Origin of the sequence: Paenibacillus alginolyticus DSM 5050 = NBRC 15375 (genome assembly GCF_000422905.1) — a bacterium.
GTDB lineage: Bacteria > Bacillota > Bacilli > Paenibacillales > NBRC-103111 > Paenibacillus_E > Paenibacillus_E alginolyticus.
In genome coordinates, this window is sequence record NZ_AUGY01000064.1 from 1 (window position 1) to 48,756 (window position 48,756).

General features: G+C 45.1%; 42 protein-coding genes and 1 pseudogene. 17 read left to right on the forward strand and 26 right to left on the reverse strand.

What is annotated here, in order from left to right:
* Window positions 1–216 precede the first annotated feature (216 nt).
* From G519_RS44525 to G519_RS0125235, 3 genes are all read right to left on the reverse strand, one after another.
* Window positions 217–828, reverse strand: a complete 612-nt coding sequence (locus G519_RS44525; protein ID WP_051253674.1) for a DUF975 family protein — start codon at window positions 826–828, stop codon at window positions 217–219.
* A 242-nt stretch (window positions 829–1,070) separates the two neighbouring features.
* Entirely contained in the window at window positions 1,071–2,645 is a 1,575-nt protein-coding gene (locus tag G519_RS0125225) for a phytoene desaturase family protein (protein WP_029197051.1), read from the reverse strand.
* Between the two features lie 389 nt (window positions 2,646–3,034).
* On the reverse strand, window positions 3,035–3,808 hold the full coding sequence (locus G519_RS0125235) for a phytanoyl-CoA dioxygenase family protein (protein ID WP_029197052.1): 774 nt from the start codon (window positions 3,806–3,808) through the stop codon (window positions 3,035–3,037).
* A gap of 140 nt (window positions 3,809–3,948) precedes the next feature.
* Here G519_RS0125235 and G519_RS0125240 point away from each other — a divergent pair, with 140 nt between their 5' ends.
* The 3 genes and pseudogenes from G519_RS0125240 (at window position 3,949) to G519_RS44530 (ending at window position 7,417) form a co-directional block, all read left to right on the forward strand.
* Window positions 3,949–4,818, forward strand: a complete 870-nt coding sequence (locus tag G519_RS0125240; protein ID WP_029197053.1) for an AraC family transcriptional regulator — start codon at window positions 3,949–3,951, stop codon at window positions 4,816–4,818.
* A 124-nt stretch (window positions 4,819–4,942) separates the two neighbouring features.
* Complete coding sequence (locus tag G519_RS0125245; RefSeq protein ID WP_029197054.1) at window positions 4,943–5,824, forward strand: glycosyltransferase family 2 protein; 882 nt, start codon at window positions 4,943–4,945, stop codon at window positions 5,822–5,824.
* Window positions 5,825–6,036: 212 nt separating this feature from the next.
* Window positions 6,037–7,417 (forward strand): annotated as a pseudogene (locus tag G519_RS44530) (NCS1 family nucleobase:cation symporter-1).
* Window positions 7,418–7,481: 64 nt separating this feature from the next.
* Here the strand turns inward: G519_RS44530 and G519_RS0125255 are convergent.
* Window positions 7,482–8,306 carry a phytanoyl-CoA dioxygenase family protein gene (locus G519_RS0125255; protein WP_029197055.1) on the reverse strand — a complete coding sequence of 275 codons (825 nt, stop codon included), beginning with the start codon at window positions 8,304–8,306 and terminating at the stop codon, window positions 7,482–7,484.
* A gap of 198 nt (window positions 8,307–8,504) precedes the next feature.
* Here G519_RS0125255 and G519_RS0125260 point away from each other — a divergent pair, with 198 nt between their 5' ends.
* The 4 genes from G519_RS0125260 to G519_RS0125275 all read left to right on the forward strand — a co-directional run bounded on the left by G519_RS0125260 (window position 8,505) and on the right by G519_RS0125275 (window position 12,726).
* Entirely contained in the window at window positions 8,505–9,338 is an 834-nt protein-coding gene (locus G519_RS0125260; protein ID WP_029197056.1) for a helix-turn-helix domain-containing protein, read from the forward strand.
* 572 nt (window positions 9,339–9,910) lie between these two features.
* Window positions 9,911–10,939, forward strand: a complete 1,029-nt coding sequence (locus G519_RS0125265) for a GntR family transcriptional regulator (protein WP_029197057.1) — start codon at window positions 9,911–9,913, stop codon at window positions 10,937–10,939.
* A 9-nt stretch (window positions 10,940–10,948) separates the two neighbouring features.
* On the forward strand, window positions 10,949–12,427 hold the full coding sequence (locus G519_RS0125270; protein WP_029197058.1) for an alpha-N-arabinofuranosidase: 1,479 nt from the start codon (window positions 10,949–10,951) through the stop codon (window positions 12,425–12,427).
* Window positions 12,428–12,441: 14 nt separating this feature from the next.
* Window positions 12,442–12,726, forward strand: a complete 285-nt coding sequence (locus G519_RS0125275; protein ID WP_051253675.1) for a hypothetical protein — start codon at window positions 12,442–12,444, stop codon at window positions 12,724–12,726.
* 65 nt (window positions 12,727–12,791) lie between these two features.
* Here G519_RS0125275 and G519_RS0125280 read toward each other — a convergent pair whose 3' ends face one another.
* Window positions 12,792–13,628 carry a phytanoyl-CoA dioxygenase family protein gene (locus G519_RS0125280; protein WP_029197060.1) on the reverse strand — a complete coding sequence of 279 codons (837 nt, stop codon included), beginning with the start codon at window positions 13,626–13,628 and terminating at the stop codon, window positions 12,792–12,794.
* Between the two features lie 174 nt (window positions 13,629–13,802).
* Here G519_RS0125280 and G519_RS0125285 point away from each other — a divergent pair, with 174 nt between their 5' ends.
* Window positions 13,803–14,672: a helix-turn-helix domain-containing protein gene (locus G519_RS0125285; protein ID WP_029197061.1), complete on the forward strand. Its 870-nt coding sequence runs from the start codon at window positions 13,803–13,805 to the stop codon at window positions 14,670–14,672.
* Between the two features lie 76 nt (window positions 14,673–14,748).
* On the opposite strand, the gene G519_RS0125290 is transcribed toward G519_RS0125285, so the two are convergent.
* Window positions 14,749–15,831, reverse strand: a complete 1,083-nt coding sequence (locus tag G519_RS0125290; RefSeq protein WP_029197062.1) for a Gfo/Idh/MocA family protein — start codon at window positions 15,829–15,831, stop codon at window positions 14,749–14,751.
* Window positions 15,832–16,019: 188 nt separating this feature from the next.
* Here G519_RS0125290 and G519_RS49270 point away from each other — a divergent pair, with 188 nt between their 5' ends.
* Both G519_RS49270 and G519_RS48490 read left to right on the forward strand, forming a co-directional pair.
* Complete coding sequence (locus G519_RS49270) at window positions 16,020–16,463, forward strand: MerR family transcriptional regulator (RefSeq protein ID WP_051253676.1); 444 nt, start codon at window positions 16,020–16,022, stop codon at window positions 16,461–16,463.
* Window positions 16,464–16,497: 34 nt separating this feature from the next.
* Window positions 16,498–17,109 (forward strand): class I SAM-dependent methyltransferase, encoded by a 612-nt coding sequence (locus G519_RS48490; RefSeq protein ID WP_327195623.1) that lies wholly within the window; start codon window positions 16,498–16,500, stop codon window positions 17,107–17,109.
* 34 nt (window positions 17,110–17,143) lie between these two features.
* Here G519_RS48490 and G519_RS0125300 read toward each other — a convergent pair whose 3' ends face one another.
* The 3 genes from G519_RS0125300 to G519_RS0125310 all read right to left on the reverse strand — a co-directional run bounded on the left by G519_RS0125300 (window position 17,144) and on the right by G519_RS0125310 (window position 21,451).
* Window positions 17,144–17,860 carry a response regulator transcription factor gene (locus tag G519_RS0125300; protein ID WP_029197063.1) on the reverse strand — a complete coding sequence of 239 codons (717 nt, stop codon included), beginning with the start codon at window positions 17,858–17,860 and terminating at the stop codon, window positions 17,144–17,146.
* A gap of 96 nt (window positions 17,861–17,956) precedes the next feature.
* The gene (gene pnpS / locus G519_RS0125305; protein ID WP_029197064.1) at window positions 17,957–19,753 is read right to left on the reverse strand and encodes a two-component system histidine kinase PnpS; all 1,797 of its coding nucleotides are present in this window, start codon (window positions 19,751–19,753) and stop codon (window positions 17,957–17,959) included.
* Window positions 19,754–19,900: 147 nt separating this feature from the next.
* Window positions 19,901–21,451, reverse strand: a complete 1,551-nt coding sequence (locus G519_RS0125310; protein WP_029197065.1) for a fumarate hydratase — start codon at window positions 21,449–21,451, stop codon at window positions 19,901–19,903.
* 116 nt (window positions 21,452–21,567) lie between these two features.
* Here G519_RS0125310 and G519_RS44540 point away from each other — a divergent pair, with 116 nt between their 5' ends.
* Both G519_RS44540 and yfbR read left to right on the forward strand, forming a co-directional pair.
* On the forward strand, window positions 21,568–22,704 hold the full coding sequence (locus tag G519_RS44540) for a polysaccharide deacetylase family protein (RefSeq protein ID WP_051253678.1): 1,137 nt from the start codon (window positions 21,568–21,570) through the stop codon (window positions 22,702–22,704).
* Window positions 22,705–22,750: 46 nt separating this feature from the next.
* Window positions 22,751–23,332: a 5'-deoxynucleotidase gene (gene yfbR / locus G519_RS0125320; RefSeq protein WP_029197066.1), complete on the forward strand. Its 582-nt coding sequence runs from the start codon at window positions 22,751–22,753 to the stop codon at window positions 23,330–23,332.
* A gap of 97 nt (window positions 23,333–23,429) precedes the next feature.
* Here yfbR and G519_RS0125325 read toward each other — a convergent pair whose 3' ends face one another.
* The 6 genes from G519_RS0125325 to citZ form a co-directional block, all read right to left on the reverse strand.
* Entirely contained in the window at window positions 23,430–23,864 is a 435-nt protein-coding gene (locus tag G519_RS0125325; protein ID WP_029197067.1) for a hypothetical protein, read from the reverse strand.
* A gap of 223 nt (window positions 23,865–24,087) precedes the next feature.
* On the reverse strand, window positions 24,088–25,662 hold the full coding sequence (locus G519_RS0125330) for a DNA-binding protein (RefSeq protein WP_051253679.1): 1,575 nt from the start codon (window positions 25,660–25,662) through the stop codon (window positions 24,088–24,090).
* A 255-nt stretch (window positions 25,663–25,917) separates the two neighbouring features.
* The gene (locus tag G519_RS44545) at window positions 25,918–26,412 is read right to left on the reverse strand and encodes a DUF421 domain-containing protein (protein WP_051253680.1); all 495 of its coding nucleotides are present in this window, start codon (window positions 26,410–26,412) and stop codon (window positions 25,918–25,920) included.
* A 415-nt stretch (window positions 26,413–26,827) separates the two neighbouring features.
* Entirely contained in the window at window positions 26,828–27,769 is a 942-nt protein-coding gene (mdh, locus tag G519_RS0125340; RefSeq protein WP_029197069.1) for a malate dehydrogenase, read from the reverse strand.
* Window positions 27,770–27,820: 51 nt separating this feature from the next.
* On the reverse strand, window positions 27,821–29,119 hold the full coding sequence (gene icd / locus G519_RS0125345; protein ID WP_029197070.1) for an NADP-dependent isocitrate dehydrogenase: 1,299 nt from the start codon (window positions 29,117–29,119) through the stop codon (window positions 27,821–27,823).
* Between the two features lie 344 nt (window positions 29,120–29,463).
* Window positions 29,464–30,576 (reverse strand): citrate synthase, encoded by a 1,113-nt coding sequence (gene citZ / locus G519_RS0125350; protein WP_029197071.1) that lies wholly within the window; start codon window positions 30,574–30,576, stop codon window positions 29,464–29,466.
* Between the two features lie 300 nt (window positions 30,577–30,876).
* On the opposite strand from citZ, the gene G519_RS0125355 reads away from it, so the two are divergent.
* A complete protein-coding gene (locus G519_RS0125355) occupies window positions 30,877–32,412 on the forward strand; it encodes a Ppx/GppA phosphatase family protein (protein WP_029197072.1) in 1,536 nt (511 codons plus the stop codon).
* Here the strand turns inward: G519_RS0125355 and G519_RS0125360 are convergent.
* Complete coding sequence (locus tag G519_RS0125360; RefSeq protein ID WP_051253681.1) at window positions 32,378–34,510, reverse strand: RNA degradosome polyphosphate kinase; 2,133 nt, start codon at window positions 34,508–34,510, stop codon at window positions 32,378–32,380. The two genes, G519_RS0125355 and G519_RS0125360, sit on opposite strands and share 35 nt — an antisense overlap.
* A 193-nt stretch (window positions 34,511–34,703) precedes the next feature.
* Between G519_RS0125360 and ytvI the strand changes: the two genes are divergently transcribed.
* Window positions 34,704–35,840: a sporulation integral membrane protein YtvI gene (ytvI, locus tag G519_RS0125365; protein WP_029197074.1), complete on the forward strand. Its 1,137-nt coding sequence runs from the start codon at window positions 34,704–34,706 to the stop codon at window positions 35,838–35,840.
* A gap of 24 nt (window positions 35,841–35,864) precedes the next feature.
* On the opposite strand, the gene G519_RS0125370 is transcribed toward ytvI, so the two are convergent.
* The 8 genes from G519_RS0125370 to G519_RS0125405 all read right to left on the reverse strand — a co-directional run bounded on the left by G519_RS0125370 (window position 35,865) and on the right by G519_RS0125405 (window position 45,112).
* A complete protein-coding gene (locus G519_RS0125370; RefSeq protein WP_029197075.1) occupies window positions 35,865–36,260 on the reverse strand; it encodes an FxsA family protein in 396 nt (131 codons plus the stop codon).
* Window positions 36,261–36,273: 13 nt separating this feature from the next.
* A complete protein-coding gene (locus G519_RS0125375; protein ID WP_029197076.1) occupies window positions 36,274–36,738 on the reverse strand; it encodes an acyl-CoA thioesterase in 465 nt (154 codons plus the stop codon).
* Window positions 36,739–36,901: 163 nt separating this feature from the next.
* Window positions 36,902–38,656, reverse strand: a complete 1,755-nt coding sequence (gene pyk, locus G519_RS0125380; protein WP_029197077.1) for a pyruvate kinase — start codon at window positions 38,654–38,656, stop codon at window positions 36,902–36,904.
* Entirely contained in the window at window positions 38,649–39,623 is a 975-nt protein-coding gene (locus G519_RS0125385) for an acetyl-CoA carboxylase carboxyltransferase subunit alpha (protein ID WP_029197078.1), read from the reverse strand. The genes pyk and G519_RS0125385 overlap by 8 nt, the downstream gene beginning before the upstream one ends.
* Window positions 39,613–40,479: an acetyl-CoA carboxylase, carboxyltransferase subunit beta gene (accD, locus tag G519_RS0125390; RefSeq protein WP_029197079.1), complete on the reverse strand. Its 867-nt coding sequence runs from the start codon at window positions 40,477–40,479 to the stop codon at window positions 39,613–39,615. The genes G519_RS0125385 and accD overlap by 11 nt, the downstream gene beginning before the upstream one ends.
* 67 nt (window positions 40,480–40,546) lie before the next feature.
* Complete coding sequence (locus G519_RS0125395) at window positions 40,547–40,735, reverse strand: hypothetical protein (RefSeq protein WP_029197080.1); 189 nt, start codon at window positions 40,733–40,735, stop codon at window positions 40,547–40,549.
* Between the two features lie 175 nt (window positions 40,736–40,910).
* Entirely contained in the window at window positions 40,911–41,411 is a 501-nt protein-coding gene (locus G519_RS0125400) for a phosphatidylglycerophosphatase A family protein (protein ID WP_029197081.1), read from the reverse strand.
* 71 nt (window positions 41,412–41,482) lie between these two features.
* Entirely contained in the window at window positions 41,483–45,112 is a 3,630-nt protein-coding gene (locus G519_RS0125405) for a DNA polymerase III subunit alpha (protein ID WP_029197082.1), read from the reverse strand.
* A gap of 124 nt (window positions 45,113–45,236) precedes the next feature.
* Between G519_RS0125405 and G519_RS0125410 the strand changes: the two genes are divergently transcribed.
* From G519_RS0125410 to G519_RS0125420, 3 genes are all read left to right on the forward strand, one after another.
* On the forward strand, window positions 45,237–45,569 hold the full coding sequence (locus G519_RS0125410) for a YtrH family sporulation protein (protein WP_029197083.1): 333 nt from the start codon (window positions 45,237–45,239) through the stop codon (window positions 45,567–45,569).
* Entirely contained in the window at window positions 45,566–46,057 is a 492-nt protein-coding gene (locus G519_RS0125415; protein WP_029197084.1) for a hypothetical protein, read from the forward strand. The genes G519_RS0125410 and G519_RS0125415 overlap by 4 nt, the downstream gene beginning before the upstream one ends.
* Window positions 46,058–46,151: 94 nt before the next feature.
* Window positions 46,152–46,445, forward strand: a complete 294-nt coding sequence (locus G519_RS0125420; RefSeq protein WP_029197085.1) for a YtpI family protein — start codon at window positions 46,152–46,154, stop codon at window positions 46,443–46,445.
* Here the strand turns inward: G519_RS0125420 and G519_RS0125425 are convergent.
* Window positions 46,442–47,770 (reverse strand): DRTGG domain-containing protein, encoded by a 1,329-nt coding sequence (locus G519_RS0125425; protein WP_029197086.1) that lies wholly within the window; start codon window positions 47,768–47,770, stop codon window positions 46,442–46,444. The genes G519_RS0125420 and G519_RS0125425 overlap by 4 nt on opposite strands.
* Window positions 47,771–47,949: 179 nt before the next feature.
* Complete coding sequence (locus G519_RS0125430) at window positions 47,950–48,228, reverse strand: hypothetical protein (RefSeq protein ID WP_029197087.1); 279 nt, start codon at window positions 48,226–48,228, stop codon at window positions 47,950–47,952.
* Between the last annotated feature and the right edge of the window lie 528 nt (window positions 48,229–48,756).

The following is a 48,756-nucleotide window of genomic DNA, read 5'->3' on the forward strand; positions in this document are numbered from 1 at the left end:
ATTAAATTATATAGTTCTATATATGGACTTAACGTCATGGATCGCTGTTGTTGAATCAACACACTCACCTACTCCAGATTAATACCCTAATCATACCGAAAAAAAGGTACAGCATCCTCAATTTTTTTGAGTGGCTATACCCCTTTGATGTAGTTAAGGAACTTTTTCAGTGGCCTCGATTCATCGACAGGCTCTTTTTACTATTTCCCTCACAAACTAAACATAAGTCAAATTCAACTCTGCGCTGCTGCTTAACCCATCATGCAACGCCTGCATGCGAAGGACCAAGTAAAGCTCCGCTTTGGTTGAGTTATAGTAAGGCAATACGAATAAAACACCTATTCCCAGTGCTATAGTTCCTAGAATAAACCATCCGATAAAAGAAAGATCCAATACAAACATCTTCCACTTATGCCCGCGTGTCATTTGATTACTTAGATCAACAGCTCTCTTCATCCCAATCCCAGGATTATCCGCCAAAATATAAGGCGTCATGCTGTACGCGTACGATTTCACGATGCCTGGAATAATGAGCAGCAAAAACCATAAAAAATTAAGCAAGCCGCTCCAAAACATACCTTTAACAATTGCTAAGTAGTTGCCTTTCGTAAACGAGTAAACGAGGTAATTCATGTTTACATCTTCTGTAGCAGCCTGTTTAAAATATTGCTGTACGCTCACTTCAAGCGGAGCCACAACGAAGATATTAAAAGCTATCGCCACTAGTCCAATTAGGACTGCGAAGAAGGCAATGATAAGGATAATAGCGAGACCCGCTCCGTCGGAGACGTCACCCATTCCGCCGCCGCTAAACCCAGGAAGACTCATTGATGTGCCTCCACCCGAATTAACTGAGCAGCTTTATACCCCTCCACTAACTACAGCTAATACCAAACTGACAAGAAAAGCTTTCCAATACGATGTCCGTAGCACGTTTTTTGCTCTGTTTTTTAACTCCCTGCGAGTCCAATACAAGTTATTCCCCCCTATACTTACTATATTTACCACCACCTATCGTACCTCAGAAATCAGAAAAGCGGAATACCTCCAGGACACTCCGCCATTCCTCTTTATTTCAATAGCTTTTGGGCGACTATATAACCCGAGCCTCCATTGATCCCGTGCCCTGGCCAAGTTGCCGCCCCCAACATATATACGTTTGGAATTTCTGTTTGATGACTCGGCTGACCCGGTAGGGGACGAAACAGGTAACTTTGCGCCAAATCATGTGCCCCGCCATACGGATCACCTGGACCGGAATTAGGATTAAATCTGGCAATCGTATCAGGCGTGACAACGGCATGGCCAATAATGGCACTTGGAATATTAGGGATATGCTTGCCTACAATCGAAAGTACTCGCTCAGTGAAACGCTCTGTTAGCTCCGGTGTCCAACTGCCATCCCCGACATCGATAAGTCCAGAGGCATCGCCGCGAGGACGACAAGGTACCTCTAGCACCTGAATACGCATGATAGCCTTTCCTTCAGGCGCACGGGACGGATCCAGATTCGTAGAACAATCCACAGTGAAAGTCGGCTTGGCTGGAAGCAAATCCGCCATTCCTTGTGCAATAGCCTGTGTGAATCCATCGAGCCCATCTGTTAAATGCGGCTGGCCGACCTTGTCAAAGCGATTATCTGGCCATTGCGGCGGCTCACTCAGAGCGAGATGGATCTGTACACAGCCCCTGCCATAACGGAACCGCTTTGCTTGTTCGAGCAGCGGTCGACTAATCTCAGCATCAGCCAAGAGTGAGAGATACAGTCGATCTGGACTTGTTGACGCTACGACTGCCTGCTTAGCCCGGTACTCCTCTCCTTTCGAAGTCCGCACACCAACGGCACGTCCGTTTTTCACTTCTATTCGCACCGCTTCTTGCTCCGTAAGGATGATCTCGCCTTGGTCCTGAATAAGCCGGGCAAGTGCTTGGGCAAGCTTTTCGCTTCCACCTTCCGGAATTGGCATTCCCCCTCCCATCAATGCCATGGCTGTGAGAGGTACCCAAATCCCGCTGCCAACTTCATCAGGCGTACGCCCAAGATGAGAAACCCACGGCGCCAACATCGCTCGGAGTACAGGTGATTGAAAGGAACTTACGGTATTACGAGCGGTCGAGAAGATGGATGCCGCAAATTCAGAGTATCCTTTACTTCCCTTATTATGTAAAAGCCTCTCGATGATAGCTGAGGCTTTGGAGCGCGATAGATCCAAATTAAATAAAGCAAAAACATCCGCTGCATAAGGATTGAATGCCTCGAACATGGCCGATAAGGCAGCTCCATCGCCAGGAGCAAGTCGTTCGGATTCTGCAAATAACGCCTCGAATGATCGTGAGAATACAGCCGTTTGCCCGTCCTCCATGGAGACCCCAGTTGGCAGGTCCGTGTTTAAGTAGCGTAACCCGCGAGCCTCTAGAGCTTCGCCAAGATCGGCATAGGCCGGGCCTGTCAATAGAAGAGGATGTGCCGCTGCATAAACATCATGCTTGAACCCCGGTAAAGTAAGCTCCTCCGTACGCAGGAAACCGCCTGGACGATCATTTTTCTCCAGAACGAGTACGCTCCTCCTAGCTCGTGTTAAATAAGCAGCGGTAATTAGAGCATTGTGGCCACTCCCAATTAGGATGACATCGAACGTTTTCAACTCCCATTCCCTCCTCACAATTACTTCCATCATAGATAATACTAACCTAATGACTGTAAAAGGTTTGCCTCTTCTTGTCGACAGTTCCAATCCTATTTATATTCGTCATTTTAATAGGTTATAATAGATTTATCTTAAAATAAGAGGGTCTGATATGACGGAATCACAACGTATCAACTGCATGAAATGCCAACATTTCTACATTACATGGGATGCCAATTTTCCTAGAGGCTGCAAAGCATACGGCTTCAAAACACAGACAATGCCCAGTCTTAGTGTACTTTCATCTTCTGGTAAGCCCTGTATGAATTTTGAACCGAAAGCAGATTCCCAACAGAAGAAATGAGAAAAAAAAGAGGCCACCCTAAGGCGCCTCCTACTTCCTTGTACTAGATAATTTTATAATCAGGTTTTACCTTCGTGAAATTCGGATTCTTCCCGCTAACCATAAGACCCATTCCCCAGTCAAAATGCGTATTTTCAGTCGGAAAATCACTGGCGTCGCGGTATTGGAACAACACATTCCTTCTTGTTCTAGAGCTCTTATTCGACTCTGATCCGTGAATGGTCAAGTAATTGAAGAACAGAACATCACCCGCTTCAGCCACGCAAGGTGTCCCTTCTTTAATCGGATATTCCTTATGATTCAAATAATACGAGCCAACATGCGGCAAGGAGCCGGTGCGATGCGAGCCTGGAATGACACGCAGGCAGCCGTTCTCCTCATCGGCATGATCTAGATGCACACTTGCAGCTAGCATGGTGTGCTTTTCGTGCGGAAAATAAGGATAATCTTGATGCATCGGGAAAGCTGCGCCATTCTCTGGCGGTTTAACGAGCATTTTGGAATGATGCAGCTGCACGTTTGGTCCAATAATTTGGGTCAACACAGCAGCCATATTCGGATGAATCACAGCGCGCATAAAAGCGGCATCGTGATAATGCACATCATGAAAGCCTTTTAAGACAAGCTTTTTCAGCTCCTCTGGCGGAAGAAAGTCGCCTTGCCATTGTGAATTATAATCATTCTTTGATTGTGCAGCACGGCTGATGATCCCCTCTACCCCTTGTCTCATTTCTTCAACTTCCTGTTGATTGAAAACTCCCTTAACGAGTAAATACCCATTTTCTTTATAAAAATCTACATCTTTTTGTTCGATCACAGGCCATTCCTCCATTTATCTGGTTGATATTTATTCGTTTTCTTATTTATAATTATAGGAAAATGAATGGCATTCTGTCTTTTTCTCCAAAGGACACCTTTTTGCAGAATAAGGACATTTTGATATAAAGGACGTAGCCTATGTATCTATGTAAAGAAACCGATTCAATGCTTAATGAAGTCCTGAACGTCATTCATGGACCCGCCGCTTGCTTCAAAATTCAATATTGGGGAGTCAACCCTTGCCTATTTGATAATCAACCCCATAAGCATTCTTTCTTTGAGGTTTGTTATATCATGGATGGAGAAGGTGAGTATACGGAAAAAGATGTTGTCTATCCACTCAAGGCAGGTACACACTTTTGTTCGAGACCGGGGATTAATCATCAAATTCGAACGAAAGAAGGCTTATTTATTGTTTATGTCGCATTCGAATTAGATGAAGCACAAAGCGATGATACTATGCGTGAAGCCTTCAGCGATCTAGCTGAGCATGCCGAGGTTTGCATCCATGAAGCAGATCATCACCCAACTGCCCACTTGTGGAAGTCACTCTTGATTCAAGAAGGGAAGGGAAGCTTGCCGCCAGCTGCGATTCCCTCGCTTGCCTACGCACTGCTAGTTTCCTTTCTGACTCTATTCGGAAAAGACATGACTAAACCTTACTTTCACCGTAAAAATACCCATATTCTGCTGCAGCGCGCCAAGCTTTATATCCGCGACAATTTATCGCAGCCGCTTCATCTTGGGCATGTCGCTGGCTATCTCAACGTCTCAAAACGTCATCTATCACGCTTGTTCTCAGAGGGCATTCACGAGACTTTTACCGACTTTATTCGAAGTGAACGCATACGTCAAGCGGCTCACCTGCTACTGACAAGCGAGCTTTCCATTAAAGAAATTGCCGAAGTGACAGGCTTTTCTTCTGTCCATTATTTTTCACGTACTTTTATGGAAGAGAAGAATCTGCCACCAGGCAAGTTCCGACAGCAGGAGAAGAATCTTTTGTAAGCATTTTTAATCGTGCTAGGTAGCCAAACGTGCATTTCTTTAGTCTGATATGACAGTTATACGTATCGATTTATAACTCTCTCACATAAAATAAATAGACTGATAACAAGTGGGAGGTGTTACTATGGCTAGAGTAACTGTACTAATGCCTGTTTATAACGTGTCATTATATATCGATGAATCTATTTCTAGTATATTGCAGCAAACTTTCCAGGATTTCGAATTTCTTATTATTGATGATGGTTCAACGGATGGGACTTTAGAAAAAATTCAAAAGTACCATGATAGCAGAATTAAGTTAATCGTTCATTCTACTAACATGGGATTGGTAGAATCTTTGAATCAGGGTATTTCCTTATCCACGGGAGATTATATTGCACGAATGGATGGCGATGATGTTAGTCTGCCGCGTAGATTAGAGCGTCAAGTAGCTTTCATGGACTTAAATCAACATATTGGAGTTTGTGGTGGGCAAGCCCAGTTCATGGGGAAGAATCAAATAACAAGGGCGCCACTAAGTCATGAGGAAATCAGATGTTTTCAACTTTTTCACTGTACTTTTGCGCATCCTAGCGTTATCTTTCGAAAGTCTATAATTGATACCTACGGAGTAAGGTATTTCCCTTACAAACACGCGGAGGATTATGATATTTGGAATCGTCTTGCGGATTTTACTCAGCTCACTAATTTACCCGAAGTATTAATAATTCTCAGACAGCATAGCAACCAAGTATCTGTAGCCTCGAAGTGGGTTCAAGATCGTAACGCCGATGCCATTAGAATGTATCAACTGCATCAACTTGATTTATATCCAACGGAGGAAGAGTACCGGTTACATTTAGATTTCTCTGACTTTAAGATTCGCGTTCATGATTTCGTTCATTATTCAAATTGCCTTGCATGGGCGCATAAAATATTAGAAGCAAATTATAAAAAACAAAAATATGATCACGAAACATTAAATCGGGTCCTATCTCAATTCTTTAGTTTATCTGAAGTGAATTAATAAATTAAAACCACCCCTCTTTGGGGTGGTTTTAATTTATTTGGCACCCGTTGTATATCGATCCCCATACATTCCCCTACTGGGCTCGAAAAAACATAAATAAAATGCTGAATGTATTTAGAACCACAAAATATAATCTACTAATGGACTGGGTTCCCCATCCGGCCGTAACCTTCCAAAAAGCATTTACAATTTTATTAGGAGGAATCTTTATGCAACTGCAGGTTGAAGAGAATGGCATCGTAACACTGACTCCGGAAGGTGAGGAGCTCATTAAAGACAGCCCCATGTATAACGAAGGGTTGCGTCCAACGAGAAAAAATGAACATAACTGGACAGCTTACAACTTTGCCAGCTTGTGGATCGGCATGTGCATTTGTCTTCCGTCTTACGCGCTTGCTGCCGGGTTAATTTCGCTTGGGATGAATTGGTGGCAAGCGGTTGGAACGATTGTTTTGGGCAATCTGATTGTACTCATCCCCATTTTATTAAATGCTCATGCCGGAACAAAGTATGGTATTCCATATCCGGTCTATGCTCGTCTCTGGTTCGGCTCAAGAGGCGCGCATATTCCATCGATGGCTCGAGGCATTATTGGCGCAGGCTGGTTCGGTATTAACTGTTGGTTCGCCGCCGGAGCGCTTGATACCCTTCTAGTCGCCATGAGCGGCTGGGGAAATATAGCCGGACACCTTGGAATTTCCTTTGCAATCATGTGGACCTTGAATGTCTGGATTGCTTACAGAGGACCTGATGCTATTCGCCGGATGGAATTCTGGGCGGCTCCCACTTTAATTGTGATGAGTCTTGCGTTATTGGTATGGGCTTTAACTTCTGCAGGGGGTTGGGGTCCGATGCTATCCGCTCCTTCTAAATTGACCTCCACAGGAGAATTCATGAAAGTCTTCTTCCCATCCTTAACAGGAGCGATTGCTTTTTGGGCAACTTTGGCACTGAACATTCCTGATTTCTGTCGTTATTCCAAAAGCCAAAAAGCGCAAATTATCGGTCAATCTACCTCGATGCCTGCAACAATGGGCCTGTTCTCCTTCATCGGCGTCGCCGTTGCTTCTGCCACAGTCGTTATTTTTGGCGAAGCCATCTGGGATCCCGCTGCTATATTAGCTAAATTTTCACCCTTTGTCATCTTCCTTGGAACCTTAGGGATTATTTTAGCTACAGTCACAACAAACGTAGCGGCAAATGTCATTGCACCTTGGGAACTATATTTTCATCTGGCTTGGAACATACGGCGCATTATTAGGTCCCATAGATGGAATTGCGATTGCAGATTACTGGTTCGTTCGTAAGAGCAGAATCCATTTATCGGAGCTCTATCAACTTGACGGAAGATATTCCTACCGCGGTGGCTTTAATCAAAAAGCAATTTATGCTCTCTTAATTGGTATTATCATCCCATTAGTATGTAAATACATAACCCCATTAACTTTCGTCTGGGACGGGGCATGGATTTTCGGATTAATCCTCTCCATGTTCTTTTATACATGGTTTATGAACAACGATGGATCTTTGGTTTCCCATACGGAATATAAATCCGTCACTAAACATATTGGCCAAAAAACCTCTGTGTGACGAGATGCTGAAGAGGCTGTCCCTTAGGTCGCTGTGGACCTTTAGGGACAGCCTCGATTTGCCCTTATTTAGAGTGACCCTTCGGCTTTTTGCCGCTCCATCTTTCGTCTACTTTCTCATTGGCGGATTGGTATCTCGCGTCTACACTGATCCGATACTGGTTCGTCGTATTCTCGAGCGAACAGTGCATTAAATACATACCAAAAATGATAACATCTCCTGCATGAAATTCCGTTGTCGCCCACTGGCCGCCAAATTTCTCCGTAATGACCAGCGGATCATCGGTATAGTGCCCAATACCGTCCCTATCCGAATCCTTTGTGCCGTAAGAACGTTTCAATTCTTCGAAACGGTGTGAACCGAGACAAATGGCCAAACCACCCATTTCATACGAAACGTCTCCCAGTGGAGACCATACGGTGTAGACGTTTTGCGTTCCTCTACCCATATAGACAATGTCATAGTGAGCCCCTGTGAAATCCCCTTTACCGACCGCACGAAGCCATTTGTAATGATACGTTAACGACTGTTCGCCAAGGAGTTCATCAAAAAAGCGCATGATATGATCTCCATTTAAAACATTAAGCAGAGCGGGCAGATCCTCATTTGTCCCCCCCATGAAAATGCTTTTGCTGCCGTCGGCCATGACGCCCTCTTCCAACAGCGTGTCCCGATCCAACTTGCCCATTCGGTCCATTTTTTCCAAAATACTTGTTCGGGCATTGAGCACCTTATCTCGATCATGGAATCCGCGGATCAACAAATACCCATCTTCCTCCATACGTTCGCGAAGTGCCCACACATCGTGCAAAATATCATTCGAACTTCTGAGCTCCGTTAAGTGCTGACCTTCCATCTCCAATTCGCGACTGCCTACCTTCACCATCATTTGCACATACACTCCTCTGCTTATTCAAGATCAAGTCATTTCGTTTGTGGCTTATGTATTAAGTGTAGGGGAAATCGACGAATTCATCCATGGATAGCTGTATTTAATTCATGTATAATTGTACAAATAATGAGTTAAATTTGAGTATAAACAACTAATCTAATGTATTATAGAACGAAGTTGGGGTGGTGGAAAACGATGTCCTACATGAATATCCCGTATGGATTAGAGGAGAAGGATGTTCCCCTTTGCAAATTTATTTCCATTTGGGAAGTGCAGGCAGACGACGCTTATCAAATTAGTAAAAAGGAGGGATTCGACACCCCCGGCCTGTTTATCACCTATGAAGGAAAAGGAACCCTTTCTCAATTAAATGACACCTATGAACTACACGCAGGCACATTTTTTTTCGTTCAGGAGGGAATTCCGTCTACGTATAGATGTCAAAATAATGATTGGAAGTTTTATTTTCTTGACTTCAGCAGCCCGGACATGCCGCTCCTTCTCCAGCTTCCCGTCTGTGAGATCGTTTCAACGGGTAAAATCGCTGAAGCCGTTCAAATATGTGAGCGAATGATCAACAACCTGATTGCACAACCAACCGGATACGCTTACTCTGCTAACATACTGCTGCAGGAAGTACTACTCCTTTTCGCCCGAGAGCAATCGGTTGCGTCTACCTCCCGTCATACGGAGCTCGACAAAATACTCATCTATATACATAAAAATATGGCCAAACCGATCCGAGTCGAAGAACTCGTACAACTTAGCGGCTTGTCCCGTACGTCCTTCTTTACCCGTTTTCGTTCCATAACCGGACTATCCCCTAGCGATTATATGTTGAAGCTAAAACTAGAGTCGGCGAAAGTATCTCTCGAGACGACAAATTTGTCAGTTAAAGAAATCGCAGCTAACCTACATTTTTATGACGAATTTCACTTCTCTAAGCTGTTTAAGAGAACCTGCGGCCTCTCCCCAAGCGCATTTCGCCGTCTGCACGATGATAAAAAAGTGGTCAAATCCACTGGATGATAGGTCGGCTTGAAAGCGAAACTGTGGAGTGATTTCGAACATTAAGGCTGCAAATCTGAGGATCGCGGGGAACGAGGAGACGTTATTTCGGTGATTATGTCGATGCGGGACCCGCACGCGGGACGTAGTGGCGATATTTTGGCGTTTTACCGGTTTTTCCACCTCGAAAGCGGGAAATAGAGGCTCCTCGTTCCGCGAAAACGTGAATTACGCGGTTTTGAGCAAAATAAAACTTCTACGTTCCGCTAAAATCTGGTGATGCCGGGTGCGTGTTGAGTTTGGGATACAAATATAAGAGAATATATTCACAGGTGGATGAACTATTATTGTTTGGCTACTTAGTAAAAGGAGCGGCTGTAAAGATCCCTGACGGTCCTTTTAGGTTTAGAGGATCTCCGTAATTCTGTATTCACGTCCCCGTGGGACTGCCTCTCCATAAACGGTAATAAACTGAATTACAACTCACACAACAACAAAAAAACAAAAATAATGATGGACTAACTCCGTTCCGCGTGGTATCTTATTGGTATTAAATAGTTATTATTTTGGTATTGAATGGTGGTCCTGCTTGCATGGAAAAATCTCCGCTTGTCAAAGAAAAACTGATCGAACAGCTGCGCCATCAGATTCAATCCTTACAAACCGATCAACTTGTTAAGATTCCTTCTGAGCGGGATTTGGCCGAAAGCTTTGATGCTAGCCGCGTCAGCGTACGTGCTGCGATTAAAATTCTTGTTAACGAGGGCCTATTGGTCCAGCTGCGGGGCAAAGGAACTTATATTGTCCCTTCTGTCCTCTTGGACACGTTGTATGTATTGTGCTCTCGGGATATTAAAGGTAATGACCCCTTCTATACGAATTTCCTTGTTGAGATCACCAACTTAGCAGCCAAACAAGCCATAAAGATATCTATGGTTAACCCTGAGCATCCTATGGAGTCTTCTATTCCAAGTCCGCTTGTCATCATTGGTCAGATCGACGATGTGACATTAGATGAGCTCAAAGCAGCATCCGGCCAGCTATTTTCCATTCAACGTTATGCGCATCGCGATGATATCATCCAAATTTACTTTGATGACTATCGCATCGGCAGCAAAGCAGCCAAAACGCTTTACGATAATGGTCACCGTACCTTCACACTTCTTGGAGGACCTGATAAATACGACTCATCGCGTTTAAGAAAACAAGGCTTTCTTGAATATTGCGGGCAGCAAGGTGTCCAAGTACAGGTCATTACCGAGAAAATGAATTGGGAAGGCGGACGGAGAGCAGCTGACACCTTACTTTCAAGCGGTCTTACAGATGCCGTCTTTGCCGTCAACGATTGGATGGCTGCTGGATTTATTCAGGGCTTGCGCGAAAATGGTTATCAGGTCCCAGCGGATGTTTCGGTTATCGGATGCGATGATATTCCACTCGCTGCCCAAATTTCCCCACGACTTACGACTTTCAGTTTGGATGCTAAGCATTTAGTTGAGGAGCTGCTTTCAGCGATTCATCGGAACATTTCCAATCAGACTAATTCTAGGGAACAAATTGTACTTTCGGCTGCTTACGTTAGTCGCGAGTCGGTTGCCAATATCAAACGATTAAAGGAGTAGATACCCACTATGGCCAAGCTCATAATAAACGCGGATTCACCGAAAGGCACGATCGATCGCAATATTTATGGTCATTTCTCTGAACATCTGGGACGCTGTATTTATGAGGGGATCTGGGTTGGTCTGGATTCTCCGATTCCGAACACGGAGGGTATGCGCAACGATGTGATCGAAGCTTTGAAAAAACTTCAAATTCCTGTTTTGCGTTGGCCGGGCGGGTGTTTTGCCGATGAATATCACTGGAAAGATGGCGTAGGTCCAGCTGAGAAACGTAAGCGGATGATTAATACGCATTGGGGCGGTGTCTTGGAAAACAACCATTTCGGAACACATGAATTCTTGCGCTTGTGCGAGCTGATTGAAGCGGAGCCTTACATAAGCGGAAATGTTGGAAGCGGTACCGTAGCTGAAATGTCCGAATGGGTTGAGTATATGACCTTCGATGGCGAGTCGCCCATGGCGAACTGGCGTCAGGAGAATGGTCGTGAAAAACCGTGGAAGCTTACCTATTTTGGCGTAGGGAATGAGAACTGGGGCTGTGGCGGTGACATGCGTCCGGAATATTACGCTGACCTTTACCGCAGATATGCGTGTTACGTGCGAAATTATGGGGATAACCGTATTTTCAAAATCGCTTGCGGTGCAAACAGTGCCGACTACAACTGGACGGAAGTATTAATGAGAGAAGCCGCCAAGTATATGGATGGTTTAAGTCTTCATTACTATACCATTCCTACTGGGAATTGGAAGGATAAAGGCTCCGCAACAGACTTTGGGGAACTAGAATGGTTCCAAACCCTTGAGAAAACCTTATTTATGGACGAACTCATTACACGCCATGATACCATTATGACCAAATATGATCCTGAGAAACGAGTTGCCCTCATTGTCGATGAATGGGGAACATGGTTCAATGTAGAGTCTGGAACGAATCCTGGCTTCTTATATCAACAAAATACGATGCGTGATGCGCTCGTCGCCGGAATTAATTTGAACATTTTCCATAAGCATAGTGATCGTGTTCGCATGGCAAACATTGCTCAGGTCGTCAATGTCTTGCAATCCGTCATTCTTACTGAAGGCGCCGACATGCTTCTTACACCTACTTATCATGTTTTTGACATGTACAAAGTTCATCAAGGTGCTAGCCTCATCAGCACTCATGCAGAAAGCCCATCTTATGAGTTGGATGGTAAAAAAATCGATCAACTCAGCGTATCTGCCTCCTTAGATACGGCTAACCAATTACACATTTCGCTATGTAATCTGCACCATTCGGAACATCTTGAAGTAAACTGTGATGTTCGCGGGCGTACGGTGAGATCTGTCACGGGTCGTATTCTAACCTCAGACAACATTCAATCACATAACACCTTCGATGAACCTGAAACGGTAAAACTTATGGATTTCACCAACTTCAGGTTTGAAAATGATCAGCTCATCGTTACACTTCCTGCCAAATCCGTTGTCACGCTTCGTCTTTCTTAGGGAGCGTATCCGATATGGAGAGCCAGAATAACGAAATGAAAGCTATGCCTGCATGCAAAGGTTGTTCCGCAACGGTACATGTGACGCCTGAAGAAATCGCCAAGCTTTTTGGCGAAACGCTCCGAGTACGTAATCTTAAGCTGACTACAGAAGAAGAGTATGATCGGCGGATCGCGATATGCGATGGCTGCAAAGACTATCAATTCGGAACAACATGCCGCTTTTGCGGTTGTCTCATGGCCATTAAGGCCAAGCTATCGGCTGCTCGTTGCCCGGCTCCGCAAGGGAGCAGATGGTAACTCACTCAAGAAAAAGCTCGCCCCCCTTTTCAAAATATGAGGGGAGCGAGCTTTATTTAATTTGCTCAGCGGCTGTAAACCAATGGATTTAAAGCTGTTGCCGCCAAATCGCCTGGTTGAATACCAGGAAACCACGCTTTCAAATCGTTCTCACGCGCTTTACTATCCGGCTCGGCTACTCTAATTCCGTCGGCATAATAAATCACGGTCATCACTTTACGCATAGTGTCCGTAGGATTTCCAGGCGCGCTGTGCAGTGTCCACCCGGAGTGGAACGTTGCATCGCCGGCCTCCATGGAGCCGTGAGACATCGTTTCGAAACCTTTGCCTTCAATGTATCCGGCAAGCGTTCGGTGGGATTCGTCGGAAATGACCATTTTATTAATATAGCCCATAAGGTGGGACTCTGACGCAAATGTCATAGATCCCACCTCTTGAGAAATAGGAACTAATGGCATCCACATCGTAATCGTCTTGTCTGTATCGAGCGGCCAATAGATTTGGTCTTGATGCCATGGCGTATGACCTCCGTGAGGTTCTTTAAACAGGGCTTGATCATGATAAATTCGTACCCCGTCCACCCCCATTAAATCAGCCGCGATTTTAGCAAACCGCTTAGCCATTACGAATCGCATTACCGCTTCACTTTTCTCCCATAGATTTGAGATTTGGATAAAGGCCTTTCCATACGTATCTCGCTGCTCGAGCGGCTTGTCATGCTTATTCAGTTGTTTCACCAAGTGACTAATAACGGGCTCATAGAAAGCGATTTCTGACTCGCTTGCCACCTGTCTAAGAGCAATATGTCCTTTTTTCTGATAGCTTTCTATTTGCTGCGCAGACAATTCATAGTTGTCTTCCATAGGTAAATCATTGCTAAAACTTGTTTCCCGAATGCTCAACCTCTGCTCACCTCTTTGTATAATTATAGCTTTATTATAGGAGTCAAATGGTTCAAAATCTTTGTCAAACAAGGTTTTATTATTGTCAAAAACAACTGGATTAGATGTACATCGAAGTACTAAAATAAGAGATAAGAAGAATTAATTTTCAATTGTAGAGAGAAGGATTCAAGCATGTACACCGAATTATTGAAACAACATTCGATTGTTCCTTTTGTTAGGCAAAGTGAGTTCGCTGTTCGTAAGCCGTGGACATATCCGGAGCGTAGATTGCTTGATTACCTACTCGTTTATATTCAAGAGGGTACTTGCTGTTTTTGGGTAGATCAAAAGAAGTATATGTTTCAAGCGGGTCAATTCTGCCTCGTTCAACCGGGAAGCTTACTAACACTCGAAGGGCTGACTAACACCGTTACGCCTTTTATTCATTTTGATTTATGTTATAATTCCGAACGTGAACACAGCTTCCCCACCCGACCCGGTCAGATTGATTTATCAGCTTATATGAACCTGATGCAGCCAACAATCAACGATCTATATGGGATTCAAATGCCGGTGCAGGTCTATCCCTCCAACCCATCAAAATTAAAAGAAACGCTTTTTCAGGTTATTGAGTATGCTGGGCAGGAAGACCCGCTCATACAGCTGAAAACCCAACATCTCGTTACGGAAATTATCATTTCACTACTAGAGACTTACTATCAGGCGACACAAACACCTGTACATTCATTCAACTGGATTACTTCTTACTTTTCCAATCATCTAAGCGAACCCCTTTCATTAGAGGACATGGCGAATCGAGCCAGCTTATCCGTTTCCAGATTCAGCTTCATGTTCAAACAGCGATACGGTATCTCGCCTCACCAGTATTTAATCAACATGCGGGTTAATCACGCCAAGGAACTGCTCACAAACACAGATCTTAGTCTCGAATCTATAGCCCTCTACTGCGGTTTTGCTGATTTACACCATTTCTCCAAAATGTTTAAAAAAAGAACGGGCTCTACACCTGGTGAACATCGGAAAGCTAGCAAGAGCATTTAATAACAGAAAAAAATCCCCTTCCTCCGATAATCATATCGAAGAAGGGGATCCTTCATTTCCCAGGAAATAGTCGAAACTAGTCGAAATAAACGGCTTTCCCTGTTTTTGCTGATTCATAAATGGCTTCTAAGATTTCAGATACGACACATGCTTGCTCAGGAGTTACAACTGGATCTGTATCATTCTCGATCGCTTGAATCCATAGGCGCATTTCCAAATCCGGCGCACTTTCTGTTTCACCATCGTAGAAGGCTACGCCGCCAGCATTCAATTCAACTTCGGTCGTGTATAAACGGCTGTGCTTCTCACCATTAATACGAAGTCCGCCTTTCATATCAGCGCCGCCCTCAGTTCCGCTAAGTGTACATTTCGCTTCATCCACTTCAAGTGTATTCAGCGCCCAGCTTGATTCAAGAATAATCGTAGCTCCATTTTTCATTGTAATCATACCAAATGCGGAATCCTCAACGGTGAACTTGGAAGGATCCCAAGGTCCCCAAGCATTAGCTGCATTTTCACGTTGGGATAATTTATGATAAGAAGTACCTAGTACGACCTTCGGCTCATAGTTGTTCATCATCCACATGGTTAAATCCAGTGCATGCGTTCCGATATCGATCAGCGGGCCTCCGCCTTGCTTCTCTTCATCAAGGAAAACGCCCCAAGTAGGTACGGCGCGGCGACGAATCGCATGAGCCTTAGCGAAGTAAATCTCACCTAGCTCTCCTTCCGAGCATAATTGGTGCAAATGTTGGCTATCGCCACGGAAGCGGTTGTTGTAACCAACTGTCAGCTTTTTACCAGTACGCTTAGCTGCTTCCACCATACGGCGTGCATCTGCCGCTGTTTTAGCCATAGGTTTCTCAGACATAACGTGCTTGCCTGCTTCTAATGCAGCAATCGTGATTTCCGCATGCGAATCATTTGGCGTACAGACATGAACGATGTCAATGGAGCTGTCTTTTAGAACTTCGCGGTAATCTTCATATACACGAGCGTCTTCTTTGCCATACTTAGCAGCAGCTTCCTGCGCTTTTTCAGAAACGATGTCACAGAAAGCCACCATTTCAACATTCTTTAGTTTGTTCAAACTTGGCATGTGCTTGCCATTGGCAATCCCGCCACAACCAATTATTGCTATACGATACGTTTTTGACATGATAATCCTCCTTAGAGTTTTACTCCAGTAAACCTTTTTTCGTTGTTAAGCCTTAGATTGTATAACCGTTAGGCTTCTCACATTTGCTCATAGCTAGTACTATATAAGAGTATAACAAAAACCAACAAAAATAAAATTTCTGATCTGGCGAAAATTGTATGCAATTGTGCCATGATGGAGGATCATACATGCTGATTAATGAAATTTCCCGCAAACTTGGCATCACAGCAAGAGCCATTCGCTTCTATGAGCAAAAAGGACTACTAACGCCTGCAAAGCAGAAAGAGAATGGTTATCGAACCTACACAGAACAAGATGCGTGGAGATTGCAAACCATTATTTCACTACGGGAAGTGGGAATGACACTCGAAGATATTCGTCAAACCTTAGCCCAAACTGATTTAAATCAACAAGAGGAAGTGCTAAGCGCCCTGCAAATGCAGCGTTCAATGCTGTTTCAACAGTGGACTGAAATGAAACAAATCATCGGAACCATGGATCAGATGATCCAAGCCGCTCAAGGAAGCAGCAACCTGCCGACTGAACTGCTTTACGAGCTGCAAAGAGCTGCGAGACCTAAGGGGAAGCTGGCGCGACTATTGGGATTTCGATCGAAAGGCCCTACAGTTTGATGAGCTGCTCCAGCCTGCTTCCTCGTTTGTAGATATCACAGAAAACGGCCCGCTAAGCGACAACGATAGGAGCTGCTCTCCCGTATATACAAGCTACGAGGCAGCATTAGACAAAATCGTTCAGCTTATCTCCCCTGCGCATGGCCTTAAGGGGCTTGATGTAGGAACAGGCACCGGCAACTTGGCCGGCAAGCTGCAGCAAATCGGCCTCACCATGTCCGCGATCGACCAATCCAAGCAAATGCTCATGCTTTGTGCGGCCAAATATGCGGACATCGAACTTAAGCTCGGCAATGTACTGGCCATTCCATTCATGGATAGTACATTTGATTATGTTGTCAGTTCATTTGCTCTTCATCATCTGACAGAAGCACAAAGAGAGCTAGCCTGGGGTGAAATGCTGCGTGTTTTGAAGCCTGGAGGAGTCATGTGCTTAGCCGATTATATGATGCAAGATCGAAATGAGGCAGATGCCTTTTTAGCCAATCTCATTTCGTCTAAGGCTACCAAGCTGCCTATGATGCATGAGCAGGTCGATCTCTACATGACGCATACCCATATAACGGAGTGGTTACTCTCTCATACACGCCAAGTGAAATCAGAACCATTGGGGAACAGCATCTACGTTGTTTACGCACAAAAATGAGCCTGGGCCGCTATTAACCAGCACCCAAGGCTCATTATTTTTTGACCATACTCGCTACTAACTTGTATCCAACACCGCGGATTGAATCAATTTGTACCGACTGTTGATTCATTTCCAGCTTCTTACGAAGCGAGCTTACATGAACATCTACGGTTCTCTGACCGCCAATATAGTCGAAACCCCAAACGATATTCATAAGATCGTCTCTTGTGACAACAACGCCCGGGCGCTGCACAAGATAAAGCAGGACCTCGAACTCCTTAGGTCTTAACGGAATGGAATCCCCATTCAGAACGACCTCATATTTCTCCGGATAAATGAACAATTCACCCGCCTGAATCACTTTCTCATTGCTCTTAAGTTTGTCCGCTGCCACGTCCTCCGATTGTGTTCTTCGCAGAACGGCAGAGACGCGGGCAAGCAATTCCGCTACTCCAAAGGGCTTCGTTATATAATCATCAGCACCGTGCTTAAGACCTTGCACTACTTCATCCTCGGCATTGCGTGCCGTTAAAATAATAACTGGTGTGCTGTTACCTTTCTGCCTTAGCTTCGCCAATACCTCGAATCCATTCAGTCCAGGCAGCATAATATCCAGAATAATTAAGTCGTAAGTTTGCTGTAACGCCTCTTGAAGTCCATCGCCACCATGATCGACAACCTTCGTATCATACCCGTCCTGAGATAGGTTGTACGAAAGCAATCGAGCTAATGTTGGCTCGTCTTCAATAACTAGTATTTTTTGTGCCATGGGATCCCCCGCGTTTACAGTTTATTTACATTGCACAACCTCATTTTACCACAAGTTTGTAAAAACAATGTAAATGTTTCATCATCGTCGTGTAAATTAGTGTATGACAGGCAATTCTATCGTGAATCTCGTGCCGACGCCAACCTCACTATCGACCCGAATCGTTCCTTTGTGCAGCTCAACTAAATGCTTCACAATCGATAATCCTAATCCCGTACCGCCTGAGCTTCTGGAGCGAGCTTTGTCTACGCGATAGAATCTCTCGAAAATTCGCGGTAAATCCTTCTTAGGTATACCCATACCCGTATCAGAAACAATTAACCGGAGCCGTTCATAATCCCCATCAGCATTCTTATCAAGCGGTTCTACACGCACTTTTACCTTGCCGCCATCATGGGTGTAAGTAATACCGTTGGAAAGCAGATTGATAATAATTTGCCGTAACCGGTCTTCATCCGCCTCGATATAGATATCGTCATCAACCTGCATACTTAGTTCAATATGCTTCTTCTCCGCTTCTTTTCGCAGCACACTTAAAGATCTCTCTAGAAATTCAGGCAAGTAGATCGGCGAAAAATTCATCGGAATCCGCTTCGATTCAATTTTGGATAACTCCAAAATATCCCCAATCAATCGATTCAACCGCTCACTCTCATCAAAAATGATTTGTAAGAACGACACGGCCGTTTCCTTATCGTTAAGCGCACCAGCTAGCAGCGTTTCGGCAAAGCCTTTCACCGCGGCAATTGGCGTCTTTAATTCATGCGATACATTCGCTACGAATTCACTGCGCATCCTCTCAAGTCTGCGTACAGCCGTGATGTCGTGAATAACAATCAGAACACCTGACCATTCCTCATCTTCATGGGCAATCGGACTCAAATGAATATCGAGAATTCGCTCTGCCGGATAATAGAAAACCATCTCATCGCGAATCGGATCTTGTGACTCTATGCATTCTTGTATCAACTTTGTAAACTCATATTGCTGCTTGGCTTCATTATATTTCTTCCCCAGCAGCTCTTGAGAGGAGAAACCTAAAATGTATTCCGCAGCAGGATTTAAAAGTATAATCCGCTCTTCACGGTCAATCATCATAATTCCGCTCATCATATTTTCCATGACGCCTTGAAGCCTGCGTTCATTCTCCTGAATCCGTGCCATTTGCTGCTGCAAACTTTCAGACATGCGATTAATCGCCTGCCCCAGCTGTCCAACCTCATCATTATTATAAGTCGGAACGCGAGATTGGTAATTCATATTCGTTATTTGCTGGGCTACTTTCGTCATCTTCTCAATAGGGTGAGTAATCCCTTTCGCAATCCGATAGCTAACGATTCCTGCGATCAGGAACAAAATGATCAACCCGGAAATCAGAAAATACCATAGGCTGCGAATCGACTCCCCTACCTGTTCCAAGCTCATGGAAATGCGTAAGAACCCTGTTGTCTCCTGCGCTTCATTCTTCACTGGAATAGCCGCATACAGCATATTTTCCTTCAGAGTATCACTGTAACGAGTCGTATAGCCGACTCCATTCGCAGCTGCCGATACAATCTCCGGCCGACTCAAGTGATTATCCATTTGTTCGGGTTTTTGATCAGAGTCGCCTAGGACTTTTCCGTCTGCTCGAACAAACGTCAATCTCTCATTCGTAACTCCTTTAAGGTGTTTGGCTTGTTCCGTATAGTAAGCAATTAACTCTGCATCGGTTCCTTTACGGTTCCAATCGCCAGTTGCCGTTATGACTTGGAGCTCTCGTTCCATATTGTCTTGCAAAGACTTTATGTGAGAATTCTCAAGCACCTTAGCCATGAAAATGCTCGCAATCAGCATCGAACAACCAATCAATAAGATCAAAATAAAAGTTAGTTTGGCACGGAATTTAGTCATCTGATACAAGCCTCCGATGGTTAAGTCTGACCATTTCATGGGTAAAAACAAAAAAGAAAAGGGCTACTCTTCATAGTAACCCTTTCTTCCGTGCCTAATCCAGTATTTTTTTTGTAAAGATGAAGGATAAGTGCGTCGCTTATAAAATTATTTGAAAACAGGCTCTTTCAGAGCTGCCAGCTTCTCAAGTGAATTCTTCTCTACATCAGCATGCAGGCTGTTACCGTGTGAATCCATCGTTACGATAGCCGCGAATCCTTCTGTTTCCAAGTGCCACATCGCTTCAGGAATTCCGAATTCCATGTAGTCAACGCCTTCAACCTTCTTAAAGCACTGTGCGTAGTATTGCGCAGCACCACCGATAGCGTTCAAATAGACGCCGCCGTGCTCTTTCAAAGCTGCTAACGTTTTCGGACCCATTCCGCCTTTACCGATGACTGCGCGAATGCCGAATTTCTTGATAATATCACCTTGGTAAGGCTCCTCGCGAATACTTGTTGTCGGTCCCGCCGCTTTAACGTGCCATTCGCCAGCTTCATCCTTACTCATTACCGGTCCGCAGTGATAAATCGCTGCTCCATTCAGATCTACCGGCGCATCATGATCCATCAAATATTTATGCAGCGCATCGCGTCCTGTGTGCATCGTACCATTAATGACGACGACATCACCGACTTTGAGACTGCGGATTTGCTCTTCCGATATTGGCGTTGTCAATACGATTTCACGACGCTCTTCTTTTGGCATATTCTTAGCTTCTTCTGCACTCGCTTCGAAAGCCTCCTGGAAAGAAACCTCTGTCCCTCTTGGATAGGACCAGCCATTGATTTCGCCAGTTTCCGCATTCAAGACGACGCCTTGACGACGGAATGCCCAACAGTTGTAAGCAACAGAAACGAAGAAGCTTGCTGGCAATCGGTTCATTACGCCAACTTTACAGCCAAGCAGTGTCACCTGACCGCCGAAGCCCATTGTTCCAATACCAAGCGTATTGGCATGCTCCATGACGTACTCTTCCACCTTGCGCAGCTCCGGATGTGGATTCACATCGTCAACATGACGGAATAATTGATGCTTAGCCAGCTCGTACCCGCTTGTACGGTCGCCTCCAATACCTACGCCGATGAAACCCGCGCTGCATCCTTGACCTTGCGCTTGGTAAACCGCATGCATCACACATTTGCGAATGCCATCAAGATCTCGTCCTGCTTTGCCTACACCTTCAAGATCAGCAGGCAAGCTATATTGAATATTTTTGTTCTCACAGCCGCCGCCTTTTAGAATCAACTTCACTTCAATATCGTCACGTTCCCATTGCTCAAAATGAACAACCGGCGTACCAGGCCCCAGATTATCTCCGCTATTTGCACCTGTAAGGGAGTCTACAGAGTTCGTGCGCAGCTTGCTAGCTTTGGTTGCATTAGCAACCGCTTCTAAGATTTGTTTCTTCATGATAATTTGGTTTGCCCCAACTGGACAGTGTATAATAAACGTTGGCATACCCGTATCCTGACAAATGGGGGATACATTGCATTCCGCCATATGGATGTTATCCGCAATGCGAGATAGTGATAACGCAGAACGCGTGCCTTTGTCCTCATTTTCCTGAGCAGCTTGTACCGCACGGCGAACATCACCGGGAAGGTTTGTGGAAGTTTCGACAATCAAATCGTAGACGCTTTGATAAAAATGCTGCATGACTAGGTCTGGCTCCTCTCTCAAATACACACTTAATAATAATTACAAACTATTATAACATACCTCCCATGAAGAGTTCGATGGTTCTTGTGAGGAAAACAAGGAGATTCGCTGACATGTACAAACGAATCGCTGTTTCGATTCTAGTTAGCCTGATTGGGCTCACCCTTCTGCTTACGCCGCTGCAGGCAAAGCGCTCCGGGGATATTTACTACCAAGACCAAGTGGCCGTTCTTATGTATCATCACGTGCATGATAAGGACACCAGCTCCAGCACCATTACAAGCTCGCTTTTTCAAAATCAGCTTCAAACGCTGCTTAGCAAAGGCTATCATTTCATTTCCTTAGAAGAGTTCAAACAGTACATGGAGGGCGCTACCGTTCCATCCAATGCCGTGCTTGTAACGTTTGATGATGGCTATCAAAGCTTTTACACATCGGCCTATCCGATTTTGAAAAGCTTGCGAATTCCCGCTGTGAACTTCGTGATTACCAATGACTTAACGAATCCGCTTGGTTCTTACATCCCTTCCATGTCGAAGGAGCAAATCAGTGAAATGACGCATGCCACGAACTTCATCGATATTGGCTGCCATACCAACAATCTTCACCACAAGCTTCCTAGTGGTGAAGCAGCGTTGGTAGGAAGATTGGACGCCGAGAGCGATGATGCTTATAAGCAGCGCGTTTTCAAGGATACGCAAGCTTGCATCGGCAAGCTCGCAGGCTTAACGGATGCGCCGCTCGACACGATGGCGTACCCGTTCGGCATCACGTCGCCGGCGGCGACCGAGCTGGTTGCAAAGGCGGGCATCCGCTACGCCTTCACGATTTCGCCGGAGATGGCGACGCGAAGCGCCGATCGCTTGTTGATCCCGCGGATCAACGCGGGCAGCCCCGGCATCTCGCCGGAGCTGCTGCACCGCTCGATCCAGCGCCGGGTCTTGGCGCAGCCGGGCAGCACCCCGCTGCGCGTGGACGCGGCTGCTGCCGCAGCGCAGCTCGGCGGCAGCGCAAGTGCGGAAGGCGGAGTGCTTCGCCTCCGCCTGGGACAAGAGGCATTCACCCTGCAGGTGAATGCGGCTAAAGCGACGCGCGGGAATGCGCGCGTCACGCTGCAGCAGCCCGTGCTGCGCGAGCACGGGCTGGTTACGATCGCGCTTGATGATCTTAGCGCGCTGATCGGGCAACCGCTCGTCTACACCCCGGCCACCGGCAAGGTGGCTGTGAGGGTGACGCCGAGCGTCAAATAAGCTGTCTTATCCTTTAGAATCATAAGAACGAATAGGAGTTAACCCGATGAATCATCACTTTTTCGCATACTTATATCGCCTTAAATATATTGATCGTTGGAGTCTCATGTGGAACATGCGTAGAGAAAACGTAGCTGAGCACTCTTTCTACGTCTCGACGATTGCGCATATGTTGTGCACCATTGCCAACGAAGTATATGGACGCAACGTACCAACGGATCGCGTGGTATCCATCGCCTTGTTCCACGACGCTTCCGAAGTACTAACGGGGGATATCCCCCAGCCTGTGAAGCATAACAATGAACAAATACTGCGGAACTTCCGTGAGATCGAAGATGTCGCAGTCGAACGGCTTATTCAAACGATTCCACCTGACATCAGCGGCATCTACCGCAGCTTAATTCAAGATCCAGACCCTGAGCTCTACCGCTGGGTGAAAGCCGCTGACTTGCTTGAAGCTTATATCAAATGCTTAACTGAGCTCTCCACTGGCAACCGTGAATTCGTCGTCGCAAAGCAGCAAATTCTGGAAAGCTTACAGAAAATGAACATGCCTGAAATTGATTATTTCCTCGAGCATATGAGTGCATCATTTGAGAAAACATTAGATGAAATCACATTGGATTAGTCGACCCACCTGTCGAACATGATCCAAGTTCCGAAAATGCAGAAAGAGCATGTCATCCAGAAGATGAACATGCTCTTTCTTTTCTGTTTCCTTAAACTTACGACAGCAGCTGCGGATTCGTCATAATCAGTACAGCCACGATAACAGCAATAGCTGAGATCCAGCTAAATGTTTTAATTTTGCCGGCATCAGAAGCCGTGCTTTTACCAGCTTTGCTATTCGCAATCAGCTTTTTAATTCTACCACCGATCATTCCCGTGATTGCTCCTACAATCAGAAGAAGAACAATGGAAGAGATCATCCATAGGACAGACGGCTTTGGATCCACTTGACTGATCATTGCGCCACCTGTTAGGAAGGTTACAATGAGTGAAAATTGACCAATGCGATTGATCTTAGCTATCACGCCGACAAAACTCTCTTGGGCAGCCCCAGATAAGGTTGCAGCTCGTCCCACTAAGAATGGGAACATGACATAAGAACCAAGCAATAAAGCACTAACGACATGTAAAAAAATCATAACTGGATACATTTGGACAACCTCCGTAATTTTATGTAATGGTTTTATTAAGTATAACCGAACTAGAACACTCCCGACAAGAAAGCGATCCCATGAATCCTGCTAATTCACTATATCTACACAAAACTGTGACCAATTTTACGAAAAACAACCCAACGAACTCATCTCGATCATGAGCCCGCAGGGTTATTTTCAATTCCTATTGATCAAGCCGATTGCCTGTCCACTTAACGTTTTAAGGCAGTGGCTCAGCTGGAACGTTAGCGATCGTAACGGCCTCTGTAAATTTGTTTGTCGTGTTCTGTCTCAATCGCATATTAGCAGAGCCGGAGATGCTAGGATTAATTTGAATACTCACAATCTTCTCCGCATGCCCGCTTGCATCAGCTGTTAATGAGAAGCTCGTGCTGTAACCATAGGCAGAAGGCCATGTGCCATTACTATTTTGAACCTTAGCGACCTGGGTACCTGAACCATTATAAATGCCAATATTATAGCCGGTTGTTGTTGAATTTGCTGCTAAGCCATTTAGAATAATCTTTACTTGAAAAACGGCCTGATTAGGCAATTGCGCTTGATGGACAAATGCAAACGGATCTGTTGTATTCGTAGCGGTACTATACCCGTAAGATCCTGCTTTAAATGTTGAAGGATCCCACCACTTATAACCAGCTGCAGGTGCTGCCCAAGGCTCAGCCTGCGGCTCTGTTGAATTAGCCGGCTGTTCCCAGGAGAAGAGTGTAGTTGCTGAATCTAGTGTAAGGCCTGACACTTGCGTTAAGCTTGTATAACTTTCTTTGGTAGCCAACCAGTTCACCATATTTACTAAAAGAGTAGCGTCATTCTGCTCTTGGAATCCCGCATACGTCGTTTTCGTACCGCCCGTCTCTTCCCTCTTATACTTTGGCGTCGCATCTTCGACTGGTGAGGAATCGCCAATGAATCCGGCTTTGCCTGCACTCACTTTGGAAACTGCGACAAAAGGACCTTCAGCAACACCACCGCCGTTGTATACACCTTGATCCACAGCACTAGCCCATTTGGTCGTTGTCGCTGGCAGGTAAACAATCCCCTTTGCTTTGTTCGGGTTTGTAACGGCTAAAGTCGAACCTGCATGCATAGCTACCGTGGAGACTCCGCTCGTGATGTTAAAAGCCTGAGATGGGCTCACGATATTATTCGCAGTAATATCACCTAAGGCATTATAACGGAACTTCACTCCGAAATTGTCCGACAACCAATCAGAGCTTGCAACACCCTGCATCGCTGCTGAAGCTGCTTCTTCTGTACTCATGCCAGCAGCTGGATTCGTCCATGCGCCGCGACGAAAGCCATTGAACACTTCCGAAGCATCCCAACGATTCTTATTACGGTCAGCATTGTAATGATCACCTATGAAGAAAATACTGCCTCCACCTTGTACGTACTGCAGCATAGCGTTTTGTTCTGTCGTCTTGTATGGAATGTTTGCTTCGCCAATCACGAACACATCGTACGCTGATAAATCAGAGAGCGTGATCGCCGTACTTTTACGCAGTTCTTTTACATAATAACCAGCATTGCCTAAAGCGTTAGCGAAGTCAGAAAAACCGCCGTCAATAACCCAGTCCGCTGCGCCAGCTGTTTGACCATGTGTGTTATCGAACAGCACCTTTTTGCCATTCGCCGAAGTCGGCGTAATCGATGGCGCGGGATCATTGGGTCCTTCAGCGAATACTTGCGGTATAGCTCCCATTAAAGACACGGACAATGTTACCGTTAGTGTGAGGCTTTTCCATCTCTTGGTTCCAAGCAAACTTCTTAACAACATCAAATCCCTCCGTCCATACATTGGAATAATTATCCATTTCATTTGGCCTAGATGTATCGTAGCACAGGGAAAGTACTTTGGAATAGCGTCTATGAGCGATTTTACAAAAGTAATAAATTTCTATGCCTTCAACCAAAAAAAGCCGTCTGGGAATATCATTCCTGACAGTCAGGACAAGAACAACTATCATAAAAGAAAAAAGCCGCAACATTTGCAGCTTCTACGTTGTTGTCATTCGACACTTAGGTCATGCATTCAAAGGTCTGCGATTAAATCTTTTTTCATTACATTCCGATAATCTAGCTTTTTTAATACAGACAGAGTGCCATTGGTTTCAAGTACAGCATACTCCACTTCTTTCAAGTCAAAAATATCTTTACTTCTAAGCCCTTGTTCTAAGGAATCCAACGTATATTTGCATTTCTTCATGTTTTGATCCAATAGGTTACCATCTTTGATAATAATTGTGGGTTCTCCTGAAATCCATTTTCTTGATTTATTACTTTTAAGCGAGATCAACGTTAACAAATAACCGATAACACTCATAATGAATAAGGACAATAGAAAATATATAAAATTAATGTTGATATTAAAAGCCATGTTACCCGCAATCGTACCGAGTATAGTGGAAAGAACAAATAAGTGATTAGTATTCTGGTTAATAATTTGTTTTCCAATTAACTTAATGAAGCCCCAAAGCCACAAAAAGGCTACAAAGGATCTAATGATAATTTCAATAGTATGTAACATTGACATTTGGATCTCCTTTGGAAAATTATTTAATATAGTTGCGTTACCGATTCCGTTACATTCGCTACCGACTCATTTACTGACTCCGTTCATTAGCACCGGTCATTACGCCTATAGCTCCTGTTACATTCCCCGTCGTTTGTGTTTCCACTGTATGAATTGTTCCCTATTGTTTTTTTAAAAAATCATTAATAAGCGTTTTCTCACATTTCCCATTTCCAAAAAAACAAGATTAATTCTATTGGGCTGGATTACCTTACCTCGTATTCGCTAAGCCATATCCATCGTACCACTTCCTATCAAATAACCCAGAACAGAGCGAACGTGGGTAGTCGCTGATAAATAAAAAGGACAAAAAAAGAACCAACCGCCTATTTGCATAGGTTGTTGGTTCTTTGGTGAAAGTTCGATTCGATTAACCTGTTACAACTTTAATCACATTGCGAACAGAGTTTGCTGTTTTGTCCAACGCTGTTTTCTCATCTTCCGTAAGCTCGATGTCAAGAATTTTCTCGATACCGTTAGCACCAAGTACAGTGAGAACGCCCATGAACAAGTTATCATAGCCATATTCGCCTTCAAGGAGAGCGATGGTTGGAATGATACGTTTTTTATCTTTCAGAATCGCTTCTGTCATTTGCACAAGAGAAGCTGCTGGTGCGTAGTATGCACTACCGTTACCAAGTAGGTTAACGATTTCGCCGCCGCCAGTACGTGTACGTTGAACGATCGCTTCAATACGGTCAGCTGGGATCAGCTTCTCGATTGGCACGCCGCCAGCGTATGTATAACGAACGAGTGGAACCATGTCATCACCGTGTCCGCCGATAACAACCCCTTTAACATCCTCAACGGATACATTCAACTCTTGGGAGATAAATGTCAGGTAACGAGCTGTATCAAGCACACCGGATTGACCGATTACACGGTTTTTTGGGAAACCAAGCGCTTGGTAAGCTACGTATGTCATCGCGTCAACTGGGTTACTCAAGATGATAACGATGGAATCAGGAGCTACTTCTCTCACGTTCTCACAAACGGATTTCACGATACCCGCATTTGTGTTAACCAAATCGTCGCGGCTCATACCTGGTTTACGAGCGATACCCGCTGTAATGATGACGATATCGGAACCAGCAGCATCCTCATAGTTGGAAGTACCTGTGATTTGAGCGTCATAGCCTTGAACTGGACCTGCTTCAAGCATGTCGAGCGCTTTCCCTTTTGTAGGGTTTTCTAGTTGTGGAATGTCGAGAAGAACAACGTCACCAAGTTCTTTTTGGGCTAACATTAGAGCAGTTGTAGCGCCGGTGAAACCTGCGCCGACAACGGTAATTTTATTACGACGAATGGCCATTTGAGATGTACCTCCTAAAAGTTTTTAGTCGATCAACATTTTCACAAACGATTAAGCCATGTTTTTGATGATTTCGTTCGCGAACTCGGAACATTTGATTTCTTTCGCGCCTTCCATCAAACGAGCAAAGTCATAAGTTACAGTTTTGTTATTGATGGATGTTTCCAAACCTTTGTAGATCAATTCAGCCGCTTCCAACCAACCAAGGTGCTCAAGCATCATAACGCCGGATAGGATTACAGATCCTGGGTTAACTACGTCAAGACCAGCGTATTTAGGAGCTGTACCATGTGTAGCTTCGAAAATCGCGTGACCTGTAATGTAGTTGATGTTTGCTCCTGGAGCGATACCGATACCGCCAACTTGAGCAGCAAGTGCATCAGACAGGTAGTCACCGTTCAGGTTCAATGTTGCGATTACGTCAAAGTCAGTTGGACGAGTCAATACTTGTTGCAACGCGATATCAGCAATTGCATCTTTTACGATGATTTTGCCAGCTGCTTCAGCGTCTTTTTGAGCTTTGTTAGCTGCTTCAGCGCCTTCTGCTTCTTTGATACGATCGTATTGTGCCCATGTAAATGTTTTATCAGCATATTCACGTTCAGCAAGTTCATAACCCCAGTTTTTGAACGCGCCTTCTGTGAACTTCATGATGTTACCTTTGTGTACCAAAGTTAGCGTTTTACGGCCATGTTTGATCGCGTACTCGATTGCAGCGCGGACCAAACGCTCAGTACCTTCGGAGGAAACTGGCTTAACACCGATTCCTGAAGTTTCTGGGAAACGAATTTTGTTAACGCCCATTTCGTCTTGAAGGAATTTAATAACTTTCTTAACTGCGTCGGAACCAGCTTCCCACTCAATACCAGCGTAGATGTCTTCCGTGTTTTCACGGAAAATAACCATGTCAACAAGCTCAGGACGTTTAACCGGTGATGGAACGCCATTGAAGTAACGAACTGGACGGGAACAAACGTAAAGATCTAATTCTTGACGAAGTGCAACGTTCAGGGAACGAATACCGCCACCGATTGGCGTAGTTAAAGGTCCTTTGATGGACACGATGTATTCGCGCATAGCTGTTAATGTATCATTAGGCAGCCAGTTGTTGTATTTGTTAAAAGCTTTCTCGCCGGCAAAAACTTCGTACCAAGCGATTTTTTTCTCGCCTTTGTATGCTTTCTCAACGGCAGCATCCAGAACGCGTACCGAAGCAGCCCAGATATCAGGACCTGTACCGTCACCTTCGATGTAAGGGATGATTGGGTTGTTAGGTACTTGCAGAACACCATTCTCGATGGTGATTTTTTGTCCTTCTGTTGGAAGTTCGTAAGATTCGAATTGTGGCATGATAGTTCCTCCTAAAATTTATGTAGATTAGTTTATCAAAAAGTTACTATTGCGCATTACGTTGCGTGCTTTTGGCAGTACCTTCCGACCGCTGTTATCATCCTGTCCAATTGAATTTATTTTATTGTACGGACAGGATTCTAAAGGCGGCCACTACGTTTCTCCAGGCACTGCCAAGCACTCCACTTAGCTACATAGCTGCTGCGAGAAACTTCCTAAGAAATTTAACTCGTCACGGTAGTAGTGAAGGTAAACACACAAAAAGTGACGGGAGTTGCGGTACTCCCTCGGGATGAAGCCGAGGACGGGTACCGAACTGCCCGCACATGGAGTTGAAGTGACAATTAGCGAGCGCTAATTGGAATGTATTTTTGGTTAACCGGACCTGTATACTCAGCACGTGGGCGGATCAGACGGTTGTTTTCGTACTGCTCCAAGATGTGGGCAGCCCAACCAGATGTGCGGCTGATCGCGAAGATCGGCGTGAAGAGGTCGCGTGGGATTTCCAACGTTGTGTAAACGGAAGCAGAGTAGAAATCAACGTTTGGTTTCAAGCCTTTGAGGCTGGTGACCAATTCGTCTGCTTTAATGGACATTTCGTACCACTTCAAGTTGCCAGTTAATTTACCAAGCTCATAGGACATTTTTTGCAAGTGCTTCGCACGCGGATCTCCGTTTTTGTAAACACGGTGTCCAAAGCCCATGATTTTGTCTTTGCGCTCTAATTTATCGTTGATGTAAGGAACTACGTTCTCTACTGTACCGATTTCTTCCAGCATCGCCATAACAGCTTCGTTCGCACCGCCGTGAAGAGGTCCTTTAAGCGTGCCGATCGCTGAAGTAATACCGGAGTAGATGTCAGTCAAAGTTGCAACTGTAACGCGTGCAGCGAATGTGGAAGCATTCAGCTCATGGTCCGCATGTAAAACCAATGCTTTGTCCAAAGCTTCGATCGCGATTTTATCCGGTTCATTACCTGTTAGTTGATACAAGAAGTTAGCAGCAACAGAAGCATATCCTGGGGAAGCTAAAGGTTCTTTACCTTCACGGATACGTGCGAATGCTGCTATGATGCCTGGAATTTGTGCTTGCAGCTTGATCGCTTTGCGCACATTGGATTCAGGGCTCAAATCGTTCGCTTCTTCATCATACAATGCAAGAGCCGATACTGCCGTACGAAGAGCAGCCATGGAATTAACATCTTTCGGGAATGCTTTAATCTGGTTGATAACCGCATCAGGCACCTTGCTGTAAGCGTTCAGGTCGCTTTGCAGTTTCTCAAGCTCAGCTTGGTTAGGCAGCTTACCGAACCAAAGCAAATAAATAACTTCTTCAAATGTCGCATTTTCTGCGAGGTCATCAATATCAATCCCGCGATACGTTAGCACACCATCTACAATGGAGCTGATCGACGAGGTCGTGGCTACAATTCCTTCTAAACCTTTGGTTGCAGACATGGGAATCTCTCCTTAGCTACTCTATTAGCAAAAAATTGCTTTTTTCCTAACTTAATAATAAAGTATTTTGTTTAATAAGTGAACAAAAGCAGACATAAAACTTCATTATCACTATCATAAAGAATTTTTTTGCGGAAATCGTCACTGTTTATTGAGCCATTTCTTCAAAACACACGATACAAGTTTTTGTTAAATCCTCCGAATTATTCACCTTAGCAGGAAAAGTTTGTCGAGTCGTGTTGAGCTTGATACAATGTAGGCAATATAAAAGTGATTTTTCTCTGAAAAAGGAGCAAATACATGAGCAGCAGATCAAGTATCGGCATCATTGATATCGGATCCAATTCGATACGACTTGTTATTTACGAAATTAATGCCCACGGGGCATATCGTGTTGTCAGTGAGCATAAGGATTCCGCTAGACTAAGCGAACGCATCGGTTCCGATGGCATTTTACATAGCAAAGATATTATTTCTATTGTTCCCATTCTATCCCACTATTCTCTGCTATGCAAAGTTCATGAGGTTCAGACAATCAGAGCCGTAGCAACGGCAGCCATACGCAACGCGGCCAATTCATCTGAAATTGTGCGAATTCTCCAGGAGCAGAGCGGACTTCATATCGAAGTTCTGAGCGGTACCGAAGAAGCTCGTTATGGATATTTAGGCGTAATCAATTCCATTGATATACGGGACGGCTTGATCATTGACATTGGCGGAGGCAGCACGGAAGTCACATTGCTTCGAAACCGGAAATTGGTGCACAGCGTTTCCTTTCCTTTCGGTGCGGTGAACACCACACGCCAATTTATGAAAAACCGGAATCTGACTGAGCAGGAAATGGGTGACATTCGTCGGATGGTTGAAGATGCGATTGTGGCTCATCCTTGGATTGCCGGCTCCCCCAACCTACCTATGATAGGTCTAGGCGGAACGATTCGAACCTTAGGAAAAATAAGCCAAAAACGCAGCAAATACTCGCTTCAACTGGCCCACAATTACACACTAAAACCTGGGGAGCTTCGAGAATCCCTCCTATTATTATCTTCATTGCCATTGGAAAAACGAAAAAAAATAGATGGTCTCTCCAAAGAGCGTGCGGATATCATGGTTCCGGGATTGATCATTATGGACACCATATTCGAAGCAGCGAGTTCATCTGCATGCATTATCAGCGGATCAGGACTTCGCGATGGCCTTTTCTATGAAACATTCGACCCTAAGCACCCAATCAAGGAAGATGTTCTTGAAGCAAGTATCAACAATTTGCTTTTGCTCCACCCGAACGCCGCTGTGAAGCATGTCTCTCACGTAGATAAATTCGCTATGCAGCTTTATCAAACAATTACTGCACCTTCTGAATTGGAAGATCGAAGCCAACGATACTTGCATACCGCTGCCCTCTTGCATCGAATTGGAGCCAGCGTTCATTACTATCAATACCTCAAGCATACGCAATACATGATGACTGGAGTACATATCGACGGTCTCAGTCATCGAGAAATTGTTATTTGCTCTTTGATTGCTACTTACAAAACAAAAAGCCGGACCCACCAACAAGTCCTAGCTTACAAGGACCTTTTGATGGAATCCGACCAGGCATTAATTATGAAGCTAGGCGCGCTGCTTAAGTTAGCAATGGCCTTGGATCAGAGTGAGACACAGCTTGTTCAAGAGCTGCAAACAACGAAAACCGATTCAACCTTAACGCTTAAGCTGCTATGTATCCACAACCCCATTATGGAGCTAAAGGAACTCGCAGTTATCAGCAAAGATTTCGAAAAAATCTGGGGGCTGAAGCTTAAGACTCAAGCCGGAGTTTTTTCCATGAAGTAATTTTCATCGCCTCGAACTGGCTCCGATAAGGGGTCAGTTCATTTTTTATGCGACTGTACATCCCGTTGGGCATAAGTTCTCTAGCTTTGACGTTATCATGCAGGGTGACATTCAGAATTTGAATCATCATTTTCTTCATTTCCCGATCTAGAACCGGGCACATCAGCTCAATACGACGTGTCAAATTACGTGTCATCCAGTCGGCCGAAGATAAATATACATCAATGAGTCCGCCATTTTCAAAATAATAAATGCGGGAATGCTCCAAGAAACGATCTACGATACTCCGAACCGTAATATTCTCGCTAATCCCTGGCACCCCTGGACGCAAGCAGCATACGCCGCGAATGATCAATTCAATCTTCACACCTGCTTGCGACGCTGCATACAAGGCATCTACCATCTCTTGATTGGATAAAGAGTTCATTTTCGCAATAATTCGGGCTGGTCTGCCCGCTCTAGCGTGCTCAGCTTCACGTTCGATAAGCTCGAATAGCTTATCCTTCAAATCTGTAGGAGCCACAGCGAAAGACTGCCAATCATGAGGCGCGGAATAGCCCGTAATTTCATTGAAAAGCGCGGAGGCATCCTCTCCAATCACACTGTTTGAAGTGAATAGCCCTACATCTGTGTAAAGACGGGCTGTGCTGTCGTTATAATTCCCCGTTCCCACATGCACATATCGGCGGAGCGTCTGTTCTTCTTGTCTTACGACGAGTGTGATCTTGGCATGTGTTTTGAGCCCCACTAGGCCATAAACCACATGACAGCCCGACTTTTCAAGCATTCTTGCCCATGCAATATTGCGTTCTTCGTCAAATCTGGCTTTCAGTTCTACAACAACTGTAACTTGCTTCCCGGACTCCGCGGCTCTAGCTAACGCTTGAATAATCGGCGAGTTTCCGCTTGCTCTATACAGAGTCATTTTGATCGCGAGCACTTTCGGATCATAGGCAGCATGGATAATGAAATCTGTTACGGCGTCGAACGTTTCATAGGGATGATGTACCAAGACATCCTTTTGCTTAAGAACCTCGAAGAAGTCGTTCGTATCCTCAAATTCAATCGGGTATTTGGCAGCAACTCGCGGATAGCGCAGATTTTCATAGCCACTCAGCGTACCGGCCAGCTTCATGAAATAAGTAATGTCCAGCGGACCATCAATTTCAAAAATTTGTTCTTCAATCTCGAACTCATCCTGAAGCTGTGCTAGCGCATAGGGATGAATGCCCTCTTGTACTTCAAGTCGAACAGGAGCGCCCCAGCGTCTGCGTCTAAGCTCCTTCTCGATCTCTTCAAGCAGATCTTCCGCCCCTTCTTCATTGAGCGTTAAATCGGCATTTCGAGTCACCCTGAACCCATGAACCGAAATCGGAATGTATCCGCTGAAAAGCGATTCGATATGATGTTCGATTAATTCTTCGAGAAGAATAAATTCTGTTTTTTTACTATTTGGCCGTGTTGGCACGGAAATATAACGGGATAAATTGCTAGGTACTTGAACGATGGCAAAATAAGGCTCATCATCCGGATCATCCCCTTCCCGCACAAGCAAGACAGCTAAATAGACGGATTGATTATGTACAAGTGGAAATGGACGACTTTGATCCACGGCCATCGGCGTTAATACGGGAAAAATAATATCATGGTAATAAGCATCCATGGCTTTTTTCTGTGTCGTATTCAAATCTTCATATTCCGTAAAGACAATACCTTCTTTGGTTAGCAATCTCGTAACTTCACGATATGTTTTGTATTGTTCGGTTACCATTTTGGCTGTGCGCTTCATAATTCGTTTAATAAGTCCGGCAGGAGTGTAGCCTGTGAAGTCTTTCTTGGTATACCCAGCTTTGATCTGATCCTTCAGTCCTGCGACGCGAACACTCATGAACTCATCGAGATTACTGGATACGATTGACAGAAATTTCACACGTTCAAGCAGCGGAGTGCTCGGATCTTGTGCTTCCTCCAGAACACGCCAATTGAACTCGATCCAGCTTAAATCCCGGTTCAAGTACTTGGTCGAAATCTCTTTGACTTCCTTGACTTCCTTCAGCTCTTTAACTTCCTTCAAATCAGGTTCGCGCGCAATACTCATAAAGCCTCCACTTATATTTTCTTATGTTTACTAATTTGTGCCAATTATATCTACATTGTACTATGCGTACTTTATACCGACAATGCAGAATCCCCTGATTTAAATTATGAAGATTTTGTAAAGATGATGTTATTTCCGTATTTATCCAAGATCGTGTTACAATAAAAAGACTTGAAACAAGGAGAGAAAAACCATGGGTATCCTGAATCCGCGTTTAGTTCACCAGATTTTCAGGGGCATTTGGGTGGCACTAATTATTATTGTAATCGGACTCGCTTTCTTCTATGTGATTCCACTGATTTACCCATTTATTTTCGGCTGGATTCTAGCACTTATGCTTAATCCTCTTGTTAACTTCTTCCAATTCAAGTTGAAATTTCCGCGCTGGCTTGCGGTGACCCTGTCCATGATGTTATTTCTAGGTGCCATGGTTACGGCCATAACCTTACTGGTTGCGAATATAGTCGTAGAATTAGGCTCACTTGCGGATTCCTTGCAGATTCAGATTAACTTGTGGGTGGAGCAATTCAATGTTTTCATTAATTCTACAGCTTTCCAGGATTGGATTGAACGTATTAATCAGTTTTTTGAAAATAACCCGAAATATCAAGAAACCGTCAACAACAATTTATCGTCGACAGCAGGCTCCATAGCAGACGTGAGCAAGTTCATTATTGGCTATGTATTTGATACTTTGAAAAGATTGCTAACTTCTCTGCCGAATATCGCAACCATCACCATTATTGTTATGCTGGCTACCTTTTTCATTAGTAAAGATTGGTATCAACTTATCAAACGGTATAAAGGAATCTTTTCCGATGTGATTGTGAAGACCACTCAATTGATTCGGACGGATTTACAAAAAGCATTGTTCGGCTACATGCGCGCTCAACTGATTCTTGTTTCGCTTACCGCTCTTGTGGTCATCATTGGCTTGCTGGTTTTGCGTGTTGACTATGCCATAACCATCGGTTTATTAACAGGCTTAGCTGATCTCATGCCTTATTTGGGGACAGGTGCTGTCATGGTGCCTTGGATTTTGTATGTTTTCTTTGCGCAAGGAGACTATTTTCTCGGAATTGGCCTCAGTGTGCTGTATGGCGTCATCGTCATTGCCAGACAGATCATGGAACCTAAAGTGCTCGCCTCCTCCGTCGGATTAGACCCTCTAGCTACATTAATCGCCATGTTCGTTGGATTACAACTTTTCGGACTACTTGGGCTTATTATTGGTCCTGTGACTCTCATCCTGATTTCAGCGTTCTATCGGGCAAAAATCTTTCATGATACGGCGGCTTACATACAAAAAGGCTCGGTTCCTCCCAAATAAACGGGGTGACCGAGCCTTTGTTCTCTATCTACGTTTGATGATATTGATTCCGCCTCTGCCGATTTGTTTTCGAATCAGTGCAAGCAGCATCACTTTGAAGATCGGTCTTGTGTAAGGCAAAACAAGTAGAAATCCGAAAATATCCGTGATGAATCCAGGCAAAATTAATAAAATGCCTCCAATGAAAATACAGATTCCATCTAACAAATGCTGCGTCGGCAATTGGCCTTGAGACCACTCAAACTTGGCATACTCCAGCACTTTGCGTCCTTCTCGCTTGGCGAAATAGGCACCTAAGAAGCCGCTTATTATAATAAGCGCAAGTGTCGTCCAGCCGCCTATATAATGCCCCAATGTGATCAGAAGCGTAATTTCTATGGCAGGTACTAGAATAAGAATAGCAAGAATGATACGAAACATAAGCTCAGCCCCTTCAAGAATACTTAGCTAACAGCTGCCATAATTCTGGCGCTTCCTTCTCTATACGTATTGGCTTCCAAGAAGGATTCACCCAAACGTGACGAGTTTCTCCGGTCACAAGTAATTCCCCGGTAGGTTGTGCAGCCGAATTTGCGGTGAGAGCCATCATTTCTTCTGAAACTTTACGGATTTCATAAGCAAAATGGAGACGAACACTGCTCATATCAATCACTCGCGTGTTCACGCATACCAAGTCATCGTAGCGAGCGGGCTTTTTGAACTTAAGTTCTGCTTCAACAAGCGGCAGCAATAGTCCCTTCTCCTCAATCCGCCGGTATGGGTAACCAAGCTCCCTAATAAGTTCAGTCCGCCCCATCTCGAACCACGTTAGATAGTTGGCATGGTACACAACCCCCATTTGATCCGTTTCTTCATATCTCACACGAAACTGATGCTGATGCCAGCGCTCCTGATTCATGATGATGTACGCCTCCAGTAACAAATTCTTAGATCAATTATAACACAGCTAGGACTAGGGATGGGTAATGCTGATGGTGCTCAGGGATTGGAAGGAATGACGTTATAGCAGAAAATAAAAAAGAGTGAAGCCGAGACTAATCTCGCTTCACTCTTTGCTATACCTACAGAACGCTCGCTTGACCAGAGTAGATAACGCCAACTTCTGGATAGATCGAAACTTCTGTGCCGTCTTTGATTAATTCTACTGCGTTCTCAACGCCAACAATGACCGGAATTCCAAGGCTTAAAGCGACTACTGCCGCATGGGAGGTAATTCCGCCTACTTCGGTAATCAACGCTGAAGCTCTTTGTACAGCTGACATATATTCTTTGTCCGTCGATACCGTTACAAGTACAGCACCGTCTACCATCTTCGCATTCGCTTCTTCTGGTGTGCGAGCCGTTACAACGATACCCGTTGCTGTTTGCATGCCGATACCCGTTCCTTTGGCAATCATCTCACCTACGTGATGAACCTTGATCAAGTTCGTTGTTCCGGAGCGTCCAACAGGTACACCTGCCGTAATGACAACGATATCCCCTAGAGATACGATACCTGTTTTGATGCTGCTCTCTACCGCAAGGTTGAACAGCTCGTCCGTCGTTTTTGCTTGCACGCCCATCACCGGAATAACACCCCATACGAGGGATAAGCGGCGAATGACTTGCTCGCTAGGCGTAACGGCGATGATTGGAGATTTCGGACGGTATTTGGATACCATTCTTGCTGTATATCCACTTTCCGTAGCTGTTAAAATCGCCTTCGCACCCAACTCCAAAGCTGAGTTAGCTACTGCTTGAGAAATCGCTTCGGTTACAGTAACTTGTTGCGCTTGCGCTTGACGAAGGAAAATTTCTTTATATTCCAAAGCTGCTTCCGCACGCTCAGCAATACGAGCCATCGTTTGCACGGACTCAATTGGATACTTACCAGCAGCCGTTTCACCAGACAACATCACAGCATCCGTTCCGTCGAACACCGCATTGGCTACGTCACTTGCTTCTGCACGTGTTGGACGCGGGTTACGCTGCATGGAGTCGAGCATCATCGTTGCCGTAATAACCGGCTTACCTACGATGTTACATTTTTTGATCATCGATTTTTGGACAACTGGAACATCTTCAGCTGGAATTTCAACGCCAAGATCCCCACGAGCAACCATCAGACCATCGGATACTTCAAGGATTTCGTCTAAGTTGTCAACGCCCTCTTGGTTTTCGATTTTACTAATGATTTGAATGTGCGAAGCATTATGTCTTTCCAACAATTCACGAATTTCCATAACGTCACTTGCTTTACGTACGAAAGAAGCCGCGATGAAATCTACGCCTTGCTCGATTCCGAAGACGATGTCATTCGCATCCTTCTCCGTGATCCCTGGAAGACTGATTTTCACACCTGGCACGTTTACGCCTTTTTTACTTTTAATCGTTCCGCCATTGACAATGCGGCACTCGATTTCTGTTCCACGAATATCAACAACCGAAAGACCAATTAAACCATCATCGATTAGAATGGTAGATCCAACAGCAACGTCACGCGGCAGATTCGAATAGGTAACTGAGATGCGATCTACATCGCCCAAGATTTCTTCTGTTGTCAAAATGATGTGCTTGTCCTGAACAAGCTCAATCGGCTCTTCTTTCAATTTTCCCGTACGAATTTCCGGTCCTTTGGTATCAAGCAAAATAGCAGCTACTTTGCCTGTCTCAGCGGATGCTGCGCGAAGGTTGCGGATACGTGCGCCGTGCTCCTCAAAATCTCCGTGGGAGAAGTTAAGACGGGCAACATTCATTCCCGCTTCTAGAAGCTTTTTCAAATTCTCTTGTGATTCGCTTGCAGGTCCTATGGTACAGACAATTTTCGTTTTACGCATGGTTTCCCTCCTGAGTGAATGTGAACCGGCCGATCTCTCTAAATTTGCGGTAACGGTCCTCGAGCAGCTCCTGTTCGTTCATACTTAGCAAATGCTGAAGCTGTTCCCAGATAGCTGTCTTGATCAATTCTGCTTGTGCGGCTAAATCCCGGTGTGCGCCACCTTTAGGCTCTGGAATAATACCGTCGATCACCTTAAGATCCAGGATATGATCCGCTGTAATTTTCATAGCCTCTGCCGCGTGTAAAGCTTTGGAAGCATCTTTATATAAGATGGAAGCCGCGCCTTCGGGACTAATAACCGAATAGATAGCATTCTCCAACATTAATACCTTGTTACCTACACCTAACGCGAGTGCGCCGCCGCTGCCGCCTTCTCCAATAACAATACAGATGATCGGCACACGAAAAGAGGCCATTTCCAGTAAATTTCTGGCAATCGCTTCTCCTTGGCCGCGCTCTTCTGCAGCATTCCCAGGGAATGCCCCCTTGGTATCAATAAACGTCACAATAGGACGATTAAACTTGTTCGCTTGACGCATCAACCGAAGCGCTTTACGGAAGCCTTCCGGATGCGGACAACCGAAGTTACGAGCAATATTGTCCTTCGTGTCTTTCCCTTTTTGATGACCGACAACCGTAACTGGAATGCCGTTCAACTTCGCTAATCCACCTACAATCGCAAGATCATCCCCGTATAGGCGATCGCCATGAAACTCTATGAAATCCGTAAAAATGGTGCCAATATAATCAATCGTTGTAGGCCTTTGCGGATGGCGAGCCAACTGCATTTTCTCAGCAGAAGACATATTCGCATAAAGCTCATTTTCGAGTTCAACATATCTTTCTTCCAAACGGCGGATTTCCTCTGAAAAGTCAATTTTCTTCTCCGCGCCAAAAGCACGCAGTTCCGCAATCTTCTTCTTTAGTTCCGCCAGTGGCTGTTCAAACGGCATTTCACCCGCCATAAGTCGCCTCCCCCTTCACTCCGTGCATGTCCAGCAGCTTGATTAACGTAGGCCTCATATCTTTGCGGCTCACGACCTTGTCGAGCTGACCATGCTCGAGATTGAATTCAGATGTCTGGAAATTGTCCGGCAGCTTCTGTTTAATCGTTTGTTCAATAACACGGCGGCCTGTAAATCCAAAAGGTGCTGCCGGCTCAGCAATGATAATATCGCCTAGCATCGCAAAACTTGCAGAGACGCCGCCGAAAGTCGGATCTGTAATAATAGAAATAAACAATCCGCCTTCCGCACTGAACTTAGACAAAGCAGCGCTTGTCTTCGCCATTTGCATCAAGCTTAGAATACTTTCTTGCATACGAGCTCCACCTGATGTGGAGTAGATGATAATCGGAACTTTCTTTTGAGTTGCAGCTTCGATCGCTCTGGTTATTTTTTCCCCAACAACGGAACCTAGTGATCCACCCATGAAGTCAAAACTCATAGCCGCAACAATAACCGGATAGCCACCAATCGTACCTTCCCCGGTCATAATTGCATCCTGTAATTTCGTTGTGCTCTTCGCTTTATCCAATTTCTCTGCGTAATCAGGGAACTCCAAAGGATCCTCAGAGATCATATCTGCGTCGTATTCCAAAATCTGACCTTCATCGAGCGTGATCTGGAGACGTTCGGGCGCGCTTAAACGATAATGATAGCCACAAGCTGTACAGACTTTTAGATTTTTCTCAAGCTCTTTGCTTGTTTGGATCGTACCGCATTTCGGGCATTTATTCATTAAACCTTCGGGAATATCCCGTTTTGTTTTCTCGGAAGGGATCGTTGCATACTTACGCTTTTGAAATAAATCTTTTAGCACATTTCCACCTCTACTTGGCTATTATCTTGAACTTCTGACAAGCCACGTTACTTGCTTCTACTTTTCATTATCTATGTAAAATAGAATTGAGCACTTCCTGTACTTCTTCAACTTCGCCTTCGGGTACGACGATTTCGAACTGATTTTTGGATAAGGAGATACCCCGAACTTGTACGAGAAATCCTTCTTCCGTCAGCCTCTGTTTAATCCGCTCTGCAATCTTCGCGGTAGGAGCTATGTATATCACCGTCCACATGAAAAAAAAACCTCCTATGACGTGCAACTACATGGATTAGGGCAAGTTAGCAACGATGATAATTAACATCCTACATAAGCATAGGCGCACACAATGGAATAATGATATCATAATTTCTCTTTTTCCCGCAACAGAGCACGTTCATGAAAAAAAGTGAAGTCTGAACTTTTTTGAGCTAGTCCAGACGCAATTTACTGCTATAATCAGGCGCATGCTCATTCTGATGAGCGATTCTGGCAGAAGCGGCAGCCGCTAAACCACAGATCAAATCATCCAGAAAAACATGTACAGAACTTTTATCATCATTTAATGTTCGGATAATACCCATTTTTTCCTTATCTAAATAGCCAAAGCTAGTTAAGCCAATCATCCCATAGACATGAACAATACCTAGGGCCAGAGTTTCATCAACGCCGAACAGGGGCTCATCTGCTTCAAGAATCGACTGCAAAGGCTCGGGCAACAGCTTCTTCTCTGCCAATTCATCAAGAGCAATGCCCGTATATAGCGTATACTGCACTTCCCGCTTGGCGAGAACAGCCAGCACACTCTCGATACACTCTTCTTGCAAAAGTTGATCATTATAGGGCTTTTGCAGTTTGAACACAATTTCAGAGATCTGCTCTACCGTTACACCACGTTTTTGAAGCAACTGGATCATATGTTGTTCGGTCATAAGTCTCCTCCTACGCATGTATTAAGCCCCTGAAATGCCGGGTTCCTATTCATATGCGGAGGATGCCATCTTTATTTCACTCTGACCGAATCTTTACCCATGATGGTCTCAATCATACGGAACAAATCCTTCGAAGGATCGACCAAATATTGGTCGCTCAGGGCCAAGAGCTTGTTGCTGCTTTCGTAGAAAAGCGCAACCGCGAGCTGGCCCTTATGCAGCTTCAGCAGCGCCTTAAGCTGCAGCAGCTTATCCGGCTGCTCGCAGTCAGCCGAGATCTTGACGAACACCCGCTGCGCCTTCGGCTCCGCAGCGTTCCCGCGCGCCGGCTGCGCCGAAGCGCGGGACTCCTGGCGGCCCGCCGCAGGGGCCGCCTGTGTGACAGCGGCGGCGCTGCGTGCGCCGCCTGAGCTGGCAGCCGCGCGCGCAGGCCGATCGCTGACTACGTCAACGGATCGCCTATGCGCCCCTGGCTGCCGGCGAAGCCGCTGGACACCCGCAGGGTCGTCCAGCGCGACAAGCTGCTCCGCGAGCAGCTTGGGCGGGTCCTCGTCCTGAAGCTGCAGCTTCGCCCGGACGAGGACGAGTCTGCCCTTCTGCACGAGCGGAGCCGCATTCTTCCAGGTCTCGGGGAACAATACCACCTCGACCTTATCGATGCGATCCTCCAGCTCCATGAACGCCATCGGCTGCCCCTTCTTCGTGACGATCGTCTTATTGGAGAGGATCATCCCGGCTACAAGAACCTCGCTGTTATCTGGCAGCTCGGCTAATTGATGAAGCATAACCGCTTCCATCTCACCCAGCTGCTCCGCATAGGCATCAAGCGGATGTCCAGATATATACATGCCGAGAAGTTCCTTCTCGAGCTCCAATTGTTTGCTCTGCGGCATCGGAGGTATGTTCGGAACCTCGACCTCCCAGTTAGGTTCTTCCACAAATCCGAAGAGGTGAAGCTGCAGATCGTCCCGTTCCTTGCGCCATTTGGTTGCAGAGGCGATGGTTTCATCGAGAATAGCCATCAGCTGAGCGCGATGCCCGCCTAGAGTGTCAAAGGCTCCACCTTGAATGAGCGATTCAATTACTCGCTTATTACATACGCGCAAATCAACTCGTCGGCAGAAATCAAGCAAGCTTTCGAACTGTGATTTTTTTCTCTCATTAAGAATAGCATCGATTGCTTGAGTGCCTACATTCTTAATAGCAGCAAGTCCGAAGCGGATCGCCCCGGCTGCTGGGTCCGGTGTAAATACCGTTCCGCTGCCATTAACATCAGGCGGCAGCACAGCCAATTTCACCCGCCGGCATTCATCCACATATTCAGCTACCTTCCTATGATTCCCCATGACAGCCGTTAACATAGAGGCCATAAAATAAATCGGATAGTGCGCCTTTAAATAAGCCGTTTGGAAGGCAAGTACCCCATATGCCGTTGCATGCGCACGCGGGAAACCATAATCGGCAAAACGCACGATCATATCATACACATGATTAGCCTCATCGGCGTTAAAGCCTTGACGTAAGCTGCCCGAAACGAAATGTGCCCGTTCTTCATCCAGCACTTCCCGCTTCTTCTTGGACACCGCTCGTCTTAACAAATCTGCTTCGCCTAAGCTGAAACCTGCCATTGATGAGGCAATTTGCATAATTTGCTCTTGGTAAACGATAATGCCGTACGTATCCCGAAGGATAGGTTCTAACGTTGGGTGTGGATAGACGACTTCCATCTGTCCGTGTTTCCCATAAATGTACTTAGGTATAAACTCCATCGGACCTGGACGGTACAAGGCCACAACGGAAATAATATCTTCAAACACAGAAGGCTTCAAATCCTTCAGCACTTTGCGACAACCTGTGGACTCCAACTGGAAGACGCCTGTCGTTTCTCCCTTACTGAGCATCCCGTAGGTTAAAGCATCCTCGTCCATATCCAGCTTATCAAAGTCGAGACGTACGCCTTCCATTTGCTCGATCCATGCGACTGATCGTTCGATAATAGACAGTGTGCGCAAGCCGAGGAAATCCATCTTCAACAGACCGATGGCCTCCAAATGCTCCATCGTATACTGAGTAAGAGCTGTCTGAGCCGTGCCTTCCTGGAGAGGGACATACTGCGTTAAAGGTTCTCTGGAAATGACAACCCCTGCAGCATGCGTTGAAGCATGGCGCGGCATGCCTTCAACACGCATCGCCATTTCAAGCAACTCCGCCGTCTTCGGCTGTCTGGCGACCAGCCCCTTTAAATCAGAGCTAACCTGCAGTGCTTCCGATAAGGTCATCCCTAATTGATTCGGTATCGCCTTGGCCGCACGGTCAACATCCCCATAGGGGACATTTAATACGCGTCCAACATCCCTAACCGCAGCTTTGGCCGCCATCGTCCCGAAGGTAATAATTTGCGCGACATGCTCGTGCCCATATTTGGCAACTACATAATCAATGACTTCATCTCGGCGTTCATCGCTAAAATCGATATCAATATCCGGCATCGTAATCCGCTCTGGGTTAAGAAAACGTTCAAACAGCAGCTTATATTTAAGCGGATCCACATTCGTAATACGCAGTACATAAGCCACTAGACTTCCAGCAGAAGATCCCCTGCCCGGTCCAGTCATGATACTCTTTTCGTGCGCAAACCGAATAAAATCCCATACGATCAAGAAGTAATCGGAAAAACCCATTTTCTCAATGACACTGAGCTCATAAGCTAGACGTTCTTCTGCTTGCCGCCGCAGCGGTGAATCCGCAGTATGCCACTCAGCTTTAGCAGAGTAACGTTGTTCCAGCCCTTGCACACAGAGCTCTCGCAAATATTCTCCGGCTGTGAGGTGCTCTGGAATCGGACGAAAGCTAGGCAAAATCGATTTACCGAACGTAAGTTCTAGTTCACAGCGTGAAGCTACAACGCTCGTATTCGTAAGCGCTTCGGGGACATGGACGAATAAACGTCTCATCTCCTCCTCGCTTTTCAAAAACATCTGACTTGTCCCCATCTTAAGCCGATCGGTGTCCTCCACCGTTTTGCCTGTTCCAATACAGATGAGAATGTCCTGCATCACATGGTCCGGCTCTGTCACATAGTGCACATCATTCGTGGCAATAAGCGGGATACCGGTTTCTTTGCTCAGCTCGATCATCGAGGCCATTACTTTTTTCTGCTCAATCATCCCATGATCTTGAATTTCCAGAAAGAAGTCATCACCGAAAATGTCACGATAACGCTCAGCTGCTTTTTGGGCTTCATCGTGACGATTGTGCAGCAAATGCTGGGAAACCTCGCTGCCTAAGCAAGAGCTTAGACAAATAAGCCCTTCTGAGTGCTTGGCTAAATGTTCCAAATCGATACGCGGTTTATAGTGAAAGCCCTGTAAATGTCCAATTGAACAGAGCTTCATTAAATTTTGATAGCCTTGAAAATTTTTGGCTAGCAGGATGAGGTGATAGATCGGCTGTTCCTGTCTAGTCCCTTTGTCACGAATTGAACCTGCTGTGAAATAGACTTCACAACCAATAATTGGTTTAATGCCTCGCTGTTTGCAGGCTTTGTAGAAGGCAATGGCTCCGTACATGACACCGTGATCCGTCAATGCCAGAGAGGTCATGCCAAGATCAGCCGCTCGGGAAACAAGCTCCTCCATACGTGCCGCACCGTCTAATAAACTGTATTCACTATGAACATGCAAGTGGACGAACGAACTCATCAGCATGTCCTCCCTTCTTTCATTTAATTCCTTATATTTTATCATATTGGTGCTAGGCATTCCCATACATTAAGTATAGAGAGTTTGTCCTCATTAACTTAGCTGGAAAGGAAGCGATAAGGACATGTATGTCTTTTGGGCAAATATTATCGTATATTTCTGTATTGCATTCGGGGTCGTATTTGGAGGCAGCATGTTAAGTGGAATAGCAGCCGTGCTCACGCTTCAATCACCTACGGAAAAAATGATGACCATTGCAGAAAACATTAAAATCTGGGCCATGGTAGCTGCAGTTGGCGGCACGATTGATCCGATACGCTATATTGAAAGCCATGTAGCTATAGGGCATTTGAATCCCGCTATTAAGCAAATCGTTCTGATTATTGTGGCCTTTATTGGCGCTCAAATGGGCACTTCACTCATTCAAATGATCTGCAAAGGGGGCAATCAGCCTTGAGGATCCCTCCTTTTGCCCGATATCAACGTCTGCTTTCGAGCTTAGGACTGATGCTTTCGGGAGCCATCATTGGGAGCGCGGTCTATATGAGCATTCATCAATATAACTACACGCAGCTATATGTGGAGATGCATAAATATTTGCAAGAAAATCGAGATTTGCGTGCCGATATCGACAATTTAAACAAGACAAAAAATAAGCAATCCTTAATTAATGTCGTCAACGTACATTTGGTTCCGAAAAATCAGGAAGAACTCATTAGTGAAGATATTCAGAAAGAAATTGAGAGCGATATTAAGAGCGAGCTCAAGCTCGTCATCGGTCAAAAAGCTACATACGTAAAGGATGCTCAACCTCTCTATGAGAAATTGATCACCCAAAAGACCTACATTTTGCATGATAAAAAATATATCGTTGAAGTGAAATCGATCGTGTTAATTCAGACTGAATTGACGGTTTGGATTACAGCCCAAGAGAAACGAACATGAAGCATTGGCAAGATTTAAGCGAGATGTGATTGCAATCTCCTCCTAAAATCGCTAAAGTTAACAGTAAACTTGCTTAAAAGGACGGATTAACCACATGTTCGCGATTCAAATCACTTTATTCTCTCTTATTTGCCTGCTGCTTGCCTTATCCGTGTATTTCAGCTTTCGGGCGCGCCGTGAAAAGGAAACTGCCAAACGCGGTCTCTACTCGGCTCGCATGAATATTTGCATGGGTTTGATGCTCGTTCTGATTGCCATCACCCAGATCTTCTTCTTTAGTGAATCCAGCTTTCGCCGAATCTTCGGCACCGTGTTGGTCCTGCTAGGCCTGTTCAACTTATTCGCCGGCATTCGCAATCACGGGCACTTCGATCGCATGCTGCGTTAAATGACTTGAGCGGTTAGCATCGCTTTGGAAACCAAAGTCCCAGCATGATAAATTTCTACATCAATTTTGCCAAACTTACGGCTCACCTCAATGATGGTGGGTCGTATTTCTATTTTGGAGTCAATTTGCAGCGGTTTTAAGAAATAGGTCGACATGTTGTCCATGACGAGATCCCCTTTCTTATGTTCCTGGACGATGCGGTAAGCCGCTTGGGTCATCAGTGTTGTAAGAACACCTTCCGATACCGTCCCCAAATGATTCGTCATCTGTGGTGTAATAACGCCATGAAACTGCAGCGTCCCCTTCTCATCCCTGACTTCTTCCAGTCCGGACCAGATTAAATCCTCAAATGTTTCACCATTCTGCGGCTGCTTCTGAATATACTGCATGGCTTTCAGCACATCACTGCGATTAAGCACGCCTAGGATTTTGCGGTTTGCATCCACGACGGGCAGCAGTTCAATACCTTCCCACACCATCATATGGGCTGCTGATGCAACCGATGTTTGGGGTGTTACAGTAAGCGGATTACGCGTCATAAGCTTATCTACCGTTTGTAGAGAATTAGCCCCCACCATATCCTTAGAGGTCACAACACCGATAATTCGGTTCCACTCGTCTACAACAGGAAAACGGCTGTACCCTGTATCCTCGGACATGCGCTGCCAGTCCTTCAGAGTACTATTTGCCTTTAGGGCATATAGGGAAGCGCCTGATGCCAGGATGTCTTCGACAAGCATAATCTTCTTTTTGATCAAACGATCGTATATGGCTCTATTAATCATGGAGGCAACTGTAAATGTATCGTAGCTGCTCGAAATAATGGGTAGCTCCAGTTCATCTGCAAGGACTTTCACCTCGGTACTGGTGTTAAATCCCCCCGTAATGAGTACGCCTGCACCTTGTTCCAATGCACAGATATGGGCACGGTTGCGGTTACCAACGATAAGCAGGCTGCCTGCCTCAATGTATCGCATCATAGCATCCTGTTCCATCGCGCCGATCACGAATTTGTGCAGCGTCTTATGGAGTCCGCGCGAACCACCTAGCACTTGCCCATCGACCATATTCACGACTTCAGCAAATGTGAGCTTATCAATGTTCTGCCGCAGTTTCTTCTCGACTCTTACGGTTCCGATTCGCTCTTTGGTCGAGACCAGACCTTGATTCTCAGCCTCTTTGATAGCTCGATAAGCCGTTCCTTCGCTGACTTCCATGTTCTTGGCAATTTTGCGAACAGAGATCCGGCTGCCAAGCTTCAAGCTTTCAATATAGCGCAAAATCTGTTCATGCTTCGTTAACGTATCCACGGATTGTGTATCCAACTGTTACACCTCACTCGCTTGTTCCTGTATTACTCTGTACTACTAGTATAATCGTTCCAAAGCGCAAGAACAATGAGATCAGCCTTTCCTAAATAAAAAATCCAACCCTATTGGATTGGATGCTTTATTTGTATTATAACAAACATACGTTCGTTGTCAAAATGGAAATCTCTTCTTGGCTACTTGCGAAACTGCAGAAGTTTCCGGCGACCTTGAACAAGCTGCTCCAATTGCCATTTTTTCATCCGATTGATGCGGTTCATTTCTTTGCGTTTCTCTTCATCTACCCCAAGTATTTGATGCAAGTGAGCGGCTGTCACAAGCAGGGCCATCATGACCCAGATGATACTGAACACCATCGGCAGCGACCCTACATCTCGAAACTCCAATTGCGGAACGGAGTAAAATAGCATGCCTAACGCTAAGCTCATGTAGACAACATTTTTAAAGCCTTTCAAACTGATCACTCCTTTCGCTTTAGATAAAAAAGAACCTATCTCATCCTAATTTCATTGTATGAGACAAGTTCTTTTTATATGTTCAAAGCGAAAGATTAAGGCTTAGAGACTGTCGGTTGATTCACAACTGGTATTCATAACTCCATACGATTTTAGCGTCATTCAGCTTTCGTAAGGGCAGATGGGCTATCGTTGTTACCAATGTTGTATTTTTTACATTACCGATGCAAAATAGCTGACATGATCAGTAAGTCTTCACGTATAAATACAATTACTTAAATATATTGTATTTATTACCATTTTGTTTTTCTGGGTACAAGCCAAAAAAGTAAAGACTACAGAAAATGACGCGTTTTTACCATTAATTTACATTTTATTCTTGTGTCTCCGCTATTCTCTCACTATGATGCGCTGTGAACTTAGCCGTTCTTTTGTCTTGCTCGTCTTCTGTCGACCCTTTGAAGTTCTACTTGGCGGGCGAAAGACAGCATTTACAAAGTTAGACCAGCTATCATAGAAATAGATTCG

Excerpts from the sequence above, each read along its gene's own strand:
- G519_RS44545 (WP_051253680.1), bottom strand. The coding sequence starts at position 26,412 with ATGTTACATACTATTGAAATTATCATTAGATCCTTTGTAGCCTTTTTG.
- G519_RS0125240 (WP_029197053.1), top strand. The coding sequence starts at position 3,949 with ATGTATCTATGTAAAGAAACCGATTCAATGCTTAATGAAGTCCTGAAC.
- G519_RS0125420 (WP_029197085.1), top strand. The coding sequence starts at position 46,152 with ATGTTCGCGATTCAAATCACTTTATTCTCTCTTATTTGCCTGCTGCTT.
- G519_RS0125405 (WP_029197082.1), bottom strand. The coding sequence starts at position 45,112 with ATGAGTTCGTTCGTCCACTTGCATGTTCATAGTGAATACAGTTTATTA.
- G519_RS0125270 (WP_029197058.1), top strand. The coding sequence starts at position 10,949 with ATGGCCAAGCTCATAATAAACGCGGATTCACCGAAAGGCACGATCGAT.
- G519_RS44540 (WP_051253678.1), top strand. The coding sequence starts at position 21,568 with ATGTACAAACGAATCGCTGTTTCGATTCTAGTTAGCCTGATTGGGCTC.
- icd (WP_029197070.1), bottom strand. The coding sequence starts at position 29,119 with ATGCCACAATTCGAATCTTACGAACTTCCAACAGAAGGACAAAAAATC.
- G519_RS0125290 (WP_029197062.1), bottom strand. The coding sequence starts at position 15,831 with ATGTCAAAAACGTATCGTATAGCAATAATTGGTTGTGGCGGGATTGCC.
- G519_RS0125260 (WP_029197056.1), top strand. The coding sequence starts at position 8,505 with ATGTCCTACATGAATATCCCGTATGGATTAGAGGAGAAGGATGTTCCC.
- citZ (WP_029197071.1), bottom strand. The coding sequence starts at position 30,576 with ATGTCTGCAACCAAAGGTTTAGAAGGAATTGTAGCCACGACCTCGTCG.
- G519_RS0125325 (WP_029197067.1), bottom strand. The coding sequence starts at position 23,864 with ATGTATCCAGTTATGATTTTTTTACATGTCGTTAGTGCTTTATTGCTT.
- pyk (WP_029197077.1), bottom strand. The coding sequence starts at position 38,656 with ATGCGTAAAACGAAAATTGTCTGTACCATAGGACCTGCAAGCGAATCA.
- G519_RS0125310 (WP_029197065.1), bottom strand. The coding sequence starts at position 21,451 with ATGCAGCATTTTTATCAAAGCGTCTACGATTTGATTGTCGAAACTTCC.
- G519_RS0125330 (WP_051253679.1), bottom strand. The coding sequence starts at position 25,662 with ATGTTGTTAAGAAGTTTGCTTGGAACCAAGAGATGGAAAAGCCTCACA.
- G519_RS0125375 (WP_029197076.1), bottom strand. The coding sequence starts at position 36,738 with ATGAATCAGGAGCGCTGGCATCAGCATCAGTTTCGTGTGAGATATGAA.
- pnpS (WP_029197064.1), bottom strand. The coding sequence starts at position 19,753 with ATGACTAAATTCCGTGCCAAACTAACTTTTATTTTGATCTTATTGATT.
- G519_RS0125265 (WP_029197057.1), top strand. The coding sequence starts at position 9,911 with ATGGAAAAATCTCCGCTTGTCAAAGAAAAACTGATCGAACAGCTGCGC.
- G519_RS0125255 (WP_029197055.1), bottom strand. The coding sequence starts at position 8,306 with ATGATGGTGAAGGTAGGCAGTCGCGAATTGGAGATGGAAGGTCAGCAC.
- mdh (WP_029197069.1), bottom strand. The coding sequence starts at position 27,769 with ATGGCCATTCGTCGTAATAAAATTACCGTTGTCGGCGCAGGTTTCACC.
- G519_RS49270 (WP_051253676.1), top strand. The coding sequence starts at position 16,020 with ATGCTGATTAATGAAATTTCCCGCAAACTTGGCATCACAGCAAGAGCC.
- G519_RS0125285 (WP_029197061.1), top strand. The coding sequence starts at position 13,803 with ATGTACACCGAATTATTGAAACAACATTCGATTGTTCCTTTTGTTAGG.
- G519_RS44525 (WP_051253674.1), bottom strand. The coding sequence starts at position 828 with ATGAGTCTTCCTGGGTTTAGCGGCGGCGGAATGGGTGACGTCTCCGAC.
- G519_RS0125275 (WP_051253675.1), top strand. The coding sequence starts at position 12,442 with ATGGAGAGCCAGAATAACGAAATGAAAGCTATGCCTGCATGCAAAGGT.
- G519_RS0125370 (WP_029197075.1), bottom strand. The coding sequence starts at position 36,260 with ATGTTTCGTATCATTCTTGCTATTCTTATTCTAGTACCTGCCATAGAA.
- G519_RS0125355 (WP_029197072.1), top strand. The coding sequence starts at position 30,877 with ATGAGCAGCAGATCAAGTATCGGCATCATTGATATCGGATCCAATTCG.
- G519_RS0125300 (WP_029197063.1), bottom strand. The coding sequence starts at position 17,860 with ATGGCACAAAAAATACTAGTTATTGAAGACGAGCCAACATTAGCTCGA.
- G519_RS0125245 (WP_029197054.1), top strand. The coding sequence starts at position 4,943 with ATGGCTAGAGTAACTGTACTAATGCCTGTTTATAACGTGTCATTATAT.
- G519_RS0125395 (WP_029197080.1), bottom strand. The coding sequence starts at position 40,735 with ATGTGGACGGTGATATACATAGCTCCTACCGCGAAGATTGCAGAGCGG.
- G519_RS0125385 (WP_029197078.1), bottom strand. The coding sequence starts at position 39,623 with ATGGCGGGTGAAATGCCGTTTGAACAGCCACTGGCGGAACTAAAGAAG.
- ytvI (WP_029197074.1), top strand. The coding sequence starts at position 34,704 with ATGGGTATCCTGAATCCGCGTTTAGTTCACCAGATTTTCAGGGGCATT.
- G519_RS0125360 (WP_051253681.1), bottom strand. The coding sequence starts at position 34,510 with ATGAGTATTGCGCGCGAACCTGATTTGAAGGAAGTTAAAGAGCTGAAG.
- G519_RS0125410 (WP_029197083.1), top strand. The coding sequence starts at position 45,237 with ATGTATGTCTTTTGGGCAAATATTATCGTATATTTCTGTATTGCATTC.
- yfbR (WP_029197066.1), top strand. The coding sequence starts at position 22,751 with ATGAATCATCACTTTTTCGCATACTTATATCGCCTTAAATATATTGAT.
- G519_RS0125400 (WP_029197081.1), bottom strand. The coding sequence starts at position 41,411 with ATGACCGAACAACATATGATCCAGTTGCTTCAAAAACGTGGTGTAACG.